46 protein-coding genes and 2 tRNA genes (1 of these 48 running past the window's edge) are annotated in these 57,671 nt (G+C 71.7%); 17 read left to right on the top strand and 31 right to left on the bottom strand.

Annotation, left to right across the window (positions count from 1 at the left end; translation table 11 throughout):
* The 3 genes from hisN to ACZ4Z2_RS11305 all read left to right on the top strand — a co-directional run.
* Positions 1-359 carry the 3' end of a histidinol-phosphatase gene (hisN, locus tag ACZ4Z2_RS11315; protein ID WP_468074661.1) on the top strand. It extends 442 nt beyond the left edge of the window, so 359 of the gene's 801 nt are visible here — the last part of the coding sequence; the start codon falls outside the window, past its left edge; its stop codon occupies positions 357-359.
* Between the two features lie 205 nt (positions 360-564).
* Complete coding sequence (locus ACZ4Z2_RS11310; protein WP_468074659.1) at positions 565-957, top strand: CBS domain-containing protein; 393 nt, start codon at positions 565-567, stop codon at positions 955-957.
* Positions 958-1,213: 256 nt separating this feature from the next.
* Positions 1,214-1,630: a Fur family transcriptional regulator gene (locus tag ACZ4Z2_RS11305; RefSeq protein WP_468074657.1), complete on the top strand. Its 417-nt coding sequence runs from the start codon at positions 1,214-1,216 to the stop codon at positions 1,628-1,630.
* A gap of 60 nt (positions 1,631-1,690) precedes the next feature.
* On the opposite strand, the gene ACZ4Z2_RS11300 is transcribed toward ACZ4Z2_RS11305, so the two are convergent.
* The 5 genes from ACZ4Z2_RS11300 to ACZ4Z2_RS11280 all read right to left on the bottom strand — a co-directional run bounded on the left by ACZ4Z2_RS11300 (position 1,691) and on the right by ACZ4Z2_RS11280 (position 8,374).
* A complete protein-coding gene (locus ACZ4Z2_RS11300) occupies positions 1,691-2,479 on the bottom strand; it encodes an alpha/beta fold hydrolase (protein WP_468074655.1) in 789 nt (262 codons plus the stop codon).
* 272 nt (positions 2,480-2,751) lie between these two features.
* Positions 2,752-2,825 (bottom strand) — tRNA-Met (locus ACZ4Z2_RS11295).
* Between the two features lie 108 nt (positions 2,826-2,933).
* Positions 2,934-5,111: a tetratricopeptide repeat protein gene (locus ACZ4Z2_RS11290; protein WP_468074653.1), complete on the bottom strand. Its 2,178-nt coding sequence runs from the start codon at positions 5,109-5,111 to the stop codon at positions 2,934-2,936.
* A 172-nt stretch (positions 5,112-5,283) separates the two neighbouring features.
* Positions 5,284-5,357, bottom strand: a tRNA-Met gene (locus ACZ4Z2_RS11285).
* A 44-nt stretch (positions 5,358-5,401) separates the two neighbouring features.
* The gene (locus ACZ4Z2_RS11280) at positions 5,402-8,374 is read right to left on the bottom strand and encodes a UPF0182 family membrane protein (protein WP_468074703.1); all 2,973 of its coding nucleotides are present in this window, start codon (positions 8,372-8,374) and stop codon (positions 5,402-5,404) included.
* A 164-nt stretch (positions 8,375-8,538) separates the two neighbouring features.
* Between ACZ4Z2_RS11280 and ACZ4Z2_RS11275 the strand changes: the two genes are divergently transcribed.
* Positions 8,539-9,081: a PPA1309 family protein gene (locus ACZ4Z2_RS11275; RefSeq protein ID WP_468074651.1), complete on the top strand. Its 543-nt coding sequence runs from the start codon at positions 8,539-8,541 to the stop codon at positions 9,079-9,081.
* Between the two features lie 102 nt (positions 9,082-9,183).
* On the opposite strand, the gene ACZ4Z2_RS11270 is transcribed toward ACZ4Z2_RS11275, so the two are convergent.
* The 4 genes from ACZ4Z2_RS11270 to ACZ4Z2_RS11255 form a co-directional block, all read right to left on the bottom strand.
* A complete protein-coding gene (locus ACZ4Z2_RS11270; protein WP_468074649.1) occupies positions 9,184-10,281 on the bottom strand; it encodes a YlbL family protein in 1,098 nt (365 codons plus the stop codon).
* Positions 10,282-10,421: 140 nt separating this feature from the next.
* Positions 10,422-10,553, bottom strand: coding sequence for a hypothetical protein (locus tag ACZ4Z2_RS11265; protein WP_468074647.1), 132 nt, complete (start codon positions 10,551-10,553; stop codon positions 10,422-10,424).
* A 229-nt stretch (positions 10,554-10,782) separates the two neighbouring features.
* The gene (locus tag ACZ4Z2_RS11260; protein ID WP_468074645.1) at positions 10,783-11,244 is read right to left on the bottom strand and encodes a molybdenum cofactor biosynthesis protein MoaE; all 462 of its coding nucleotides are present in this window, start codon (positions 11,242-11,244) and stop codon (positions 10,783-10,785) included.
* Positions 11,245-11,432: 188 nt separating this feature from the next.
* On the bottom strand, positions 11,433-12,545 hold the full coding sequence (locus ACZ4Z2_RS11255; RefSeq protein ID WP_468074643.1) for an SDR family oxidoreductase: 1,113 nt from the start codon (positions 12,543-12,545) through the stop codon (positions 11,433-11,435).
* Positions 12,546-12,734: 189 nt separating this feature from the next.
* Between ACZ4Z2_RS11255 and ACZ4Z2_RS11250 the strand changes: the two genes are divergently transcribed.
* Positions 12,735-14,183: a zinc-dependent metalloprotease gene (locus tag ACZ4Z2_RS11250; RefSeq protein ID WP_468074641.1), complete on the top strand. Its 1,449-nt coding sequence runs from the start codon at positions 12,735-12,737 to the stop codon at positions 14,181-14,183.
* Entirely contained in the window at positions 14,180-14,701 is a 522-nt protein-coding gene (locus tag ACZ4Z2_RS11245; RefSeq protein ID WP_468074639.1) for an NUDIX hydrolase, read from the top strand. The genes ACZ4Z2_RS11250 and ACZ4Z2_RS11245 overlap by 4 nt, the downstream gene beginning before the upstream one ends.
* A gap of 121 nt (positions 14,702-14,822) precedes the next feature.
* Here the strand turns inward: ACZ4Z2_RS11245 and ACZ4Z2_RS11240 are convergent, their stop codons facing one another.
* From ACZ4Z2_RS11240 to ACZ4Z2_RS11225, 4 genes are all read right to left on the bottom strand, one after another.
* Positions 14,823-15,575, bottom strand: coding sequence for an AIM24 family protein (locus tag ACZ4Z2_RS11240; RefSeq protein WP_468074637.1), 753 nt, complete (start codon positions 15,573-15,575; stop codon positions 14,823-14,825).
* Positions 15,576-15,602: 27 nt separating this feature from the next.
* A complete protein-coding gene (locus ACZ4Z2_RS11235) occupies positions 15,603-16,280 on the bottom strand; it encodes an AIM24 family protein (RefSeq protein ID WP_468074635.1) in 678 nt (225 codons plus the stop codon).
* An 8-nt stretch (positions 16,281-16,288) separates the two neighbouring features.
* Complete coding sequence (locus ACZ4Z2_RS11230; protein ID WP_468074633.1) at positions 16,289-17,896, bottom strand: TerD family protein; 1,608 nt, start codon at positions 17,894-17,896, stop codon at positions 16,289-16,291.
* Positions 17,897-18,093: 197 nt separating this feature from the next.
* A complete protein-coding gene (locus tag ACZ4Z2_RS11225; RefSeq protein WP_468074631.1) occupies positions 18,094-18,690 on the bottom strand; it encodes a M48 metallopeptidase family protein in 597 nt (198 codons plus the stop codon).
* Between the two features lie 218 nt (positions 18,691-18,908).
* On the opposite strand from ACZ4Z2_RS11225, the gene ACZ4Z2_RS11220 reads away from it, so the two are divergent.
* Positions 18,909-20,174: a TOMM precursor leader peptide-binding protein gene (locus ACZ4Z2_RS11220; RefSeq protein ID WP_468074629.1), complete on the top strand. Its 1,266-nt coding sequence runs from the start codon at positions 18,909-18,911 to the stop codon at positions 20,172-20,174.
* The gene (locus ACZ4Z2_RS11215; protein ID WP_468074627.1) at positions 20,167-21,522 is read left to right on the top strand and encodes an ABC1 kinase family protein; all 1,356 of its coding nucleotides are present in this window, start codon (positions 20,167-20,169) and stop codon (positions 21,520-21,522) included. The genes ACZ4Z2_RS11220 and ACZ4Z2_RS11215 overlap by 8 nt, the downstream gene beginning before the upstream one ends.
* 82 nt (positions 21,523-21,604) lie before the next feature.
* Here the strand turns inward: ACZ4Z2_RS11215 and ACZ4Z2_RS11210 are convergent, their stop codons facing one another.
* The 5 genes from ACZ4Z2_RS11210 to ACZ4Z2_RS11190 form a co-directional block, all read right to left on the bottom strand.
* Positions 21,605-21,814, bottom strand: coding sequence for a hypothetical protein (locus tag ACZ4Z2_RS11210; RefSeq protein ID WP_468074625.1), 210 nt, complete (start codon positions 21,812-21,814; stop codon positions 21,605-21,607).
* 168 nt (positions 21,815-21,982) lie between these two features.
* Entirely contained in the window at positions 21,983-22,306 is a 324-nt protein-coding gene (locus ACZ4Z2_RS11205; protein WP_468074623.1) for a hypothetical protein, read from the bottom strand.
* Positions 22,303-22,671, bottom strand: a complete 369-nt coding sequence (locus ACZ4Z2_RS11200; RefSeq protein WP_055538974.1) for a WhiB family transcriptional regulator — start codon at positions 22,669-22,671, stop codon at positions 22,303-22,305. The genes ACZ4Z2_RS11205 and ACZ4Z2_RS11200 overlap by 4 nt, the downstream gene beginning before the upstream one ends.
* Before the next feature lie 175 nt (positions 22,672-22,846).
* Complete coding sequence (locus ACZ4Z2_RS11195) at positions 22,847-23,170, bottom strand: hypothetical protein (RefSeq protein WP_468074621.1); 324 nt, start codon at positions 23,168-23,170, stop codon at positions 22,847-22,849.
* A 163-nt stretch (positions 23,171-23,333) separates the two neighbouring features.
* A complete protein-coding gene (locus ACZ4Z2_RS11190) occupies positions 23,334-25,613 on the bottom strand; it encodes an ATP-dependent DNA helicase UvrD2 (protein ID WP_468074619.1) in 2,280 nt (759 codons plus the stop codon).
* 219 nt (positions 25,614-25,832) lie between these two features.
* Here ACZ4Z2_RS11190 and ACZ4Z2_RS11185 point away from each other — a divergent pair, with 219 nt between their 5' ends.
* Positions 25,833-26,075, top strand: a complete 243-nt coding sequence (locus ACZ4Z2_RS11185; protein ID WP_468074617.1) for a mycoredoxin — start codon at positions 25,833-25,835, stop codon at positions 26,073-26,075.
* Between the two features lie 56 nt (positions 26,076-26,131).
* On the opposite strand, the gene nudC is transcribed toward ACZ4Z2_RS11185, so the two are convergent.
* The 5 genes from nudC to ACZ4Z2_RS11160 all read right to left on the bottom strand — a co-directional run bounded on the left by nudC (position 26,132) and on the right by ACZ4Z2_RS11160 (position 36,371).
* Positions 26,132-27,079 (bottom strand): NAD(+) diphosphatase, encoded by a 948-nt coding sequence (gene nudC / locus ACZ4Z2_RS11180; protein ID WP_468074615.1) that lies wholly within the window; start codon positions 27,077-27,079, stop codon positions 26,132-26,134.
* A gap of 120 nt (positions 27,080-27,199) precedes the next feature.
* The gene (locus tag ACZ4Z2_RS11175) at positions 27,200-28,603 is read right to left on the bottom strand and encodes a dipeptidase (RefSeq protein ID WP_468074613.1); all 1,404 of its coding nucleotides are present in this window, start codon (positions 28,601-28,603) and stop codon (positions 27,200-27,202) included.
* A gap of 10 nt (positions 28,604-28,613) precedes the next feature.
* Positions 28,614-32,234, bottom strand: coding sequence for a UvrD-helicase domain-containing protein (locus ACZ4Z2_RS11170; protein WP_468074611.1), 3,621 nt, complete (start codon positions 32,232-32,234; stop codon positions 28,614-28,616).
* Between the two features lie 100 nt (positions 32,235-32,334).
* Positions 32,335-35,754, bottom strand: coding sequence for an ATP-dependent helicase (locus ACZ4Z2_RS11165; RefSeq protein WP_468074609.1), 3,420 nt, complete (start codon positions 35,752-35,754; stop codon positions 32,335-32,337).
* Between the two features lie 251 nt (positions 35,755-36,005).
* The gene (locus ACZ4Z2_RS11160; RefSeq protein WP_468074607.1) at positions 36,006-36,371 is read right to left on the bottom strand and encodes an MGMT family protein; all 366 of its coding nucleotides are present in this window, start codon (positions 36,369-36,371) and stop codon (positions 36,006-36,008) included.
* A gap of 185 nt (positions 36,372-36,556) precedes the next feature.
* On the opposite strand from ACZ4Z2_RS11160, the gene ACZ4Z2_RS11155 reads away from it, so the two are divergent.
* The 3 genes from ACZ4Z2_RS11155 to ACZ4Z2_RS11145 all read left to right on the top strand — a co-directional run bounded on the left by ACZ4Z2_RS11155 (position 36,557) and on the right by ACZ4Z2_RS11145 (position 42,678).
* Positions 36,557-39,379 carry a lysylphosphatidylglycerol synthase transmembrane domain-containing protein gene (locus tag ACZ4Z2_RS11155; RefSeq protein WP_468074605.1) on the top strand — a complete coding sequence of 941 codons (2,823 nt, stop codon included), beginning with the start codon at positions 36,557-36,559 and terminating at the stop codon, positions 39,377-39,379.
* Between the two features lie 105 nt (positions 39,380-39,484).
* Positions 39,485-41,041 carry an alpha/beta fold hydrolase gene (locus ACZ4Z2_RS11150; RefSeq protein ID WP_468074603.1) on the top strand — a complete coding sequence of 519 codons (1,557 nt, stop codon included), beginning with the start codon at positions 39,485-39,487 and terminating at the stop codon, positions 41,039-41,041.
* 116 nt (positions 41,042-41,157) lie between these two features.
* Positions 41,158-42,678: an alpha/beta hydrolase gene (locus ACZ4Z2_RS11145; RefSeq protein WP_468074601.1), complete on the top strand. Its 1,521-nt coding sequence runs from the start codon at positions 41,158-41,160 to the stop codon at positions 42,676-42,678.
* Between the two features lie 98 nt (positions 42,679-42,776).
* On the opposite strand, the gene moeZ is transcribed toward ACZ4Z2_RS11145, so the two are convergent.
* The 7 genes from moeZ to ACZ4Z2_RS11110 form a co-directional block, all read right to left on the bottom strand.
* Complete coding sequence (moeZ, locus tag ACZ4Z2_RS11140; RefSeq protein ID WP_468074599.1) at positions 42,777-43,955, bottom strand: adenylyltransferase/sulfurtransferase MoeZ; 1,179 nt, start codon at positions 43,953-43,955, stop codon at positions 42,777-42,779.
* 63 nt (positions 43,956-44,018) lie between these two features.
* Positions 44,019-44,768, bottom strand: a complete 750-nt coding sequence (locus tag ACZ4Z2_RS11135; protein ID WP_468074597.1) for a spherulation-specific family 4 protein — start codon at positions 44,766-44,768, stop codon at positions 44,019-44,021.
* A complete protein-coding gene (locus ACZ4Z2_RS11130) occupies positions 44,756-45,715 on the bottom strand; it encodes an NAD-dependent epimerase/dehydratase family protein (protein ID WP_468074595.1) in 960 nt (319 codons plus the stop codon). The genes ACZ4Z2_RS11135 and ACZ4Z2_RS11130 overlap by 13 nt, the downstream gene beginning before the upstream one ends.
* A gap of 204 nt (positions 45,716-45,919) precedes the next feature.
* The gene (locus tag ACZ4Z2_RS11125; protein ID WP_468074593.1) at positions 45,920-47,305 is read right to left on the bottom strand and encodes a hypothetical protein; all 1,386 of its coding nucleotides are present in this window, start codon (positions 47,303-47,305) and stop codon (positions 45,920-45,922) included.
* On the bottom strand, positions 47,302-49,098 hold the full coding sequence (locus tag ACZ4Z2_RS11120; protein ID WP_468074591.1) for a DUF3492 domain-containing protein: 1,797 nt from the start codon (positions 49,096-49,098) through the stop codon (positions 47,302-47,304). The genes ACZ4Z2_RS11125 and ACZ4Z2_RS11120 overlap by 4 nt, the downstream gene beginning before the upstream one ends.
* Positions 49,099-49,380: 282 nt before the next feature.
* A complete protein-coding gene (locus tag ACZ4Z2_RS11115) occupies positions 49,381-50,955 on the bottom strand; it encodes a DUF3152 domain-containing protein (protein WP_468074589.1) in 1,575 nt (524 codons plus the stop codon).
* A gap of 8 nt (positions 50,956-50,963) precedes the next feature.
* Positions 50,964-52,190, bottom strand: a complete 1,227-nt coding sequence (locus ACZ4Z2_RS11110) for an alpha/beta fold hydrolase (RefSeq protein WP_468074587.1) — start codon at positions 52,188-52,190, stop codon at positions 50,964-50,966.
* Between the two features lie 215 nt (positions 52,191-52,405).
* Between ACZ4Z2_RS11110 and ACZ4Z2_RS11105 the strand changes: the two genes are divergently transcribed.
* The 4 genes from ACZ4Z2_RS11105 to ACZ4Z2_RS11090 all read left to right on the top strand — a co-directional run bounded on the left by ACZ4Z2_RS11105 (position 52,406) and on the right by ACZ4Z2_RS11090 (position 54,416).
* Positions 52,406-52,630 carry a hypothetical protein gene (locus ACZ4Z2_RS11105; RefSeq protein WP_468074585.1) on the top strand — a complete coding sequence of 75 codons (225 nt, stop codon included), beginning with the start codon at positions 52,406-52,408 and terminating at the stop codon, positions 52,628-52,630.
* A gap of 251 nt (positions 52,631-52,881) precedes the next feature.
* Positions 52,882-53,523: a TetR/AcrR family transcriptional regulator gene (locus ACZ4Z2_RS11100; protein ID WP_055514444.1), complete on the top strand. Its 642-nt coding sequence runs from the start codon at positions 52,882-52,884 to the stop codon at positions 53,521-53,523.
* 177 nt (positions 53,524-53,700) lie between these two features.
* On the top strand, positions 53,701-53,928 hold the full coding sequence (locus ACZ4Z2_RS11095; RefSeq protein ID WP_055514448.1) for a DUF3107 domain-containing protein: 228 nt from the start codon (positions 53,701-53,703) through the stop codon (positions 53,926-53,928).
* A 218-nt stretch (positions 53,929-54,146) separates the two neighbouring features.
* Positions 54,147-54,416: a hypothetical protein gene (locus tag ACZ4Z2_RS11090; protein ID WP_468074582.1), complete on the top strand. Its 270-nt coding sequence runs from the start codon at positions 54,147-54,149 to the stop codon at positions 54,414-54,416.
* A 225-nt stretch (positions 54,417-54,641) separates the two neighbouring features.
* Here ACZ4Z2_RS11090 and ACZ4Z2_RS11085 read toward each other — a convergent pair whose 3' ends face one another.
* On the bottom strand, positions 54,642-55,412 hold the full coding sequence (locus ACZ4Z2_RS11085; RefSeq protein WP_468074580.1) for a ferritin-like fold-containing protein: 771 nt from the start codon (positions 55,410-55,412) through the stop codon (positions 54,642-54,644).
* A 499-nt stretch (positions 55,413-55,911) separates the two neighbouring features.
* Here ACZ4Z2_RS11085 and ACZ4Z2_RS11080 point away from each other — a divergent pair.
* A partial coding sequence (locus ACZ4Z2_RS11080) for a DEAD/DEAH box helicase (protein WP_468074578.1) occupies positions 55,912-57,671 on the top strand: 1,760 nt, incomplete at its 3' end.

Genomic DNA, 57,671 nt, shown 5'->3' with positions numbered 1-57,671 from the left:
GCCTGCACGTCTCCCGTGTCTCGAAGCTGGCGGACGCGTCCTTCGCGTACTCCTCCCTCAGCGGCTGGGAGGACCGCGGCAGCCTGAACGGCTTCCTGGACCTGACCCGCGAGGTGTGGCGCACGCGCGCGTACGGCGACTTCTGGCCGTACATGATGGTGGCCGAGGGCTCGGTCGACCTCTGCGCCGAACCCGAGCTGTCCCTGTGGGACATGGCCGCCAACGCGATCATCGTCACCGAGGCGGGCGGCTCCTTCACCGGCCTCGACGGCCGCCCCGGCCCGCACAGCGGCAACGCGGCGGCCTCGAACGGCCTGCTCCACGACGAACTGCTGGGGTATCTGAACCAGCGGCGCTGAACCGTTGCGCGAGCGGCTGTGGAGTGATCCCGGGGCGCCCCTGAACTGACCACGCGCGCCCCCTTGTTGACCCTCTCTTTGCCTGCGAAGCTGACAGTCCCCCCACTTGTGAACTTGTGCAGTCCTCAACTGCAGCCCTCAACAGGCGCGCGGACGCGCCGCCCTGACGGACTGCCACGGGTTCCCCAGGAGGTGACCGCACTCCATGCTCGTCCGCGACGCAATGAGCACCGTGGTTCTCACCATCGGCCCCGACCACACCCTCCGCCAGGCCGCCGCCCTGATGTCCGCACGCCGGGTGGGCGCGGCCCTGGTCCTCGACCCCGACGCCGGCGGACTCGGCATCCTCACCGAACGCGACGTCCTCAACTCCGTCGGTCTGGGCCAGAGCCCGGACATCGAGCGTGCCCACGCCCACACCACCAACGACGTCGTGTTCGCCGCGCCGTCCTGGACCCCGGAGGAGGCCGCCCGCGCCATGGCCCACGGCGGCTTCCGGCATCTGATCGTGCTCGACGAGGCCGCGCCCGTCGGCATCGTCTCCGTCCGCGACATCATCCGCTGCTGGGCCCCGGCGCGGCAGCACGCGCCGGCGTGACCTCGATCGGGCCGGGACCCGAAGGAGTCCCGGCCCGTCCCGACGGCAAGCGGTCCAACCCTGGACGGCCGCACAGGGCCTGGACAGCGGCCTCCAGGCGCTTGCCGGGGTCCGGTCGGTGCCGTCCGCCGCTCTCCGACCGAGGTCAGCACCTGTTTCCCATACAAGATCCTACATTGGACAAAGTCCAAATCAATGCCTATTCCAAATTCACACCTGTTCGGAATCTGTCCCCTTTGCTGTTACGATGACCTGTATGAGTGACCTTCTGGAGCGGCTGCGCGGACGCGGATGGCGTATGACCGCGCAGCGGCGTGTCGTGGCCGAGGTCCTCGACGGCGAGCACGTCCATCTGACGGCCGACGAGGTACACGCGCGCGCTGTCGCCAAGCTGCCGGAGATCTCCCGGGCCACCGTTTACAACACCCTGGGCGAGCTGGTCTCCCTGGGCGAGGTGCTCGAAGTCGCGACGGACAAGCGCGCCAAGCGGTACGACCCCAACGCCCACCGCCCTCACCACCACCTGGTCTGCGCGCAGTGCGGCACGATCCGCGACGTCCACCCCACCGGCAACCCCCTGGCGGACCTGCCGGCCTCGGAGCGCTTCGGCTTCACCGTCTCCGACGTCGAGGTGACCTACCGAGGCGTCTGCCCCAACTGCGCGACGGCGTAGCCCGCCCGCCGCACCCAGGAACCCCTGGCGTGGACAGGTCAATCAGGGTCTGGACCCGTCTCACTCGGGTCGTCCGGCGAAGAAGTCCGCGAGGGAAGACGCCAGCGCTTCCGGAGCCTCTTCGGCCACGTGATGCCCGGAGTCGATGCCGTGGCCGCGTACGTCCGGTGCCCACTGCCGCCAGATCTGCACCGGGTCCCCGTACAGGTCCTCGAGGTCGTCCCGGAGCGACCAGAGGACCAGCGCCGGGCACTGGATCCGTCGCCCGGCCGCACGGTCCTCCTCCTCGTGCCGCCGGTCGACGGTGAGACCGGCCCGGTAGTCCTCCAGCATCGCCCGCACCACGTCGGGGTTTCTCGTCGCCGCGCGCCACTCGTCGTAGTTCTCGTGCCCCATGCTCTCGGGGTCACCGCGGTACCAGCTGTCCGGATCGGCGTTGATGACCCGCTCGGGGATGTCCGGCTGGGCGAAGAAGAACCAGTGCCACCACTGCGTGGCGAACTCGGTCGTGATGCGGGACAGGTGCTCGGTGAGGGGCAGATAGTCCATCAGTGCCACCCGCGAGACCGCGTCGGGATGGTCGAGCGCAAGACGCAGCGCGACATCGCCTCCGCGGTCGTGCCCGGCGAGCGCGAACCGGGCATGGCCGAGGAAGCGCATCACCTCGACCACGTCACCGGCGACGGCCCGCTTGGAGTGTCCCTCGTGGTCTGCGGTGGGCGCCGGACCGGTGGACCGGCCGTACCCCCGGAGATCGGGACAGACCACGGTGAACCCGCGTCGGACGAGGAGCGGGGCGACGCGATGCCAGGTCGCAGATGTCCGGGGGTGGCCGTGCAGCAGCACCACCGGCGGCCCTTCCCCACCGTGGCGCAGGAAAATCGATGCTCCATCGACCTGAACCCGCCTGGTCTCAAAGCCCTCGAACAATGCCCGAACCTCCCGCCCGCGCAAGCCGACACAGGCTCCCTCATGCCCGCGCGGATCCCGTTGACACAACTGCCTGGTTCGCCGACGGTGTCGATCTCCCGCCGGGGCTTCGCCGTACAGGGGGCATACACACCGGAGGCATACACACCGAAGGCCCGGAACCTGATCGGTTCCGGGCCTTCGGCCTTGAGTAGCGGGGACAGGATTTGAACCTGCGACCTCTGGGTTATGAGCCCAGCGAGCTACCGAGCTGCTCCACCCCGCGTCGGTAAACGCAACCTTACGTGGCCCCGTCGACCAGCGCAAATCGCTTGACCGCCGGGCGGACGCGCGCGGGCACGCCGCACCCACTGCCAGGCACCCGCCCGTCGGCCTACGCCGACAGTTCCTGTCGCAGCGCGTCCCGCAGGCGCGCCGCCCGCTCGGTCACTTCCGCAGGTCCGAGTGCCACGGCCCGATCGGCCCACCGCTTGCCCTCGACCAGCTCACCCCGACGCGCGTAGACGAGGGCGAGCCGCAACGCCGCCCGCCCGTGCCCCGCGTCCGCGGCCCGGGCCCACCACACGGCGGCCTCCGGCTCGCTCCCCTCGCGTGCCAGCAGCAGCCCCAGGTTGAACGCGCCGTTGCGCGATCCGGCCTCGGCGGCGAGCCGGTACCACCGCGCCGCCTCGACGACGTCCCCCCGCCCCGCGGCCAGCATCCCGACGCGCACCTGCGCCCGCCGATGCCCCTGCGACGCGGCCCTCTCGTACCACTCCTCGCACTCGTTCTTCTCCCGCACGGGCTCCCCCAGCTCATGCGCGGGCGCGGGCGGGCGGCGCGCGTCGAGCACGGCGGCGAGCCGGTACGCGGCCTCGGCGCTCCCCCCGCCGGCGGCACACCGCAGATGACGCTCGGCAGCCCGCTCGTCGCCCTCCCGCAGGCGCGCGATGGCGACCTGGAGCGCTGCCTCGGTGTGCCCGGCGGCGGCCGCCCGTTCGTACCAGACGAGCGCGGTCACGTCGTCGCCCCGTCCGGCGTGCAGAATGCCGAGGTTGAACGCGGCGTCCACGCTGCCTGCCTCCGCGGCCTTGGAGAACCACGGTTCGGCCCCGGCCGTGTCACCGACCTGGAGCAGCAGGATGGCCAGCGCGTTCGCCGCCTCCCGGTGCCCGGCGTAGGCGGCCCGCCGGTACCACTGCTCGGCCTGCGCGGTCCGGCCCTGCTCGGCGCAGAGCAGCCCGAGGTTGTACGCGCCGTTGACGTCCCCGGCGTCCATCGCGGCCCGGTACCACCGCTCGGCGGTCTGGGTCTCGCCGCGTTCGGCGTGCAGGGCACCCAGGGCGTTCGCGGCGTTGCCGTCGCCGTCCTGGGCGGCCCGCAGCCACCACACGGCCGCGCTCTCGGTGTCGCCCGCGTCCCGCAGCAGGAACCCGAGCGCGCAGGCGGCCCGGGGCTCGCCGTCCTTGGCGGAGGTCAGGTACCAGCGCCCGGCCTCCTTGAGCTCACCGCGCCGCTCCAGGATCGCGCCGAGGTGCAGGGCGGCCCGCCGGTGGCCACGCGCGGCGGCCTGGCGGTACCACTGCTCGGCCTCCTCGGCGGCGGTGGGTCCGACACCGTTGTCAGCCCCCGGCTCCCCCGCTCGGACGGCGGAGCGTCCGTCTCGTACGCGGTCCCGTCCTTCGCGTCCGGCGCCGCCCCGGCCGTCGCGCCCACCCTCGCGCCCACCCTCGCGCCCGCCGTCGCGGACGTCCCCTGCGGCCTCCCGGGCGCCCCGTGCGTCTCGTACGCCCCGCGGGTCCCGTACGGCCTCGCGGCTCGCGCCGCCGATCTCCAGTGCGGCGCGGGCGATCCTGCGCCCCTCGCGGACGGCCGCGCGCTCCTCGCGCTCGGCACGATGGTCGAGGGCCCGTGCGAGCCGGTACGCGGCCTCGCGGTGCCCGCGCTCGGCGGCGACGCGCATCCACTTCTCGGAGGCGCCATCGCTGCGGTGTTCGAGCAGGTCGGCGAGGGCGTACGCGCCGAGCGCGTGTCCCTGTTCGGCGGACTGGCGCAGCCAGTACTCGGCGGCCGGCTCGTCGCCGCGTTCGCGGTGGTGGCGTCCGAGCGCGTGGGCGGCGGCCGCGGAACCGGCGACGGCGGCGATCCGCCACCATCCGGCGGCCTCGTCGGGGTACCCCCGCTGATGGAGCAGAACGCCCAGGTTGTTGGCGGCCGCACGGTCCCCGGCGGCGGTCGCGGCCCGCAGATACGGCTCGGCACCGTCGAGGTCGCCACGGCGCAGCAGCATGGCGCCGAGGACGCTCATGGCCTCGGCGTCACCGGCTTCGGCGGCGAGCCGCTGACGCGCCTCCTCGACGGCTTCCCCCGCCTCGTCAGGGTCAGCGACCGGCGCGGAGTCGCCCGCCGAGCGCTGGCGGCCGATGGTCATCTCGGGTTCGGTGGTCAGGATCGACTCCCCCGACGGCTCGGACTCCGCGGGCAGCACGAGGTCGGCAGACGGCGCAACATCGACAGACTGCGCAAACCGCCCTGTCTCCAACAGAGTTGCCTTGTCCCCCATAACGTCCATCGTCGCACCACCTGCAACCTGGGTACACCTCGTATACCGCAGCCATTGAGGTCACTACAGCGTTTTGTCGACTTGCCCACAGAGCGACAAGTCAAACACAGATCAGCTCATATCCCCCGGACAACACGTCGAAGGCCCGGATCCTTTGGAGGATCCGGGCCTTCAACTTCAGTAGCGGGGACAGGATTTGAACCTGCGACCTCTGGGTTATGAGCCCAGCGAGCTACCGAGCTGCTCCACCCCGCGCCGTTGCTCTGCAACCGTATCACGGCGCGGGACGGAGCTCGGAATCACCCGCTCCCAGAGCCCTCGTCGGCGTTCTTGTCGCCCTCGGCGCTCTTGTCGCCCTCGGCGTTCTTGTCGCCGTTCTCACTGCCTCCGGCGCCGCCGGCACCGTCGGCCTTGGACTGCGCCTCCTCGGCCCGCTTCAGCGCGTCCTCGAGGTCCTGCTGGGCGCGGCCGTACGCCTCCCAGTCGCCGTCCTTGAGGGCCTGCTGACCCTCGTCGAACGCCTTCTGGGCGTCCTGCAGGGCCTGTTGGACCGTCGGGTCGCCGGACGTCGGCGGCTCGTCGGTGCCCTCGTCGCCGTCGTCCTTCGGCGGCTCGGGCGTCGAACCCTCCATCTCGAACACCTTGTTGAGCGCGGCGTCGAGGGTGTCCTCGAAGGCCGTGTTGCCGCCGTAGGTGACGAGGACCTTGCGCAGCAGCGGGTACTTGAGGCCGCCGCCTCGCACATAGACGGGTTCCACGTAGAGCAGTCCGCCGTCGAGCGGGACCGTCAGGAGGTTGCCGTACTCGACCTGTGAGTCACCTCTCTTGAGGAGGCTGATGGTCTCGGCGATGTCCTGTTCGGAGTTGAACTGGCTCTGGACCTGTTTGGGACCGTCGATCGGTTCGCTCGTCGGCAGTTTCAGGACCGTGATCTTGCCGTAGTCCGGTGTTCCCGCCTCGGCGTTGACCGACACGAAGGCGCTCAGGTTGTCCCGGCCGTTCGGTGTGAGCGTCGTGGTCAGGGAGAACGCCTGCGCCTGCTGACCCGGCAGCTTCATGCTCAGGTAGTACGGCGGCACCGCGTTGCCGGAGGTGTTGGTCGGGTCGTCCGGGACCTGCCACACCTCGCTACCGCTGAGGAACGTCTCCGCGTCCTTCACGTGGTAGCGGGTGAGCAGTTCACGCTGGACCTTGAACAGGTCCTGCGGGTACCGCAGATGGGCCTCCAGCGACTTGGAGATCGCCGTCTTGGGCTCCACCGTGTCCGGGAACGCCTTCATCCAGGTCTTCAGGACCGGGTCCTGGGTGTCCCACTGGTAGAGCTTGACCTCGCCGGTGTACGCGTCGACGGTCGCCTTCACCGAGTTGCGGATGTAGTTGACCTGGTTCTGCTGGGCCACCACCGCGCGCTGGCTGTTGTCGGCGGTCAGCGAGTCGGCCGTCGTGTCGCCGAGGGTGGTGCGGGAGGCGTACGGGTAGCCGTTGGTCGTGGTGTACGCGTCGACGATCCACTGGATCTTCCCGTCGACGACGGCCGGGTAGGCGTCGCCGTCGATGGTCAGCCAGGGGGCGACCGCCTCGACGCGCTCCTTGGGCGTGCGGTTGTACAGGATCCGCGAACCCTCGCCGATGGCACCGGAGTAGAGGATCTGCGGCTCGCTGAACGCCGCCGCGTACGCCGCCCGGTTGATCGGATTGGAGAGGTTGACCCCGCTGTCGCCCTTGTAGCTGGTGGTCTTCTCACCGCTGTCGTCGGAGTAGTCGATCTCCTTCTGGGGACCGCCGACGATGGAGTACTGGGTGGTCTTCTCGCCGTAGTAGATCCGCTGCTGGTACTCGCCCAGAGTGCCCTTGGACGGCAGGTCGGACTCCGTGAACACCGGACGGCCGCCGGAGGTGGCCTCGGTGCCCTTGGCGGCGACGACGCCGTAGCCGTGGGTGTAGCGGAAGTGGTCGTTGATCCAGTTGTTCTTGGGGATACCGGCCAGGTTCAGCTCACGCAGACCGATGACCGTGTCCTGCTCCGCGCCGTTCTCACCGCTGTACCGGTCGACGTCCAGATTCGTGGGGAACGCGTAGTAGTTCCTCATCTGCTGGAGCTGCTGGAACGTCGGCGAGACGATGTTCGGGTCGAGCAGGCGGATGCTCGCGGCGCCGTCGGCGTCCTTGCGCAGCTTGGCCTTGTCGGTGGTGTCGCCCGTGCCCGAGTACTCCTGGACCGTGGTGCCGTCGATCCCGTACGCCTGCCGGGTCGCCTTGAGGTTCTCCTCGACGTACGGCGCTTCCTTGGCCTGCTCGTTCGGCTGGACCTGGAACTTCTGCACGATCGCCGGGTACAGCCCGCCGATGAGGATCGCGGAGAGCACCATCAGGCCGAAGCCGATGACGGGCAGCTGCCAGGTGCGCCGCCAGATGGTGGCGAAGAAGAGCAGGGCGCAGATGACGGCGATGCAGAACAGGATCGTCTTGGCCGGCAGATACGCGTTGGCGTCGACGTACCTGAGACCCGTCCAGTTGCCCGTCGCCTTGAAGTCGCTGGACTTCACCGCGAGGCCGTACCGGTCGAGCCAGTACGCGATCGCCTTCAGGGCGACGAAGATGCCGAGGAGCACCGACAGGTGCCCGGTGGCCGCGGCCGTGGCGCGCGCGCCCGGGGAGGTGACCCGCAGGCCGCCGTACAGGTAGTGCGTGAGCGCGGCGGCGATCACCGACAGCACGGCGGCGGCGAAGCCGAAGCCGAGCAGGAAGCGGTACCAGGGCAGGTCGAACGCGTAGAAGGAGACGTCCAGGTTGAACTGGGGGTCCTTCTGTCCGAAGGACACGCCGTTGACCCACATCAGCCATGTGCGCCACTGCCCGGAGGCGGAGGCTCCGGCGATCAGACCGACCAGGGCGGTGATCCCGAGGAGCAGCCACTTCTTGTAGGGCGCGATGCCCATGCGGTACCGGTCGAGGCTCTGCTGCTCCATCGACATGGCGCTCAGCGGCGGGCGCAGCCGGTGGGCCAGCCAGATGTTGAAGCCGACCGCGGCCGCCATCAGCAGTCCGAAGACGAAGAAGAGCCCGATCTTCGTCCACAGCGTGGTCGTGAAGACGGACGAGTAGTTCACCGACCGGTACCAGAGCCAGTCCGTCCAGAACCCCGCGAACATGACGAACGCCATGCCGAGCGCGGCAAGGACGCCCAGCGTCATGAGCAGGGTCCGGACACGCCGGGACGGTCGGCCGACTCTGATCCGCGGCCCCGTCGGGCCTCCGCCGCGGTCCGGCATCTGGAAAGCCAAGGTGCGCACCTCGAAAATCGCTGTCGATATGTCGGGACCGCGTCTACGGACCCTTCAGCGGGCCCCCTGGTCGTAGGAGCCTCACCTATTGCAACTTACTCACGCTTTACTCGGTTCCCGCTTCGGGTAACGAACGAGGCAGGATTGTGACCATGTCCAACACTCCCATGGCAGCGAACCCGCTCACCCGGGCCGTACTCGAGATCGACGAGTACGCCTCGGGCCTCGGCTGGGACCAGCCCGCTCGCCTCTTCGCCCTCGTCGACACCGCGCGCCTCAAGGCCCAGGAGCCCGCGCTCGCGTCCCAGCTCGGTCTGGAGGACGAGTCCGAGACCAGCGGTCTCACCCCGATCGAGCAGGACGAGATCCCCACCGGCAAGGCACTGGACGAGTTCCTCGGCACGATCGCCTGGCCCGACGCGGTGGTCGGCTGCGCGCTGACCGTGGAGCGGCTGATGCTGCCGCCGTCCGTCGAGGCGTCCGTCCCGGACCACCTCGACGGCGCCCGCCTCACCGAGTGGGTCGCCTCCCACCCGGAGCGCCAGGAGGTCCGCATGACGGTGGCGGTCCTGCGGGACGGCTCCCGTGAGTCCGCGCTGCGCCTGCGCGAGAAGGACTCCCCTACGGAGGTCCTCACCGGCCCCGAGCTGGTGCCGGGACTGGCCGAGGCGCTCACGGCGACGTTCGCGGACTGATCATGCCGTACGGCGGTGGGGGCGCCCCCTGGTGACGGGGCGCCCCCACACGCGCGTGCGCGTCGGCTTCGGCCGGGGCGCCGCCGGCCGGGGGCGAGGGTGTCAGCCCTTGGTCGTGCACTTCGGCAGGGCGGAGGTGTTTCCGGAGCGGATGTCCTTCAGGGCGCCGAGGGCGTCCTCGATGGTGTCGACCTTGACCAGGGTGAGCCCGTCCGGGGTGTCCTTGGCGGCCGCGGCGCAGTTGTCCTCGGGCGTCAGGAAGTACTGGGCGCCCTTGCCGCGCGCGCCGACCGTCTTCATCTCGATGCCGCCGATGGGGCCGACCTTGCCGGTGTCGTCGATCGTGCCGGTGCCGGCCACGAACTTGCCACCGGTGAGATTGCCCGGCGTCAGCTTGTCGTAGATACCGAGGGCGAACATCAGTCCGGCGCTGGGGCCGCCGACGTCGGCGAGCTTGATGTCGATGGTGAACGGGAACGTGTGGTCGGTCCCGGCGGAGATCCCGACGATCGCCCGCTCCTCGCCCGTGTCGTCGGACTTGGCGGTCCTGATCGTGATCTTCCGGGTCTCGGTCGCCGTGGTGTTCTTCTTCTCGGCGGCGGCCTGCGCCTTGGCGGGCACGATGACGAACTCGACGTTCTCGCCCGGTTTGTGCTTGGTGACCTGTTTCGCGACGTCCTCGGGTGCCTTGATCGCCGTGCCGTCGACGGACTTGATCACGTCACCGGCGTGCAGCCTGCCCTCGGCCGGGGAGCCCTTGACGACGGTGGAGACGATCACCCAGGACTTCACCGGGATGTCCAGCTGCTTCAGGGCGGCGACCTTGGCGCTCTCCTGGGACTGGCTGAACTCCTCGGCGTTCTCCTGGCTGGACTGCTCCTCCGTCTTGCCGTCCGGGTACAGCGTGTCGTGGGGGACGACCTTGTTGTCGTGTGTCAGCCAGCCGTAGACGGCCTCGACGAGGTTCATCTTGTAGTCGGCGCTCGTGACCCGGACCGTGGTCATGTTCAGGTGACCGGTCGTCGGATACGTCTTGTGCCCCGAGATCTGCAGTACCGGCTCGCCGCCGTGCTTCCCCAGCGTGTTCACCGTCGGCCCCGGCGACATCTCCGAATAGGGCACGGGAATGAGCACTCCCGCGCACAGGATCGCGATCAGCATCAGGGTGGAGGCGAGCATCGTCGCGGTGCGGCGTGGCATGGAACGACAGTACGGGACATGCCTGTAAGTGCACTGTCCGGGCCGCCGTCCGGGCCGCCGGGCGGGCCGTCGGTCCCGGGACGACGGGAGCGGATCGGGGCGGCGGGAGCGGTGGCGGGGCGGCGGGGCGCGCGGTGGCGTCAACCGCCGGTGTGGGACCTCTCCATGGCCTCACGGAACCGTGTGTAGCCGGCGAGCTCGGTGCCGTCCTCGATGCTCTTGCGGTTCCGGCTGACCCAGCCACCCCACAGTCCGGCACCGATCGCAGCCACAAGTGGAATCAGCAACCAGGCGAGCGCCGCCATGCCGACCTCCCAACCCCATTCACGCGACCGCAACTGACTGATCAGCAGATTATCCGTCCGCACCGTCAACGCTCACGCTGGGGGGCGGGTTACGCAACCGGAACGCGAATGGTTTCATCCCGGTCACGCCACCCGGGTGTCCCGGGGCTCCTGACGGGAGTTCTGACGGGTTCCTCCGAGGCTCCCGCGAGAACGCTCAGCAGGCCCCGACCCACTCCTCGGTCCCGTCGGAGAACTTCTGGTGCTTCCAGATGGGCACCTCGTGCTTCAGATCGTCGATGAGCTTGCGACACGCCTCGAACGCCTCGCCGCGGTGCGGGCACGACACGGCGACGACCACCGCGAGGTCCCCCACCTTCAGGCTGCCCACCCGGTGCACGGCCGCGAGCGCCCGCACCGGATGGTCGGCGACCACCTTCTCCGCGATCCGCCGCATCTCCGCCTCGGCGGTCGGGTGACACGAATAGCCCAGTTCGTCGACGTCGGCTCCCCCGTCGTGGTTCCGCACCGTCCCCACGAACAGCGCGGTCCCCCCGGCGGCGTCGTCCCCGACGGCCCGGAAGACCTCGTCCACGGAGAGCGGGGTCTCCCGGATGCCGATCAGCTTGATGGGCTCCTCGGCCCCCTGCTCACCGGGGTGATCGTTCATCGCTGCCATACCTCCATCGTGCCCCACTGGGCCCGGCCCCGACATGGTCGGATCAGCAGGCACACGCGCGTGCGTGCTTGTCACGTCCTACAGGGTGGGCACCTTCGTGTCCTGCAGGGTGGGCACCTTCGTGTCCTGCAGGGTGGGCACCTTCGTGCCGGATCGCGCTCTCGTCCACCGTCCGGCGGGGCGCGCCGTCACAGTCTGCGTCGAGCCTTCCGGGCCCGCCGCACCAACGCCGCCGTACCCAGCAGCGCGACCGTCGCGCCCGCGGCGCCCGCTGCCGTCGCGTCCTTCCGCCCCAGCCGGCGCCCGGCGACGGTGTGCCGCCCGGACACCTCCTCCAGCAGTTCGGCGAGTACTTCCTCGTTCGTCCACTGTGGCCGCCACCCGGCCTCGTGCAGCCGGCTCCCGCTGACGACCCACGGGTACATCGTGTACGCCAGGTCCCCGGCCGGCGACGGGGTGAGCCCGATGCGGTGCAGTCGGGCCGCGGCCCCGAGGGCCACCGCGGACGGCAGCTCCATGCGGCGGATCCCGCTGAGCTCCTCGACCTCCTCCTGCTCCAGCCAGCCCTCGCATCCCACGGCCAGTTCCCCGTCGACCTTCTCCAGGACGGCGTACTCCAGCGCCCCGCACAGGTCCTCGACGTGGCAGAACTGCCAGGCGGGCCGCGACCCGGCCACCACCAGCAGCCGGGGCGACTCGAAATACCTGGTCAGGGCGGTGTCCGTTCCGCCGACGAGGACGGCGGGCCGTACGACGGTGACATTGAGGCCCGGATGGGCGCGCGGCGCCCGGCGTGCGAGGCGCTCGATCTCCAGCAGGTCGCCCACCCCGGTGGCCTCCGCGGTCGCCCGCAGCTCGGCGTCCTCGGAGAGCGGCAGCTCGTTGTCGGGCAGCGCCCCGTAGACCATGGCGGACGTGCACAGCACGACCCGGTGCACCCCGGCCGCGGCGGCCGCCGTGAGAACGGTCTGCGTGCCCCGCACGTTGTACGCGCTGCGTGCCGCCGGGTCCGCGCCCAGGTCGAGGTCGACCGCGAGGTGCACCACGACGTCCGCGCCGCGCAGCTTGTCGGCGATCGCCGGGTCCCTTACGTCCAGGATGTGCCACTGGGCGGCCGCGCACTCGCCCCGCCGCTCGTCGATGGCGATGACCTGCCGGACCTCGTCGGACGCGGCGAGCCGCTCGGTGAGCAGCGCACCTACCCCGGACGCGGCGCCGGTGACCGCGACGACGGGCCCGCGCACGGCGGAGCTGGTTGAGTGGTTTCGCGCTGCGCGAACCTGCGGATCTGGGGAACTCACCGGGCGTCTCCAGCGGTTGTCTTCAGTACGAACGCGGGTGACGCGTACGTACCAGGTGGCATCCATCCTGCCGCAGGCCTTCGGTCGGCGGAGCACCGAGGCCCGAACGCGCCGCGGTGTCTACGCTGGGTGGTGTTCGGGCAGCCGTGCCGTCGGTGGAGCCGACGGCCCTATCAGCCGAGGAATCCCGTGAGTGACACCCCATTCGGATTCGGCCTTCCGCCGGAGGAGCCGGACGACGGCGACGAGGGCAAGAAGAAGGACCAGCAGAGCGGTGGTGGTCAGGGGCCTGCCAACCCGTTCGGCTTCGGCTTCCCCGGCGCCGGCGGACCCGGTGCCGACAATCCGTTCGCCGCGATGTTCGGTTCCATGAACCCCACCGACCTGGGCGCCGCCTTCCAGCAGCTGGGCCAGATGCTCTCGTACGAGGGCGGCCCGGTGAACTGGGACATGGCCAAGCAGATCGCCCGTCAGACGGTCGCCCAGGGCACCGCCGACGGCACCAAGGACACCAGCGTCGGCCCCGCCGAGCGCACCGCAGTCCAGGAGGCCGTCCGCCTGGCCGACCTGTGGCTGGACGACGCGACGTCCCTGCCGTCCGGCGCCGGGTCCGCCGTGGCGTGGAGCCGCGCGGAGTGGGTGGAGGCCACCCTGCCCGCCTGGAAGGAGCTCGTCGACCCGGTGGCCGAGCGCGTCGGCGGCGCCATGGGCGACATCCTGCCGGAGGAGATGCAGGCCATGGCGGGCCCGCTGATCGGCATGATGAAGTCGATGGGCGGAGCCATGTTCGGCCAGCAGATCGGCCAGGCCGTGGGGGTGCTCGCGGGCGAGGTCGTCGGCTCGACCGACGTCGGCCTGCCCCTCGGCCCGGCCGGCAAGGCCGCCCTGCTGCCGGCCAACGTGGAGGCGTTCGGCAAGGACCTCGGCATCGCCCAGGACGAGGTGCGGCTCTACCTCGCCCTGCGCGAGGCGGCCCACCAGCGGCTCTTCGCCCATGTGCCGTGGCTGCGCTCGCATCTGTTCGGCGCGGTCGAGGGCTACGCGCGCGGGATCAAGGTCGACACGGCCAAGCTGGAGGACGTGGTCGGACAGTTCGACCCGCAGAACCCCGAGGAGCTCCAGCAGGCGCTCCAGCAGGGCATGTTCCAGCCGGAGGACACCCCTGAGCAGAAGGCCGCCCTCGCCCGTCTGGAGACGGCCCTGGCGCTGGTGGAGGGCTGGGTGGACGCGGTGGTGCACGCCGCCGCGAAGCCGCGGCTGTCGTCCGCCGACGCGCTGCGCGAGACCCTGCGCCGGCGCCGTGCCACGGGTGGCCCGGCCGAGCAGACGTTCGCCACGCTGATCGGCCTGGAGCTGCGCCCGCGCCGTCTGCGCGACGCCTCCCGGCTGTGGGCCTCCCTCACCGACGCACGCGGGGTCGACGGCCGGGACGCCCTGTGGGCCCACCCGGACATGCTGCCCAACGCCTCCGACCTGGACGACCCCGACGGCTTCGTCCACCGCGAGCAGATGGACTTCTCCGAACTGGACAAGATGCTCGGCGAGGCCGCGTCCGGTTCCGGCTCCACCGAGCGGCCTGATCTGAAGAAGTCCGATGAGCGGCCGGACCCGGAGAAGAAGGACGACGACACCGAGTGAGCCTGTACGACGACGCGGTCCTCGTGCTGAAGGGCTACGAGGACCAGCCGGAGCTGTGCCAGACGTACCTCGACCATCTGGCCGAGCACCCGGACGGCATCTGGAAGGCATGCGGCGCCGGGCACATCACGGCGAGCGGTTTGGTGATCGACCCCGAGCGAGGACGGGTCCTCCTCACGCTCCACCGCAAGCTGCGGATGTGGCTGCAGATGGGCGGCCACTGCGAGCCTGAGGACACCACCCTCGCGTCCGCCGCCCTGCGCGAGGCGACGGAGGAGTCCGGCGTCACCGGCCTGACCCTGCTGCCGGGCGGGCCGGTGCGCCTGGACCGCCATCCGATCCCGGCGCCCTGCCACTGGCACTACGACGTCCAGTACGCGGTGCTGGCGCCCCACGAGGCCGAGCACCTGGTCAGCGACGAGTCGCTCGACGTGCGCTGGTTCCCCTACGACGAGGTGGCGCGGGTGGCGGACGAGTCGGTCGTACGGCTGCTGGAGGCGACGCTGGCGCGGCTCTGACCGCACGGCCCCGCCAGGGCTGCCACGGCAGGGCTGGACGACATGTGTAAGGGGCGACCACCTTGGTGGTCGCCCCTTACATACGTGCCTCCTGGGCACGCTTCCGCTGCCCGGCGTGGGATCAGTTGCGGCTGCCGCCGAGGTTGTTCCCGCTCAGTCCGCCCGCGCCCATGCCGAACTGCCCGAGCACCCCGGACGTACGGACGTGCTGCGGCGGCAGCAGCTCGCTCGGCTGCACCAGGACGTGCCCGCTGCCGGAGAAGTGCATCTCCCAGCCCTCGCCCGTGGAGCCGCGGCGGCGCCACACCGCTGAGGTCGAGGTCGGCGCCTGGAGCTGGGTGCGCAGCGAGGTGGACCAGGCGATGACGGCGTCCGAGTCGACACAGATGTTCTTCTCGGGGGTCACCTCGAGCGCCAGCGGTTCGCCCGAGGTCATCAGGACGACCTTGCCGCCGCCGGACAGCTCCAGGTTGTACGCACCCGCCGAGGCGACCTCGACGGCGCTGTCCACCGCGACGATGCCGACGTTGAGGGAACCGTCGAACGCCAGGACGGCGGAGGAGTCCACGGTGATGCCGCGGCCGACGTCCATGATGTGCAGGTACTGCGCGAAGTTGGCGAGATACACGATCCCGTTGCCCTTGCAGCGCATGAGTTCCAGGCGCTCACCGGTCATCCGCTCGGCGTTGCGCCAGCTGCGGTTGCGGTACTGGCTGTCGAACTCGACCTGCCCCTCGAAGGCGACCATGGCGCCCTGTCGGGCCAGGACGGGGCTGCTGCCGATGGTGACGTCCGTCTTGAGCAACTGCGGGTTCTGCAGCGTGTAGCGCTCGGTGTGCTCCACCGGGATGTGCGCGAAGAGTGTGCTGTGCATGGTGTGCTGTTCTCCTCTCGGCCCCGGTCAGCCACGGACCTTGAAACGGTCACCGGTGTCCTCGCTGGGCTGGACGACCACGAAGCCCTGCCCCTTGAACCCGATCTGGAAGGCCTCCCCGCTGCCCCGGCCGATGAGCGCTCCGGCCTTGATGGTGCGGCGGGCCTTCATGTCGAGGCCGTCGGTCCAGGCGATCAGCGCGTCCGGGTCGACGTACGTCTCCCGTTCGGCGCAGTCGAGGGAGATCGGCACGCCCCGGCTGACCAGGGCGACCCACCCGGTGCCCCGGATGACCAGGTTGGTCAGTCCGGAGCCGGAGAGCTTGGCGAGGCCCTTGACCGGTTCGATGGTCAGCTGGAGGGAGGCGTCGCAGGCCAGCAGGGTGGGGCCGTTGACGGACAGCGCCTCGTTGTTCAGGTGCACGATGAGCACGTCGCCGCCGTAGTCGGCGAGGTAGAGGTCGCCGTCGCCGCGGCAGAGCATCAGCTTGCCGCCCTCTCCGGTGACCATCTCCTCGGCGCTGCGGCGCAGCGAGGCGGGCGCGGCGTCGAACTGCACGAACCCGTCGTACGCGATCATCGAGCCGGCCTTGGCCAGCAGGTCCTGGCCGGTGACCATGGTGACCTTGAGCGTCTTGGAGCTGTGCACGCTCATCCGGACGCCGGTGGCCGCGGAGCGGTGCGCGTTGAGTGTCTGGAGGTCCATGCTCTGCCTCACACCTCGAAGGGCTGGACGACGACGAAGTTGCCGGGGGCACCGCGGAACTGGAGGTTGATGGCCTCCTGGGTCTGCCGGGCGTACCCGGAGCGGCGCAGCCTCAGCGAGGTCGTGGTGACGGCCTGCGCACCGGCGGACCAGGCGATGACTGCGTTGCCGTCGACGTAGGTGGCCGGGCCGACGGGCAGGACGACGGGGACGCCCCGCGTCTTGACGACGACCGCTCCGGTGCCGGAGAAGAGCATGCTGAACAGGCCGCCGCCGGGCAGGCCGGCGCCCTCGATACGGCGGATCTCGGTGTCGAGGGCCTCGTCGAAGGCGAGGACGCCGCGCGCGCTGGTGTAGAGCTGCTCGTTCTGGAGGCGGATGACGAAGAGCCTGCTGCCCTCGTCGGCGAGGAACACCTCACCGTCGCCGGAACAGCGCATCAGTGCCATGCCCTGTCCGGTGAGCTGGCCCGTCAACTTGCCGAGCAGGCCCGAACCCTTGTGGGCGAAGTCGATGTCGCCCTGGTAGGCGACCATGCTGCCCTGCTTGGCCAGGATGTTGGCGCCCTTGGTGAGGGTGGCCCGCACCATCTGCGGGTTCTGTTCGGTCCAGCGGTCGCCGACGGGTGCCTCGGAGTACTTCGTCAGCACGACGCGGAGCCCGGCGTCCGGGGGCACGGGCGCGAGCTGCGTCCCGCCGCCGAACGGCTGCCCCTGTCCCGGGAAGGCCGCGGGGGCGCCCGGAGGGGTGAACGGGCCGCCCTGCGGTGCCGCGCCGGGCGGCGTGAAAGGCCCGCCCTGCGGCGGTGCGCCCGGAGGGGTGAAGGGCCCGCCCTGGGGCGGGGCGCCGGGCGGTGTGAAGGGTCCGCCCGGCGGTGCGGCCGGCGGCGGGACGGTGCCGCCGGGGGGCGTGTGCAGCGGCGCGGCGATGGTCGGAGCGGCGTGCACGGAGGGGGAGGGCGCCGGGGGCGCATACCCCTGGGAGGGGGCTGGGGCAGGGGCCGGCGCGGCGGGGGCGCCGAACGCGGGCGGGGCGAAGCCAGGGGTCGCGCCCGTCTGCGGCTGCTGGGGCTGGGCGGCCGGCTCCTCCTCGGCGACCTCTCCACCGAAGTTCTTCAGCAGCGCCTCCAGGCCGCCGTCGAAGCCCTGGCCCACGGCCGCGAACCGCCAGACGTCCTTCAAGTAGAAGTCGCCCAGCATCACGGCGCGCTCGGTGGAGAACTCCGAACCGTCGAACGGGTACCGGGCCACCTCCTCGCCGCCCGCGACGATGCGAATGTAGCCGGGGGAGATCTGCGACATCTGGCCATTGCCGTCGATGGTCGCCGTGAACGACAGCTTCTGAATCTGTGGCGGGATCTTGTCGAGCGTGACCCGGAAGGATTCCGTGTCGCCCGACTGGGCGCCCAGGAGCTGAATGGCTTCCTCGGGGCTCTTCGGCTGGTTGAAGAAGACGAAGTAACGGTCGTCCGAGAGACGTTCGTCGGCGTCCAGCCCGAAGCAACTGATGTCGAAGGTCAGTCCGGGGGCGGAGATCTGTACGCCTACGTACAGATCCGTACCCGCGGTCAGGTCACTGATCTTGGCCTTGTGGCCGCGTTGGAATTCCCTGGCCATGCGTAACGACCGTCCCCCATCCCGAAAGTGAGTGCGCCTGCGAGTGCGTCGCGCCAGGCTAACCGCAAAGTCCGAGACCGTACGAGGCTGGTACAGAGCCGGTACAAAAGCGCGTCTTCGAGCCACCCTGCCGGGAAACGTCCACACGCGCGTGCAGTGCCGTTCAGGTCACGCGCCCGAGGGAGGACTGGGCGGCGTCACTCGTCGTCGTCGGCGGAGAGGTGCGGCAGCCGGTCGGCGGCGACCACCCCTTCGAGGTATCCGCGAGCACGCTCCGTGCGGGGGTAGGCGTCCAGCAGCCGCCAGAAGCGCGGCCCGTGTCCGGGTACGAGCAGGTGGGCGAGTTCGTGGAGGAGCACGTAGTCGACCACGTACTCGGGCATGCCCTGCAGCCGGTGCGACAGCCGGATGCTGCCCTCGGCGGGTGTGCACGAGCCCCAGCGGGTGTTCTGGTTGGTGACCCAGCGGACGGAGGCGGGTCGGGCGCGCCCGCCGAAGTACTGGTCCGACAGGCGGGCGGCGCGCTCGGCCAGCTCTGTGTCGCCCAGGCGCCGCTTGCTCTCCTGCGCGGCCAGCTTGTCGAGCATGACGGTCACCCAGCGTTGCTCCTCCGCCTCGGACATCCGGGCGGGGATCAGTACGACGGTGCGATCGCCCTCTCGGTACGCGGAGACCGTTCTGCGCCGTCGCGCGCTCCTGCGGACCTCGATCGCGCTCGCCCCCGAGCCGCTTGGCGGCTGGCTCGTCGTGCTGCGGTGTGGCTTTCCGGCGCGGTGCAGTGGGTCGGCGGGCACGCCCCGACGTTACCCGCTGCACACGGGGGAAGTCCCGTCTCCGGGACGGTTCGATATCGATCCGCACTCCGAGCGCCTGATTTGTACGACGAATGGCGTCGCCTGTGGACAACTCTCGACACGCTTCGTCGCGGACCGTGCATGCTGGCACTCGTCGGCGGACCGGGCACGGGCCACGTCGGCACACGGGGAACTTCTTCTGGCTACGGGGGCCGATCATGCATCCGATGGTGAAGCCCGCGCTCCGGCGCGGTTGGCGGGATCTCAACACCGTGCAGTTCGGTCTCGCACCGGCGCACGCCATGGTCCTGGGGCCGATGGACACGACTACGGGCAGCTTCCTCGACCGCCTCGACGGAACCCGCGGGCTGCCGCGCCTGCGCGAGGAGGGACGTTCGATGGGCCTGCCCGACGGCCATGTGGACGGGCTGGTGGACCGGCTCGCCGCTGCCGGCCTGCTGGACGACGCCACGGGCGGTGGCCCGGCCGCGGACGCCCTGCGGGGCAGGCCCGGGGTGCTGGACCGGCTGCGGCCCGACGCCGCCACGCTCTCCCTGGTCACCCTCGCCCCGGGCGACGCCCTGCGGCACCTGGCGGCCCGTCGCTCACTGAGAGTGCAGGTACGGGGCGCGGGCCGGGTGGGTGCGGTGCTCGCCTCCCTGCTGGCGGGGGCGGGTGTCGGCGAGGTCGACGTGCGGGACGTCGGACGAGTCGAGCCAGGGGATGTGGCGCCGGGGGGTCTGCCGGTCGAGTCGATCGGCGAGCGCAGGGACATCGCGGCGCGCCGGGCCGCCCGCCAGGCGGCCCCCGACCGACCGCCTCGCCGCCGCGGCGGACCCCGGACCACCCCGGACCCGGCCGAGGACACGTCCCAGAACCGCCTCCGGGACGAGCCCGGCTTCTCCCTGGTGATCCTCGCCCCCCGTGACCCCGTCGACGTCCAGGCGCCCAATCCGGCGACCGCCGAGCCGCTCATCGCCTCCGGGACACCCCATCTTCACGTCGGCGTCGTGGAGGCCACGGGGGTCGTGGGGCCTCTGGTCCTGCCCGGGGAGACCGGCTGCGCGGGATGCCTGGAGCAGAGGCGCGCGGACCGGGACGAGAGCTGGCCGCGGCTGGTCGCGCAGTGGCGCTCCGGCCGCCCCCGCCAAGTGGAGGCATGCGATGTGACACTGGCCACGACCGTCGCGGCACTGGCCGCGGCGCATGCCCTGTCCTTCCTCGACGGGCGGACGCCGTCGAGCGCGGGCGCCCGCTGGGAAGCCTCTCTACCAGGGCTCGACTGGCACTCGCGCCCGGTGTGGTCGCATCCCGGTTGCCCCTGCGGGGCGGCGCAGAATGGATCGAGCGAGAAAGGTAACGGGGAACACACCCCGAAGGACGGGGAACGGCGCGAGACAATGGCGGAGCATCAGCGGTCAACGAGGTTGTCCCGCAAGGCGTACGCGGCACGGCCTGCTGGGACTTGGAGGGCGCATGTCTGATCTTCCCCGGAAGGCGGTCACCCGGACCGCCAAGCTCGCCGCGCTCCCGCTCGGCATCGCGGGTCGGGCCACCTGGGGCCTCGGCAAGCGGATCGTCGGCGAGTCGGCGGAGCTCGTGGGCCGTGAGCTCCAACAGCGCACCGCGGAGCAGCTGTTCAAGGTCCTGGGTGAGCTGAAGGGCGGCGCCATGAAGTTCGGGCAGGCCCTGTCCGTCTTCGAGTCGGCGCTCCCCGAGGAAGTCGCGGGCCCTTACCGCGCCGCGCTCACTAAGCTCCAGGACGCGGCTCCGCCGATGCCGACCCGCACCGTGCACTCCGTGCTGAGGGAGCGGATCGGAGAGGACTGGCAGGAGCTGTTCCTCGAGTTCGAGGACAAGCCGGCCGCGGCGGCCTCGATCGGCCAGGTCCACCGCGCGGTGTGGCACGACGGCCGTGCGGTCGCGGTCAAGGTGCAGTATCCGGGCGCGGGCGAGGCCCTCCTGTCCGACCTCGGGCAGCTCAGCCGGTTCGCCCGCCTTCTGGGCCCGCTGATCCCGGGGATGGACATCAAACCCCTCATCGCCGAGCTGCGGGACCGGGTCTCCGAGGAGCTGGACTACGGTCTGGAGGCGCAGGCCCAGCAGGCGCACGCGGAGGAGTTCGCCGACGACCCGGACGTCGTGGTCCCGGCCGTGGTCCACCAGTGCGACCAGGTCCTGGTGACCGAGTGGATGGACGGCACGCCCCTCTCGGAAGTGATCACCGACGGTTCCCAGGAGCAGCGCGACCGGGCGGGCCAGCTGCTCACGCGCTTCCTCTTCTCGGGCCCGGCCCGCACGGGTCTTCTGCACGCCGATCCCCACCCGGGGAACTTCCGTCTCGTGCCGGACGAGAAGGTCGGCTGGCGCCTCGGCGTCCTCGACTTCGGCACGGTGGACCGGCTGCCGGGCGGCCTGCCCACCCCGATCGGTGACGCCCTGCGTCTGACCATCGAGGGCGAGGCCGAGGCCGTCTACGAGATGCTGTGCGCGGAGGGCTTCGTCAAGGAGTCGATCGACCTGGACCCGGACGCGGTCCTGGACTATCTGCTTCCGATCATCGAACCGGCCCGGGCCGACGAGTTCACCTTCGCCCGAGGCTGGATGCGCAGTCAGGCCGCCCGTATAGCCGACCGCCGCTCCCCCGCCCACCAGCTCGGCAAGCAGCTGAACCTGCCCCCGTCCTATCTGCTCATCCACCGGGTGACCCTGAGCACCATCGGTGTGCTGTGCCAGCTGGGCGCGACGGTCCGGATGCGCGACGAGCTGGAGGAGTGGCTGCCCGGTTTCACCGCGGACGAGGAGGAGCCCGAGTCGGCCACGGGAGCGTGAGCCGCCGTCGGCCGATCACCACCGTCCCGGTGGCCCGCCGGGCCACGCCGGTTCACCCGGGCTCACCAGGGATCGCCAGGGCTCACCACCACGCCGAGTCCAGGCGGCCCTCGATCGCGCGGAGGTTCTCCCGGGCGCAGGTCCCGCAGAAGTAGTGCCGCCGGCCGTTCTCCACGGAACAGGTCCACAGGGGTTGGGGAGCCTCGGTGGTGGCCCCGCAGCGGGCGCACACGAGGGTCTGGGTTCCTGCGGCGGAGCCGCTGTCGTCGTTGCCCCCGGAAAGACTCATCACCGGGCGACGATAACTCCGTGCCCGGCGGAACGGCGCTCGCAACGCAGCGCGGGGGCCGGTCCATGAGGACCGGCCCCCGCGAGGAACCACCGTCAGCGGTGGTGATGATGTGCCTGGCGCGGCCGGTTGGGCCGGTTCAGCCGGTTCATGCCGGTGGCCGCATGGTGGCTACTGCATGACCGCCATGGCGAGCGCACGGCGGGCACGCAGCGACGCGCGCTCGGCGCGGCGCTGCATCCGGCGGGCGACCGCGAGGCGCATGGCCCGGCGCTCCTGCTCGGCCTCGTGCAGGCGCTCGTGCATATGCGCACGAGCCATGGCTTCTGGCATGAGATGCATTTCTCGGGTCCTGTTCTGACGCGAGGCGTTCGCGCCGGTGGTGGTGAAGTCTGGGATCGCGGAGCCTGTGGGCTCGCTCGTGGACGGCTTCATCGGGGCCTGCTTCTTCGGGTCGTGCGTGAGGGGGCGGTCGATCGTTCCGGTGATGTTCATGCCGTGACCGGGTTCTTGCGCGGGCGACCACGAGGCCGCTTGCGGGCAACGACGACCCCCTGGACGAAGAGCTCGCCACCCCAGACGCCCCAGGGCTCACGCCGCTCCTTGGCGCCGGCGAGGCATGCCTCCATCAGCGGGCAGGTGCGGCACAGGGACTTGGCGTACTCGACGTCGGCCGGCGACTCGGCGAAGAAGACCTCCGGGTCGTAGGAGCGGCAGGGGACGGGTACACCCAGGTTTTCGATGGCGTCGTCGAGCGCGGTGAGCGCAGTGAGCGGGGTCAAGGTGGAGTCCTCCGTGAGGCGGGGCGGGGGGATCGTTTCGGAAGGCGGTACGGACGGGGCGTGCGCTTCGAGTTGCACGGGTCGTCTTCCTCGTCTGGTCGTTCCGGCCGGGTGGGCCGGGTGGCGGCTGGTACCGGGTTCTTTTCTTGTCCCGAGGCCCCTTCGCTCTGCAGTCCCCGGTCGGGGACAAACAGAAGGGCCGCGGATCCCGGATGGGGTTCCGCGGCCCTGAAGGCGCCGGCCTGATCGTCGATCAGGCTGGATCACTCCAGGGTTCAGGCCCACGGAAGGCCCACATCAGGTGGTGCTGCGTCGTCTGCTTCCGGAATCCGGCACCGGCCGCCGCAAAGGCATAGGCCTGCGCCTGTGCCGCTACTGCTGCTTCCAGTGCCTTGGTCGGTCGCTCATTGCGCTCGCGGACGGGAAGGCCCGCAGGAGACACGGAGGACGCCGGACGGCCGCCACGGAGGGCGGACAGACCGGTGCCCAGGTTCGAGACGCCGAGCATGCACGTGGAGACGGCCGAGCGATCGGTCATTTTGACCGGCCTGGTGAAGCTGGTGTTGATGCTGATCACTGGACTCGCCTCCTCTCGGCGTCTACGGGACCGGCGTGAGCCAATCCGACGGATATGAAGTACACCACGAAACCAGGGCCTTGGAGAAGGCCGCTGTTCCCGTGCCTAAGAACCTATGGGGATTGCTGGGGCATGCGCAAACTATTTTTTCGACGAGTTCGTATCAGTCACTCTCGTCCTCGCCCAGGGGCTCCCGACCTGCGCAGATGTCGAGAACATCGGCGCCGTACCGCTGGAGCTTACGGGCGATGACACCGGGGATGCGACCCAGTTCCACCGGAGTGCTCGGCCCCGCTTCCGCGATCGCCATCAGGGTCCGGTCGGTGAAGACGCAGAAGTCCGGCTGCCCGCTGCGCCGCGCCTGGACGGCCCGCCACTCGCGGAGCCGCTCGTACAGGCCCTCGTCCATGTCGGAGGGGCAGTCCTCGCAGCGCATCAGCTTCATCTCGCCGGCCTCGCGCAGACTGCGGCCGCAGACCCGGCAGCGGGCCGGGGTCCGGCTGGTGCGGCGGGCGCCCCGTACGCCGCCCCCGATCGCCGGGGCGCTCGGTCGATGGTCCGCCGCGCCCTGCTCCACCCCGCCGGAGGCGCTCGCGCCGGAGCGGCCCCCGGGGGCTGTCGAGCCGGGGCGCAGTCCGTCGAGGAACCGGCTGGGGCGCCGGTTCGGGCGGCTGCCGGGCGAGCGGGACAGGGCCCAGGAGACGGAGAGCTGCTGCCGGGCGCGGGTGACGCCGACATAGAGGAGTCGTCTCTCCTCCTCGATCTGCTCGTCCGTTCTGGCGTAGGTGATCGGCATCATGCCCTCGGCGACGCCGACCAGGAAGACGACGTCCCACTCCAGGCCCTTCGCTGAGTGCAGGGAAGCGAGGGTGACGCCCTGGACGGTCGGGGCGTGCTGGGCGTTGGCCCGTTCGTCCAGTTCCGCGACCAGGTCGCCGAGGGTGGCGTCGGGCTTGGCCGCGGCGAAGTCCTGCGCCAGGTTCACCAGGGCCGCCAGTGACTCCCAGCGCTCCCGGACCGCTCCCGAGCCGGCCGGTGGTTCACCGGTCCAGCCCTCGCCGGACAGTACGGCCCGCACCTGGGAGGGGAGGTCGACGGCGTCCTCCAAGAGGCTGTCGTTCCCGCCGAAGCGGGCCGCGGCTCTCAGGGAGGACCCTGCCTTGCGCACCTCCGGGCGGTCGAAGAAGCGCTCGGCGCCGCGCAACTGGTAGGGCACGCCCGCGTCCGCGAGGGCCTGCTCATAGGTCTCGGACTGGGAGTTCGTGCGGAACAGGATGGCGATCTCGCTGGCCGGGACACCGGAGTGGACGAGGTCACGGATGCGGCGGGCGGCGCCCTCCGCCTCGGCGGGCTCGTCCGCGTACTCGGTGTAGCGGGGTTCGGGGCCCGGGGGGCGCTGCGAGATCAGCTCCAGGCGGTGGTCGGCGGCACGGCCGCGGGCCTGGGCGAGGAGGCCGTTGGCGAGGTGGACGACCTGGGGTGTGGAGCGGTAGTCGCGGACGAGCTTGACGACGGTGGCTCCGGGGTGGCGCAGACGGAAGTCGAGCAGGTGGTCGGGGGTTGCGCCGGTGAACGAGTAGATCGTCTGGCTGGCGTCGCCGACGACGCAGAGGTCGTCCCGGTCGCCGAGCCACAGTTCCAGGAGGCGTTGCTGGAGGGGGCTGACGTCCTGGTACTCGTCGACCACGAAGTGCTGGTACTGGGAGCGGACCTGCTCGGCGATGTCGTGCCGGTCCTGGAGGATGCCGACGGTGAGCAGGAGGACGTCCTCGAAGTCGATGACGGCGCGCTCGCGCTTGAGGTCCTCGTAGGTGGAGTAGATCTGGGCGATCTCGGCCGGGTCGCGGGGGGTCTCACGACCGTGCTTGGCGGCTGCGGCGGCGTAGTCGGCGGGGACGGTCTGGGTGACCTTGGACCACTCGATCTCGGCGGCCGCGTCCCGGAGTTCGTTGCGATCGAGACGGATGCGGCAGGCGGCCGCCGCGTCCGCGACGAGGGGGATCTTGCGGTCGATGATCCTGGGCATCCCGCCGCCCACGGCCTTGGGCCAGAAGTACTGGAGCTGGCGCAGGGCCGCGGAGTGGAAGGTGCGGGCCTGGACTCCGGCGGCGCCGAGCTGGCGGAGACGGCCGCGCATCTCACCGGCGGCGCGGGCGGTGAAGGTGACGGCGAGCACGCTGGAGGGCTGGAGTATCCCCGCCCGCACGCCGTACGCGATGCGGTGGGTGATGGCGCGGGTCTTGCCCGTGCCGGCTCCGGCCAGGACGCACACCGGCCCGTGCAGGGCGGTGGCCACCGCGCGCTGCTCGGGGTCGAGCCCTTCGAGCACCGCGTCGGCCGAGTCGGGGACCCGCGGGAAGAGGGTGGAGTGCGTTGCTGCTGTCACAGGGCCATGCTGCCAGGTCGCCGGAGACGGCTGAGCCGGTTGTCCACAGGCAGGCACCCGCGGTCGTACTAATGCGGCAGGCGCGCCTCCGCGATGCCACGCCGCGCCCGGCGTGGGGCGTGGCCGCGGGGGCCTGGCACGCGGACATGGGGGCTTGGGGCGCGGACACGGGCGGTGGTGGTGGACGCCACCCTCCCCCGGGGAATGGCGGGCGCGTGGCGTACGTTCCACTCACTGCTACGAGAACCCCTCCCACCGTGAAGGAGCGCCAGGGACATGGCGGGCACTGTGACGATGTACAGCACCACGTGGTGCGGCTACTGCCGTCGGCTGAAGAGCCAGATGGACCGCGAGGGCATCGCGTACACCGAGATCAACATCGAGCAGGACCCGGAGTCCGCGGCGTTCGTCGAGAAGGCGAACGGCGGGAACCAGACCGTTCCCACCGTCCTCTTCCCGGACGGTTCGACCCTCACCAACCCTTCGCTGGCGCAGGTCAAGCAGAAGATAGGCGCGTAGCGCAGCGAGCCCCGCCCGGTCGTACCCTCGGCCGGTGTCCCCGCCCGCTCGCACCCTCAGCCGGTGTGTCCGCGGGTCGGCAGGGGCTTGCCGTACCAGAGTTCGATCAGCCGGGCCGCGATCGAGATGCCGTAGGGAGCCAGCACCTCCCCGGACTCGAACGCGGCCCGCAGCTCTTCCCGGGAGAACCAGCGCGCCTCGTGGATCTCGTCCCCGTCCACGTCGATGGCGGTGGTGGTGGCGCGGGCCATGAAGCCGAGCATGAGGCTGGACGGGAAGGGCCACGGCTGGCTGGCGATGTACTCGACCTGGCCGACGGTGACGCCGACTTCCTCCTGGACCTCACGGCGCACGGCCTGCTCGATGGACTCGCCGGGCTCCACGAAGCCCGCGAGGGTGGAGAAGCGGCCCTCGGGCCAGTGGACCTGGCGTCCGAGGAGGAGGCGGTCCTCGTCGTCCGTGACGCCCATGATCACCGCGGGGTCGGTCCGCGGGTAGTGCTCGGCGCCGCAGGCCGGGCAGCGCCGGATGTGACCGGCCGCCGCGATGACCGTGCGCTCGCCGCAGCGGGAGCAGAAGCGGTGGGTGCGCTGCCAGTTCTCCAGGCCGACCGCGTGGACCATGAGACCGGTGTCGCGCGGCGACAGCAGCATGCCGGCCTCCCGCAGACCGGCCGGGCGGGCGGACTGGTCCATGCGTCCGGGCAGCGCGTCCTTCTGCAGCGCGAAGTAGCTCACACCGTCGGCGTCGGTGCCCAGGAAGTAGCGGTGCGCCTCGGTGAGCGGCGCCTCGAAGGACGGGGTCATGACGAGTTCGGTGGTGCCGTCCGGCGTCTCGTCGATGAGGACCTGACCGCCGGAGACCACGAAGCAGCGGGTGGTGGGGTGGCTCCAGGCCGCCGCGAGCCAGGCCTCGTCGAGGCGGTGGTGGGCCGCCCGGTCGATGCCGCTCGGGGCGGTGAGCGCGATGGGTCGATCGGCGGTGTGGTCGGTCCAGGTCGTCACGGGTGCTTCCAACTCCCCCGGTGGAACGGTCGGGTTCGGGCGGGCGGTTCGGGCGGGGCGTACGGCGGGCGGGTGCGCCGGGACGCGGGGGCGGTGCGAGGGGCGGCGTGGGGGCTTTCTTCAGTGTGCCTCGCGGGAGCTCGCGGCCAGCTCGCTCCAGAGGTACGCGCTGGTCTCGACGCCCTTGAGCAGCAGGTCCAGTTCGACCTTCTCGTCGGGGGCGTGCCAGCCGTCGGAGGGGACGGAGATGCCCAGGAAGAGCACGGGTGCGTCGAGGACTTCCTGGAGATCGGCGGCGGGTCCGGAGCCGCCCTCGCGGGTGTAGCGGATCGGCTGCTGGAAGGCGCGCCCCATGGCACGCGCCAGGGACCGCAGGGCCGGGTGGTCCAGGGGCGTCAGGCAGGGGCGGGTGGCCCCGCTGAAGGTGATCTCGTGGCGGATGCCGGCGGGGATCCGTTCGGCGGCCCACGCGGTGACGGCCTTGGCGATGTGGTCCGGGTCCTGGCCCGCGACCAGCCGGAAGGACAGCTTCACCATCGCCGAGGAGGGGATGATCGTCTTGCTGCCGGCGCCCTGGTAGCCACCGCCGATGCCGTTGACCTCGGCGGTCGGCCGGGCCCAGATGCGCTCCAGGGTGGTGTGTCCGGCCTCTCCCCGTGTCGCCGTCGACCTGGCCGTGCGCAGCCACCGCTCCTCGTCGAAGGGCAGTTCGGCGAAGAGTTCGCGCTCGCGGTCGGTGAGTTCGACGACGCCGTCGTAGAAGCCGGGGATCGCCACGCGCGCGTGCTCGTCGTGCAGGGCGGCGACCAGGCGGGCGACCTCGGTGGCCGGGTTGGGTACGGCGCCGCCGAAGGAGCCGGAGTGGATGTCCTGGCCGGGGCCGTACAGACGGATCTCGCACTCGGCGAGGCCGCGCATGCCGGTGCACACGGTCGGGGTGTCCTCGGACCACATTCCGGTGTCGGAGACGACCACCGCGTCGGCGGCGAGCCGCTCGGCGTGCTGCTCGACGAGGGCCCGGAAGTGCGGGGAGCCGGACTCCTCCTCACCCTCGATGAGCATCTTCAGGTGGACGGCCGGGGTGCTGCGGCCGGTGGCGGCGAGGTGGGCGCGGACGCCGAGTGTGTGGAAGAACACCTGCCCCTTGTCGTCGGCGGCCCCGCGCGCGTGGAGGCGGTTGCCCCGGATCACGGGCTCGAACGGTTCGCTGTCCCAGCCGTCCTCGCGGGCGGCGGGCTGCACGTCGTGGTGGCCGTAGACGAGGACGGTGGGTGCGTCGGGGTCCTCGGAGGGCCATTCGGCGAAGACGGCGGGGGCGCCCGGTGTGTCCCAGACCTCAGCGACGGGGAAGCCGGTCTCCCGGAACTTGGCGGCCAGCCAGTCGGCGCTGCGGCGTACGTCCGTCGCGTGCTCGGGCTGCGCCGACACCGACGGGATGCGCAGCCATTCCACGAGGTCGTCGAGGAAGGCGGCACGGTGGTTCTCTATGTACGTACGGACGGCGCTGTCCGGGGTCTCGCTCATGTTCACGAGACTATCGGCCCGCACCGGCGTACTCGTCCGGCGGTTCGTCGCCGAACGGCTCCGCGGTCTCCTCCGGCCAGGCGGGCACCTCGGAGCCCGGCTCCTCCAGGAGCAGCCGTTCCAGCGCCTCCCGGTCGGGCAGGTCCTCCGGCCGTACGACCTCGCCCGTCCGTACGTAAAGGAACGCGGCCCCCACGGACTCCAGGGGGACGCCCTGCTGCTCGGCCCAGGCGAGGCGGTACAGCGCGAGCTGGAGGGGGTCGGCGGTGCGGGCGCGGCTGGTCTTCCAGTCGACGATCTCGTACGTCGTCGTCCCCTCGCCGTCGCCGTCGGTCTCGGTGTCGGTGTCGGTGTCGGTGTCCCGGTAGACGGCGTCGATGCGGCCGCGTACGACGCGGCCGGCTATTCCGAGCTGGAAGGGCGCCTCCACGCGGTACGGCGTGCGGTGTGCGTAGGGGGTGCGTTCGAAGGCTTCCTTGAGGGCCTCCAGATCCCGTTCGTCGGCGATCTCGGCCTCGCTGCCGGGCAGGTCCTCGGGCTCCAGCATGGGCAGCCGGAGTTCCTCGAAGCGGGCCTCCACCCAGGCGTGGAAGCGGGTGCCTCGGCGCGCGGCGGGTTGCGGGGGGCGCGGCATGGGGCGCGCGAGTTCCTGCGCGAATCCGTCGGGGTCGGCGGCCAGGCGCACCAGCTGCGACGCGGTCAACGACGTCGGCAGGGGCACGTCGGTGACCTTGGCGCGGGCGCGCAGGAGTTCTCCGGTGAGCGCGTCGAGATCGCGGTCCCAGGAGGCGATGGTGCGGGCCTCCTCGGGGGTGAGGGCATCCTCGGCGGGGTGCCTGCGGGCGTGCGGGACCGACGGTGTGCGTGCGCCGTGGCCGGGGGGTGAGGGCTCGGCCGGGCGCTCGGGAGCCCAGGAGTCCCAGTCGGCGGCGTCCTCATCCGGAAGATCCTCGGGAAGATCCTGAAGAAGGTCCTCGGGAAGATCCTGAAGAAGGTCCTCGGGAAGATCCTCCGGCGGGTCCTCGGGGGAGTCGTCCGGGTGATCGTCCTCCGGCGGGGGCGGCCAGTCCGGGTCGTCGTAGGCGTACGGGTCGGCCGGGCCGCCCGGGTGGGGGTCCTCGGGGGCGGCGGCACGCTCCAGGTGGGCCAGTACGGTCTCGGCGGCCGCGCGGCGGCGGGCCAGGGCCGTGTCGTCCAGCGGGAGCGGCCAGGCGTGGTCGGCGGACGCCTCGCGCAGGGCGGGGTTCTCGCTGCCCTCCTCGGGTGCGGCGGCCCAGACCTCGATCTCGCCGAACCCCGCGGCGCAGTGCTCGTACAGGGCCTTCAGGAAGTCGGACGGGCCGCGTGGGCGCTTCTGGGAGGGGCCCCACCAATGGCCGGAGCCGAGGAGCAGGGAGCGGGGGCGGGTGAACGTCACATAGCCGAGGCGGAGCTCCTCGGTGTGCTGGTAATCCTTCATGGCCTCCTGGAACGCCTTCAGGCCGCGCGAGTCCCATGCCTCCACGTCGGGGAGGGTGTCGGCGTCGCCGCGCAGTTCGTGCGGCAGGACCCTGCCCTGGGCGGTCCACTTCTCGCGGCCCTGGGTGCTGGGGAAGGTCCCGGTGACGAGGCCGGGGACGGCGACGACGTCCCACTCCAGTCCCTTGGACTTGTGGGCGGTGAGCACCTTGACGGTGTTCTCGCCGCCCGGGAGGGCGTTGTCGAGGCCCTTCTCGTACTGGGCGGCCGTGCGCAGGAAGCCGAGGAAGGCCAGCAGGGTGGCCTCGCCCTCGCTGTGGGCGGCGAAGGAGGCGGCGATGTCGAGGAAGTTGGAGAGCGTCTCGCGGCGGCGGGCGGCGAGCGCGTGCGGTGAGGCGGACAGTTCGACCTCGAGGCCGGTGACGGCGAGCACCCGGTGCAGGACGTCCATGAGCGGGTCGGCGAGGGAGCGGCGCAGGTCGCGCAGTTCGGCGGCGAGGCGGGCGAACCGCACGCGCGCCTCCGGCGAGAAGGGCAGCCCGTCGTCCTCGCCCTCGGCTTCGAGGGGCAGCTCCAGGAAGGTGTCGAGCGCGTCGGCCAGCGAGATCACCTCGGCCGGGTCGACGCCCTCGACGGCCGCGGCGAGCCGGCGGTCCGGGTCGTCGTCGGCGCCCACGCGCGCGTGCGACACGAGCAACCTGGCCCTGCGCCCCAGGAGGGCGAGGTCCCGGGGGCCGATGCGCCAGCGCGGGCCGGTGAGCAGGCGGACCAGGGAGGCGTTGGCGCCGGGGTCCTGGAGGACTTCGCAGACGGCGACGAGGTCGGCCACCTCGGGCAGGTGCAGCAGCCCGGAGAGGCCCACGACCTCGACCGGGATGTCGCGGGCGACGAGCGCGCCCTGGATGTCGGCGAAGTCGGTGGCCGTCCGGCACAGGACCGCGATCTCGCCCGGTTCCTTGCCGGTGCGCACGAGGTGGGCGATCGAGTCGGCGATCCAGTCCAGTTCCTCGGCGTGGGTCGGCAGCAGGGCGCAGCGCACCATGCCGTCGCGCTCGGCCCCGGGGGCGGGCCGGAGGGCCTCCACGCCCGCGTGCATCGCACGCAGGGGCTCGGCGAGGCCGTTGGCGAGGTCGAGGAGGCGGCCGCCGCTGCGGCGGTTCTCGCTGAGCGCCTGGCGGGTCGCGGGGCGGCCGTCGGGGTGGGCGAAGTGCTCGGGGAAGTCGTCGAGGTTGGCGACGGAGGCGCCGCGCCAGCCGTAGATGGCCTGGCAGGGGTCGCCGACGGCGGTCACGGGGTGGCCGGTGCCGCCGCCGAACAGGCCCGCGAGCAGGACGCGTTGGGCGACGGAGGTGTCCTGGTACTCGTCGAGCAGGACCACCCGGAACTCCTCGCGCAGGAGGCGGCCGACCTCGGGCAGTTGGGCGAGACCGGCGGACAGGGCGATCTGGTCGCCGAAGTCGAGGAGGTCCCTGTCGCGCTTGGCCGCTCGGTAGCGGCCGACCAGCTCCGCGAGTTCCCGGCGGGCGGCGGCCGCCTCGGGGACCTTGCGGAGGTCCGCGTTGGAGAGCTTGGCGCTCTCCAGGTCGCGCAGCAGTTCGGCGTCGTACGCGCGGAGCTCCTCGGGGCGGACGAGGTGCTCGGCGAGTTCGGAGTCGAGCGCGAGGAGGTCGCTGACGAGGTCGGGGAAGGAGCGGGTGAGCGCCGGGTACGGTCCCGGGGACTCGCGGAGCACCCGCGCGGCGAGCTGGTAGCGGGTGGCGTCGGCGAGGAGCCGGGAGGTGGGTTCCAGGCCGATGCGCAGTCCGTGGTCGGTGAGGAGGCGGCCCGCGAAGGCGTGGTACGTGGAGATGACCGGCTCGCCCGGGGGGTTGTCGGGGTCGATCACGTCCGGGTCGGTGATGCCCGCCTTGACCAGGGCCTTGCGCACGCGCTCGGCGAGTTCGCCGGCCGCCTTGTTGGTGAAGGTCAGGCCGAGCACCTGTTCGGGGGCGACCTGACCGGTGCCGACCAGCCAGACCACGCGCGCGGCCATCACCGTGGTCTTGCCCGAGCCGGCTCCGGCCACGATCACCTGCGGGGCGGGCGGCGCGATGATGCAGGCCGTCTGCTCCGGGGTGAACGGGATCCCCAGGAGCTCCTTGAGCTGCTCGGGATCGCTGATACGGGCTGACACCCAAGAGAGGCTAGCGGCGCCCACTGACACCGGATGCCGGATCACCCTCCGGGTGAGGAGAAGCGCTGGTCAGCGTATGTGGTGCTGTGGATCACGTCCGTCACTCGACCACGTGACGGCCCTCGGGGCGGGCACTGCAGGACGCCCTGAACGCGCAGTGCGCGCAGTGTTGTCCGCTGGTCGGGGAGAACCGCTCGTCGAGGACCTTGCCGGCGGCGTTGGCGAGGAGCCCGCCGACCCAGTCGCCCTCCAGGGGGCCCTGTGCCTGCACCTTGGGAAGGGTCTCGCCGCCGTTCTTCTTGGCGGCGCCCTGCCGCAGCTGGACGAGTTCGGCACCGCCCGGTTCGGGCCGCGCGCCGCCGAACGGCTCGTCGACGGCACCCTCGCGGACCGCGAGCTGGTACACGGCGAGCTGGGGGTGCCGTTCGACCTCGGCGGCGGTCGGCGCCTGCTTGCCGGTCTTGAAGTCGACCACATAGGCGCGGCCTTCGGCGTCGGTCTCGACGCGGTCCATGGAGCCCCGGATGCGCACCTCGTAGTCGCCCGCTTCCAGGGTCACGTCGAAGTCGTGCTCGCTGGCCACCGGGGTGCGTCCGGCGCGCAGCCCGTTCGAGTCGACGTGCCATTTCAGGAAGCGTTCGAGCGCCACGCGCGCGTGCTGCTTCTCCTGTTCCGACTTCCAGGGCGCGTCGAAGGCGAGCGCGTTCCACACGGAGTCGAGGCGTTCCATGAGGACGTCGAGGTCGGCGGGGGTGCGTCCGGAGGCGACCTCGTCGGCGAGGACGTGCACGACGTTGCCGAAGCCCTGGGCGGCGGTCGCGGGGGCGTCGGCCTTCACCTCACGGCCCAGGAACCACTGCAGGGCGCAGGTGTTGGCCAACTGGTCGAGGGCGCTGCCGGACAGCACGACGGGCTGGTCGCGGTTCCTGAGCGGGACCTTGCTCTCGGTGGGCTCGAACATGCCCCACCAGCGGTAAGGATGCGCGGACGGCACGAGGGGACGGCCGTCCTCGTCGGTCAGGGCGGCGAGCCTCGCCAGTCGCCGGGCCGCCGCCTCACGCAGCGCGTCCGACACGCGCGGGTCGACCGTCGTGGCCCGTAGTTCGGCCACGAGGGCGGCCACGGACAGCGGGCGGCGGGGGCGGCCGGTGACGTCCTTGGGTTCCACACCGAGTTCGGCGAGGAAGCGGGAGGGCTGGTCGCCGTCGTCGGCGGGGGCCTTCACTGCGGTGACGACGAGGCGTTCCCGCGCGCGCGTGGCGGCCACGTAGAACAGACGCCGCTCCTCGGCGAGCAGCGCTCCCGGGGTGAGCGGTTCGGCCAGGCCGTCCCGACCGATGCGGTCGGCCTCCAGCAGCGAGCCGCGGCGGCGCAGGTCCGGCCAGAGCCCCTCCTGCACGCCCGCGACGACGACCAGGCGCCACTGGAGGCCCTTGGAGCGGTGCGCGGTCATCAGCCGTACGGCGTCGGGACGCACCGCCCTTCCGGTGAGCGTGTCGGCGGCGATGTCCTCCGCCTCGATCTCCGCCAGGAAGTTGAGCGCGCCGAGACCTCCGGTGCGTTCCTCCGCGCGGGCCGCGGTGGCGAACAGCGCGCACACGGCGTCGAGGTCCCGATCCGCGTTGCGTCCGGCCGCGCCGCCGCGCCGGGCGGCCCGCTCCAGACGCCTGGGCCACGGGGTGCCGTCCCACAGGTCCCACAGCGCCTCCTCGGCCGTACCGCCACCGGCGAGGCGCTCGCGCGCCTTCCGCAGCAGCGCGCCGAGGCGTTGCGCGCCCCGGGCGTACGCCGGGTCGTGCGCGACGAGCCGCTCCGGTTCGGCCAGTGCGCGGGCCAGCAGTTCGTCCGAGGGCGGCGGCACGGGGTTGCCTCCGGCCCGCTCCTCCTCGCGCAGGGCGCGGCCCAGCCGCCGCAGATCGGCGGGGTCCATCCCGGCGAGCGGGGAGGCGAGGAGGGCGAGCGCGGTCTCGGTGTCCAGCCAGCACGGGTGCGGCGCAAAGCCGCCGGACGGCTCGCGTGACTCCGCCGACGCGGCGTCCGCGCCGGGCTCGTCCGCTCCTTCCGAGGCGGCATCGGCGCCGGATCCCTCGTCTCCCTCCGACGCGGCGTCCGTGCCGGGCTCGTCCAGTTCTGCCCGGGCGACCGCCCGCAGGGCCGTCAGGAGGGGCTGTACGGCCGGTTCGTGGCGGAGCGGCAGGTCGTCGCCGTCGATCTCCAGGGGTACGCCCGCCGCCGTGAGGGCGCGTCGCATCGAGGGGAGCGTGCGGGCGCCCGCGCGCACCAGGACGGCCATCTCGCCCCAGGGGACGCCGTCCTCCAGATGCGCCCGGCGCAGGACGTCCGCGATGTTGTCCAGCTCCGTGCCCGGCGTCGGGTACGTGTAGACCTCGACGCGGCCGCCGTCCCCCACCGGCCGGAGTTCGCGGTGGGCCCGTACCTTCTCCGCCGGGAGTCGGGTGAGCGGCATGCGCTGGGTGAGCAGTCGGGTGGCCGCGAGCAGGGCGGCCCCCGAGCGGCGGGAGGTCCGGAGGACGGCGACCGGCGCCTGGCGGCCGTCCGCGCGCGGGAAGGCGGCCGGGAACTCAAGGATGCCGTTCACATCGGCGCCCCGGAACGTGTAGATCGACTGGTCGGGGTCGCCGAAGGCGACCAGGGTGCGGCCACCGCCCGCGAGAGCCCGCAGCAGCCGTACCTGCGCCGGATCGGTGTCCTGGTACTCGTCCACGTAGACCGCGTCGTACTGCCCGGCCAGGTGCTCCGCGACGCCGGGGCGGCCGGCGAGGAGCACCGCGCGGTGGACCAGTTCCGCGTAGTCGAGGACGCCTCGCAGGTCGAGGACGTCGAGGTACTCGGCGAGGAAGGCGGACGCCGCGCGCCAGTCGGGGCGTCCGATGCGGTCGGCGAAGGCCCGCAGGTCGGCGGGGGCCAGGCCCAGCTCTCGGCTGCGGGCGAGGACCGCGCGTACCTCGTCGGCGAACCCACGCGTGGTGAGGCAGGCGCGCAGTTCGTCCGGCCAGCGCACATGGGCGAGGCCGAGGCGCTCCAGGTCGGGCTGGCCCGCGAGCAGCTCGCGGACGGCGACGTCCTGCTCGGGGCCCGACAGCAGTCGCAGCGGTTCTACGAACAGGTCGCTGTCCTGGTGGGCGCGGACCAGGGCGTAGCAGAACGAGTGGAACGTGGTGGCCCGGGGGGCGCGCGCGGCGCCCATGCGCAGCGCCATGCGGTCGCGCAGTTCGACGGCCGCCTTGCGGCTGAAGGTCAGCACGAGGACGCGCTCGGGGTCCGTTCCGCCGGCGACGCGGGCGGCCACGGACTCGACGAGCGTGGTCGTCTTTCCGGTGCCGGGACCTGCCAGAACGAGCAGGGGACCCGTCTCGTGGTCAACCACGGAGCGCTGCTCGGCGTCCAGATGAGGGGGGTTCGAACGGACCGGTGGGGTACGCACCAGTCGGTAAGCGCCACGGCTCCCCTGTCGCACCTGGGTGTGCGGCAGGCGTCTGGTGGAGGAAGAGGAGCTCACGTGGTTCGCCGGTCCTGGTGGGTGTACTGGTTGCCCTGCCCCTGCTCGTGGAGAGCGGTGGCTACGGGGTGAGGGGGACACGCGCAGCCGACGCTACGCCGACGGGTGGTGCGGAAGCACAGCTTCCTCTTGTTCCCTCCCGGCTCACGGACCACGTGCGTCCCTCGCCCCACGAACGTACGGCATGCCACCGACGTACCCCGATTCCCCCGTACGGGGGTGTCTCGGAGACCGCCGGGCGCGGAGGGCGGTCAGGTGTGATCTTCCGCGCGTTCGCCGCCGTCCCAACGGGCCCTTCTCATGTCGATGCGCGGCACATGGCCTTCGGTGGCGCGGCTCGCGTCCCGCAGGGGCGTGCCCTCCGACCGGTAGTGACCCAGCGCTCTCAGCTCATGGCCGGGCAGCAGATGGCCGTCCGCGCGGACCACCCGCCACCACGGCACGCCGCCTCCGTAGAGGGCCATCACACGCCCCACCTGACGCGGGCCGCCCTCCCCCAGCCACTCGGCGACGTCCCCGTACGTCATGACCCGCCCGGGCGGGATCAGCTCGGCGACCTCGAGGACCCGCTCGGCGTACTCCGGCAGGGCGTCCACCGGAAGGCTCTCCTCGCTCATCCGGCCCATCCTGCCCCACCCCACCGACAATGGGACGTGGTGGCCGACGCGTGCGTCCCTCGCTCCGAGGGCGGTCTTCGGGCAGACTGTGCGCCCCCGCATTGCACCCTGATGCCCCTGTGTGCCCACCGGGCATGCCACCATCGTGCGGGCGGTGACTGGTGATACGAGACCAAGAAGAGACGATGAAGCAGCAGAGCGTGCACCCCGATGACGCGGGGGGCACCTCTGACGCCTCGTCGCGCCCGGACACCGCCGACGGGGACGACAGGGCTGCCGAGACGACCGGCTCGCAGGAGCCGGTGAAGACGGTGAAGACGCCGCCTCCGGGCACATCGCCCTCCCCCGAGACGCGCGACGACCGGTCCGAGGACGGGTCGCCGCCGGCCGGACCCGACGCCGATGTCCCGGACGAGGGCCACACCGAAGCGGTGGAGGGCGACGAACCGCTGCTCCCCGCGCGCGTGCACCGTCCCTCGGACCTCATGCGGCTGTCGGTCGGCATCCTCGGGATCATCGTCCTGCTGGGGATCGCCGCGTTCGCGCACGGCACCACGGCCGGCCTCGAACAGGACATCAACAAGGGGACGGGCCAGGCACCCGACCTGATGATCAAGCTCGCGGGCCTTGGGTCGAGCATCGCGATCCTGCTGGTCCCGGTCGCCTTCGCGATCGAGCGGCTGGTCAAGCGGGACGGGCTGCGGATCGCGGACGGCGTGCTCGCCGCGGTGCTGGCGCACGGCGTGACGCTGGCGACGGACCTGTGGGTCGCCCGTACCGCCCCGGACTCGATCCAGGAGGCGCTCACCCAGCCCTCCCCCGGCGACATCCACGCCCTCACGGACCCCGTCCACGGCTATCTCGCACCGGTCATCGCCTACATGACGGCCGTGGGCATGTCCCGCAGACCCCGCTGGCGCGCGGTGCTGTGGATCGTGCTGCTGCTGGACACGTTCTCCATGCTGGTCGCCGGCTACACGACGCCGTTCTCGATCATCCTGACGGTGCTGATCGGCTGGACGGTCGCCTACGGCACGCTCTACGCCGTCGGCTCGCCGAACGTGCGCCCCACCGGCCGGACCCTGATGGCGGGACTCAGGCGGGTCGGCTTCAAGCCGGTGAGCGCCGCCCGCGAGGAGGCGACGGACACCACGGAGGGCGGCGACCGGGGCCGCCGGTACTTCGTGACACTGGAGGACGGCCCGCCCCTCGACGTCACCGTCGTCGACCGGGAGCAGCAGGCACAGGGCTTCTTCTACCGCGTCTGGCGGCGGCTGACGCTGCGCGGCATCACCACGCGCCGCAGCCTGCAGTCCCTTCGCCAGGCTCTGGAGCAGGAGGCACTCCTCGCGTACGCGGCCATCGCGGCCGGCGCCAACGCCCCCAAGCTGATCGCGACCTCCGAACTCGGGCCGGACGCGGTGATGCTCGTCTACGAGCACACCGGCGGACGCACCCTCGACTCGCTGTCGGACGACGAGGTCACCGACGAACTGCTGCACGACACCTGGGCCCAGGTGAAGGCCCTCCAGTCGCGCCGCATCGCGCACCGCAGGCTCGTGGGCGACGCGATTCTGGTGGATCGTTCCGGCACGGTGATCCTGACCGATCTGCGCGTCGGCGAGATCGCGGCCGGCGACCTGGTGCTCCGCATGGACGTCTCGCAGCTCCTGACCACGCTGGGGCTGCGGGTGGGTGCCGAGCGGGCGGTGGCGTCGGCGGTGAGCGTGCTCGGCCCCGACGCGGTGGCCGACTGCCTGCCGATGCTGCAACCCATCGCGCTGTCCCGCTCCACGCGCGCGACCCTGCGCAGGCTGGCCCGCGAACGGGCGGAACGTGAGCGCGAGGCGGTCCTGGAGGCTTCCCATCTGGCCAAGCAGGCCCGAGCGGAGGAGCACCGGGAGGAGGCCGAGGCCGGCAAGGCCGGCAAGAAGGCCGTACGAGCCGAGCAGCGGGCGGAGAAGCGGGCCATCGACGAGGCCCTGGAGGAGGCCCGCGAGGAGGATCTGCTCACCCAGATCCGCCACCAGGTGCTGCTCATCAGGCCGCAGGCACCCGTCGAACCGGCCCGCCTCGAACGGGTCCGGCCGCGCACCCTGATCAGCTTCATCGCCGGCGCCATCGGCGCGTACTTCCTGCTGACCCAGCTGACCCACATCGAGTTCGGGCCGCTCATAAAGAACGCCGAGTGGGGCTGGGTCGCCGCGGCGGTGTTCTTCTCGGCACTGAGCTATGTGGCGGCGGCGATGAGCCTGCTGGGCTTCGTCCCTGAGCGGGTGCCGTTCCTCCGGACGGTGGCGGCGCAGGTCGCCGGGTCGTTCGTGAAGATCGTCGCGCCGGCGGCGGTCGGCGGTGTCGCGCTCAACACGCGCTTCCTGCAGCGTGCGGGCGTGCGCCCCGGGCTCGCCGTGGCCAGCGTGGGTGCCTCCCAGCTGTTCGGGCTGGGCTGTCACATCCTCATGCTGCTCGCCTTCGGCTATCTCACCGGTACCGAGAAGACGCCGTCCCTGTCACCGTCCCGCACGGTCATCGCGGGCCTGCTGACGGTCGCGGTGCTGGTCCTGGTGGTGACGTCGATCCCGTTCCTGCGGAAGTTCGTCGTCACGCGCGTGCGGTCGCTCTTCGCCGGTGTAGTGCCGCGCATGCTCGACGTGTTGCAGCGGCCGCAGAAGCTGGTCACCGGCATCGGCGGCATGCTGCTCCTCACCGGCTGCTTCGTGATGTGCCTGGACGCCTCGATCCGCGCCTTCGGCGACGAGAACGCCTCGATCAGCATCGCCAGCGTCGCGGTCGTCTTCCTCGCGGGCAACGCGCTCGGCTCGGCGGCACCTACCCCGGGTGGCGTGGGCGCGGTCGAGGCCACGCTGACGGTCGGCCTCATCGCCGTCGGCCTCCCCAAGGAGGTCGCGGCCCCCGCCGTCCTGCTGTTCCGGCTCCTGACGCTGTGGCTGCCCGTTCTGCCGGGGTGGCTGGCCTTCAACCAGCTGACCCGCAAGGGCGCCCTCTAGCAGGGCGGTGCACCGCCTCCACGCGCGCGTGGAGGCGGATCGGCCCCCTCACCCGCACGGCCCGCGCCCCGAGCGCACCACTCGGGGCGGCTTCAGGATGGGTGCATGCCCACCTCGCTCCGGCTGCGCGCCATCGCCCTGACCGCCGTCGCCGTCCTGCTGTCCTGGTCGGCGGTGGGCTGCGGTGACGAGGCCACGGGCAAGGACGAGGAGTCGGATCTGACGACGCAGAAGCTGGACTGGAAGGACTGCCTTGAACCCTCTGCCTCCGAGGGCGGCGGCCCCGCTCCCTCTCCCCTGCCGAACGGCGACCCCTGGCAGTGCGCGACCATGAAGGCGCCCCTGGACTGGGAAGACCCCGAGGGCGACACGATCGGCATCGCACTGATCCGCGCCCGGTCCAGCGGCAGCCGGGACCGACGGATCGGCTCGCTCGTCTTCAACTTCGGCGGCCCCGGGGGCTCGGGCGTCAAGTCGCTCCCCGCCTTCGCCGACGAGTTCGCCGATCTGCGCACGCGTTACGACCTGGTCAGCTTCGACCCGCGCGGGGTCGGTCGCAGCGCGGGCGTCGAGTGCGAGGACGACGAGGAACTCGACGAGTACTTCCAACAGGACCAGACGCCGGACGACGCGTCCGAACGGCAGGAGCTCGTGGACAGCACGGAGAGGTTCAACGCCGCCTGCGAGGACAACTCCGGCAAGGCCCTCCCGCACGTCGGCACCCCGGACGCCGCACGCGACATGGACCTGATGCGCCAGGTCCTCGGCGACGACAAGCTGCACTACTTCGGGGTCTCCTACGGCACCGAACTCGGCGGCGTCTACGCCCACCTGTTCCCCAAGAACGTGGGGCGGGCCGTGTTCGACGCGGTCGTCGACCCGACACAGACACCGGAACAGGGCACGCTCGGGCAGGCCAAGGGTTTCCAGCTCGCGCTGGACAACTTCGCGAAGGACTGCGTGGCGAAGGCGGAGGAGTGCCCGGTCGGCGACACCCCGCGGGACGTCAAGGACCGGATCATGGCGCTCCTCAAGGACCTCGACCGCAAGCCGATCCCCGGTGCCTTCCCCCGTGACCTGACGGAGTCCGCCGCGACCACCGGGATCGCGCAGGCCCTGTACTCCCAGGACCTCTGGCCCTATCTGACCGAGGGACTCGAGCAGGCGTACAACGGCGATGGCCGGTTGCTGATGCTGCTGGCCGACTCGATGAACGGGCGCAGCGAGAACGGCGAGTACAGCAACCTGGCCGCGGCGAACATCGCCATCAGCTGCGCCGACGACAAACCGCGGTACACCACCAAGGACGTGGAGGCGAGACAGGGCGAGTTCCGGGCCGCCTCACCCGTCTTCGGTGAGTGGCTGGCCTGGTCCATGCTGAGCTGCACCGACTGGGCCGTCCCCGGCGCGGCCGACCACCCCGACGTGAGCGCGCCCGGCTCGGCGCCGATCCTCGTGATCGGCAACACGGGCGATCCCGCCACGCCGTACGAGGGCGCGCGGAAGATGGTGGAGGCGCTCGGGGCGGGAGTCGGTGTCGAGCTGACGTACAAGGGGCAGGGGCACGGTGCGTACGGCAGCGGGAACGCCTGCGTGAAAGCGGCCGTCGACGGCTACCTCCTTACGGGCAAGCTCCCGAAATCCGGCAAGGTCTGCACCTGAAACCGCAGGTCAGAACGTTATCCACAGGCCCCGACGCAAAAGAGGCAGTCCGCATACCATGGCATGACTGCCATTCACGACATCCGGCGGGTGATGTCGTAAGGGGGGATTTGCTCATGATTCGACTACTACGGGGAGCGGCCCTGACCGCGGCGGTGCTGCTGGTCGCCGGCTGCAGCGGAGGCGCGGACGACGGGAACGGGGAAAGCGCCAGGAACGGCGAAAGCACCGCGCGTCCTTCCGCTCTCCCCTCACAGAAGCTCGACTGGGGGCGTTGCGAGGCGACGTCCGAGGGACCGCCGCCGGGTGACGACTGGCGGTGCGCGACCCTCAAGGTCCCGCTGGACTGGTCGAAGCCGGACGGCGAGACCATCGGTCTGGCGCTGATCCGCAGCGAGGCGACCGGCGACAGGAGCGAACGGCTCGGCTCGCTCCTGTTCAACTTCGGCGGACCGGGAGGCTCGGGCGTGTCCACGATGCCCTCCTACGCCGGCCTCACGAGCGAGCTGCACAAGCGGTACGACCTGGTGAGCTGGGATCCGCGCGGCGTCGGCGAGAGCGAGGGGGTGCGCTGCCGCGGCGACAAGGAGATCCAGGCGGCCGAGTCGGTTGACGCCACCCCGGACGACGCCGCCGAGGAGTCGGCCTTCTTCAAGGACGCGGCCGACTTCGGCGCCGGCTGCGAGCGCGCCGCGGGCGACCTCCTGTCCCATGTCTCCACCGCCGACACCGCCCGCGACATGGATCTCATCCGCCGAGCGGTCGGCGACCGGAAGATGCACTACTTCGGCATCTCGTACGGCACCGAACTCGGCGGCGTCTACGCCCACCTGTTCCCCGAGAGGGTCGGTCGCCTGGTGCTCGACGCGGTCGTCGACCCCACCGCCGACACGGTGGGCCACGCGAAGAACCAGACACTGGGCTTCCAGCGCGCGCTCGACAACTACCTCGCGTCGACGGGACAGGATCCGAAGAAGGGCACCCGGAAGATCGCCGATCTGCTGGAGCGGATCGACGCCGAGCCGCTGCCGACGACGTCCGGGCGGGAACTCACCCAGACTCTGGCGATCACCGGAATCGTCCTGCCGCTCTACAGCGAGCAGGGCTGGCCCGGCCTGACGAGTGCTCTCGACGCGGCGGAGGACGGCGACGGCACGGAACTGCTGGCCCTGGCCGACGGGTACAACGACCGCGACCCCTCGGGCCGCTACGGCACGACGACCCACTCACAGCGCGTCATATCGTGCTTGGACCAGAAGCAGCGGCCGACACCGCAGGAGACGAAGGCGCTGCTGCCCGAGTTCCGGAAGCTCTCGCCCGTGTTCGGCGAGTTCCTGGGCTGGGACACCGCGGGCTGGTGTCACGACTGGCCGGTGCCTGGTCTGACGGACTCACCGGAGGTGAGCGCGCCGGGGGCCGATCCCGTTCTCGTGGTGGGCAACACGGGGGACCCGGCGACGCCGTACGAGGGCGCCGAGAAGATGGCGCGGGAGCTGGGCGAGGGTGTCGGTGTGGTGCTCACCTGGAAGGGCGAGGGCCATGGGGCGTACGGCAGCGGCAGCGGTTGCGTCGACTCGACGGTGAACGCGTACCTGCTGGCCGGGGCGGTACCGAAGGACGGAAAGGTGTGCGCGTAGGCGCGGCCCCCACGCAAAGGGGCCCGGCACGCGTGGTGCCGGGCCCCTCCGTGGAGAGCGGGCGCCCGCCGATGGCGGGAGCGGGGGCGGGGGCGGGACTAGTAGACCGGCTTGTCCGGCTCGATCTGGTTGACCCAGCCGATCACGCCGCCGCCCACATGGACGGCGTCGGAGAAGCCGGCCGACTTGAGGACCGCGAGGACTTCCGCACTGCGGACACCCGTCTTGCAGTGCAGGACGATCTTCTTGTCCTGAGGCAGGTTCTCCAGGGCGGAGCCCATGAGGAACTCGTTCTTCGGGATCAGTCGGGCCCCGGGGATCGAGACGATCTCGTACTCGTTGATCTCGCGGACGTCGATGATGTCGATGTTCTCGCCGTCGTCGATCCACTCCTTGAGCTGCTTGGGAGTGATCGTCGAGCCGGCGGCCGCCTCCTGGGCCTCCTCGGAGACGACGCCGCAGAATGCCTCGTAGTCGATGAGCTCGGTAACGGTGGGGTTATCGCCGCAGACCGCGCAGTTCGGGTCCTTGCGGACCTTGACCTGGCGGTACTGCATCTCGAGGGCGTCGTAGATCATCAGCCGGCCGACGAGGGGCTCACCGGTGCCGGTGAGGACCTTGATGGCCTCGGTGACCTGGATGGAGCCGATGGACGCGCACAGCACACCGAGGACGCCGCCCTCGGCGCAGGACGGAACCATGCCCGGCGGCGGAGGCTCCGGGTAGAGGCAGCGGTAGCAGGGACCGTGCTCGGACCAGAAGACGGATGCCTGGCCGTCGAAGCGGTAGATGGAACCCCAGACGTACGGCTTGTTCAGCAGCACGCAGGCGTCGTTGACCAGGTAACGGGTGGCGAAGTTGTCCGTGCCGTCGACGATCAGGTCGTACTGGCTGAAGATGTCCATCACGTTGTCGGCCTCGAGCCGCTCCTCGTGAAGGATCACGTTCACGTACGGGTTGATGCCGAGGACGGAGTCGCGGGCGGACTCGGCCTTGGAGCGGCCGATGTCGGCCTGGCTGTGGATGATCTGGCGCTGCAGGTTCGACTCGTCGACCTCGTCGAACTCCACGATGCCGAGCGTCCCGACACCCGCAGCGGCGAGGTACATCAGCGCCGGCGAGCCCAGGCCGCCGGCGCCCACACAGAGCACCTTGGCGTTCTTCAGCCGCTTCTGCCCGTCCATCCCGACGTCGGGGATGATCAGGTGGCGGGAGTACCTGCGGACCTCATCTACGGTGAGCTCGGAAGCGGGCTCGACCAGGGGTGGCAGCGACACGGGGACTCCGTTGATCGGTCAATCACTACAGTTGTTCTCCCAGTAACACTGCCACGCCCTTTTTCATTCCGAGACACCTGTTCCAACCAGCGAGACGATTTCGTCCCAGTAGCCGGGCAGGGTCGCCCAGGGGTCTGCTCGGCCGCCCCGGTCCGTGTGGTCGGTGAAGTAGATCGTGGCGGCGCCCTGCCAGCGGGCGATGCGCAGTGCCTCGTCGAGGTGGACGCGGGGCACTCCATGGACGAAGTGGCAGAACCGCTCGGGAGGGTGGTCGGCGGTCCATTCGGCCACCTGGGACCAGCGGTAGTCGCTCCAAGGCCCGGAGAATGTCACCAGTTGGTCGGCGCTCTCGGCATACCCGGCATAGGGATGGGTGCCGTGGCCGAGGACTATGTGGCCGCCGTCGAGGAGCGCCCGGAGGGTGAGGACGGTGCGGCTGATCCCGGGAAGGGCGCTGCGCTCGGTGGGACAGCGGTCCAGGAAGTAGCCGTCGACCCGGTACCAGTCGAGGTGACGGTGGGCGTCGGCGACGATCTCACCGAAGGGGCGCGCGCCGTAGGTCAGGTCGAGGTGGCCGAGGACACGGACGCCCGCGTTGCGCAGCCGGCCCGCTGCCTCCAGGCAGAGCGGGTCGGGGCGGGTGCCGGGGCCGTCGGCGATGTTCAGGACGACCCAGTGCAGAGGGGTCCTGGGGCGGGTGAGTTCGCCCCATTCCAGTGGAGCGACAAGGGGGTGCGCATAGCCGGGGATGCCGAGGCCGGCGCTCAGGCCGGTGCTGGCTGTGCCGGACGCGGCGGAGGTCAGATACGGCATGCCGCCTCCATCCAGATGTCGGCCAGGGACTCCTCCAGGTTGATGCGGGGGCGCCAGCCGAGCCGGTCACGGGCGGTGCGGACGTCGGCCTGCTGCCAGCTGCCGCAGCCGTCCGGGTAGGGGTAGGCGACCGGAGGGGCGTGGTCGGGGTCGGGCCGGGGGTGACCGATGGTCGGCCTGAGGGGGCCGGGCGTGGCGTCGAGTTCGTGCAGGGCACCGCCGTAGCCGGCGACGCGGGCGAGGACGGCGGCGGCGTCGCGGAGGCGCACGGCACGGCCGGACCCGATGTTGATCACGCCTTGGGCGGCGGAGAGCGAGGCGGCGTGGACGGCGCGGGCGACATCCCGTACGTCGACGAAGTCGCGCTGGACGCCGAGGCCGCCGAGTTTGAGTTCGCCGTCGCCGGACTGCATGGCGCGCCGCATGGCCTCGGCGAGGCGGCCGAGCGGCGAGCCGGCGGGGGTGCCGGGTCCGGCGGGTGAGAAGACCCGCAGGACGACGGCGTCCAGGCCGGAGCCGAGGACGAGTTCGGTGGCGGCGAGTTTGCTGACGCCGTAGGGGCCGCCGGGGCGGGGCACGGCGTCCTCGGCGGTGGAGGAGCCGGGCTGGCTGGGGCCGTATTCGGCGCCGCAGCCGATCTGCACCAGGCGGGCCCCGCAGCCGCTGCGACGCAGTGCCTCGCAGACGGTGGCGACGGCGACGGTGTTGTGCCGGGTGAGTTCGCGGGCGCCGCCGCGGGTTGCTCCCGCGCAGTTGATGACGACACCGGGGTGGACCGCGTCCAGGAAGCGGGTGAGCGCTCCGGGGCTGCCCGTGGCGAGGTCGAACCGTACGTCGGCGTCGTCGCCGCGACCGAGCGCGGTGAGCTGGACGGCCGGGTCGGCGAGGAGGCGTTCGGCGACGAAACGGCCTAGGTATCCGTTGGCTCCGATCAGCAGGACCCTCATCGGGCGGCTCCCGGGGCGGACTCTCCGGTTCGGGAGGTGATCATCTGGCGTTCTCCTTATGAGGTGGTGCCGTGGGTGATGAGGTGGTCCCGCGGTGTCGGCCCCGCGGGAGGGGGTGCGCGCGACGGCTGTCCCGCGTACCGGTGGGCTCGGCTTCGGGGCGGCGGTCTGTGGCCGCCGCGCCGTGGACCGGCCGGGGTGGGATCAGGTCGCCCCCGGGGGGCGGGCGTGGGCCGAGGCACGGGTGAGGGTGCGGGTGGCGTGCACGAGGAGGAGGAGTGCGGCGATGCCGCAGACCAGGGTGGGGACGGCGCTTGGTCCCCAGGCGCCGGTGACCGTCCGTACGGGGGCGGCCAGGAAGGAGCAGCCGGGCAGGCGGCTCGCGAAGACCGTGGCCAGCGCGAAGGTCTCGGTCAGCGCCGCGGTGCACAGGGCGACGGCCGGGGCGTGCGGGAAGCCGTGAACGGTGAGGAGGCGGGCCAGCAGAAGCAGAGCGCCCAGGGCGACTGCTCCCGCGTGGACGGCCGGTTCGTCCAGGACCGCGCCGCACAGGGTGAGCAGCGTGACCAGGGCGCACAGGTACAGGGCGACCACTCCGAGGAGCAGGGGCTTCACGGAGTCGGCGAAGTCGGCGAGACCGCGGCTCGCGACGAGTTTGCGGCGGGCGCGCACGGAGAGGAGGTGGGCGCACCAGAGGGCGGGAGCGCAGGCCAGGGCGAGTGCCAGGACGGGGGCGGTGGCCAGGGGCCAGGGCCCGTCGGGGCCTCCGGCGAGTCCGGCGGCGAGCAGACCGTCGCCGAGCAGGGCGTACGCGATCAGCAAGCAGGTCCATGCGCCGCTGCGGCCGGTGGTGCCGGCCGGGGCCTGGAGCGGGCCGCGGCGGAGGGCGACACGCAGACCCAACGCGACGGCGAGGGCGCCGGCAGCGGCCACCACGAGTCGGGGCTGACCATGCGTGAGCCGCACGCCGACCACGGCCGCCGCGCACAGGGCACCCGGGAGCAGGGCGAGCACCGTCCATCCGCGCCCGGGGCCGGGCGCGGCGGGCATCGGCCGGCGCTCCGGGGGTGTCTCCGCGTCTCGGGGTACGCGCGCGTACATCTCCTCGGCGAGCGAGAACACGTCCCGGTGGCGGAAACGGGCGGCTGTACGGTCGGTGACGCCGTGGGCCTCCAGCCCGGCGGCGATCTCCAGCGGGTCCACGGCCCGTTCGCAGAGCTCCCGGTGCCGGTGCATCAGGGCTTTCACGGGGTCCACGCCCCCGCGTCTGGAGGTGGGCGCGGGATCGGGGTCGGGGGAGGTGCGGCCGTCACGCTCGGGGGCGAGGGGGCTGTGATCGAGCGAGCGAGGCCGTGACGAGGGTGCGGGCGCGCCCTCGAAATCGACCGCGCCCCCGGCGCCGGCACCGCCTCCGACCCCGGCCCCAGCACCAGCACCAGCACCAGCACCAGCACCAGCACCAGCACCAGCACCAGATTCATGGTGGGCCGGATCGCAGGGCGCCGGTGGATCCGATGTGATCGCCGACGAAGTGACCGCTTCGTCGGAGCCGTCCCACGTCTCCAAACCGTCCAACCGCAGCTCGCTCATCGCGCCCCCTCCCCCGCGGGCACCGGTTCGCCGGTGGCTGCCGGCGGCGGGGGCGTTCCCGTGGCGCGGGCCGGGGTGTCGACCGCCCAGCGGGGGCGGCCGGAGACGACTCCGCCAAGGCCCGCGACCCCCGCGACGCCCGCCACCCCGGCCACCCCGAGGCCGCCCGTCGCCAGGCGGGTCTCGGTCCAGCGGCCGGGGACGTGCGCCTCGGCGGGAGCGCCGAACGGCAGGGGTTCGCCGGTCTCGTCGAGGACGACCTTCCGGACCGGGGCGTGGGAGACGACCTCCAGGTAGATGCCACGAAAGGCCGCCACGTTCTGCTCCACCGTGAAGAGTTCGAGGGCGCGGGCACGGGCTGCCGCACCGAGGCGCGCACGGCGCTCGGGCTCACGCAGGAGCGCCACGCACGCCTCCGCGAGCGCCCTCGGGTTGCGGGGCGGGACGACGAGTCCCGTCCCTCCGATGACCTCGACGACGGCACCGGCGTCCGTGGACACCGTGGGCCGTCCGCAGAACATGGCCTCGACGAGGCTGATGGGGAACCCCTCGACGACACTCGACAGGACGACGACGGCGCCGGACGCGTACGCCTCCGCCAGGTCGCGGACGGCGAGGTCGCCGATCTCCTCGAAGGAGACGGGGCTGTCACCCACGGCGTGGACGCCGTCGGCCTCGTCGGGGAAGAGCTGGGCGGCCAGGGCCTTGCAGTGGCCGAGGTACGCGACCCCCTCGGCGCCCGCGGCGGCGCCGACGATTCTGAGCCGGGCCTTCGGCTCCGCTCTCCGGATCTCGGCGAAGGCGTGCAGCAGGGAGATCAGATCCTTGGCCGGCTCGATGCGGCCGACCCACACCAGGGTGTGGGGGTCCGCGCTCTCCGGCGACTCTCCCACCTCCGCGAAGCGGGACGCCTCCATGCCGGGGTAGACCGTACGGATCTTCGCGCGGTCGGCTCCGCAGCGCTCCTGCCAGCGGCGGGCGTGGGTGTTCCCGGGGGTGAGGCAGGCGGCGCGCCGGTAGACCTCGGCGGTCAACTGCCGGTGGAAGGACGCGAGCAGGGCGCGCACCGGCGCGTCACCGGAGGTCGCGAGGTAGTGCGCGCGCAGCGGCACGCCGTACTCGGTGACCACGAGCGGCACCCCGTGGAAGTGACCGGCCAGCAGCCCCGGCAGCGCGGCCGAGCCGCCGGCCGCGGCGTGGCACAGGTCGACCGAGCCGAGCCCGTCCTCCTCGTACCAGTCGAGCGAAAGGGGGCGCAGCGCACGTTCGAGGTGTGCGGCGACGGTCAGCAGATCCGGTACGCGGGCCTCGCGCGCCGCCCCGTGAACGCCCGGCGTGCGACAGGCGCGTTCGAGCGTGTGGACGGCGGCTTCCGAGCGCAGGGCGCCCACCAGTCCGCCCTCTTCGCGGGCCAGCTCGGCAAGCCCGTACAGGGCGTTGCCGAAACGGTCCGCCTCAGTGCCGGAGCCGCTTCCGGGGAGGTCCACCGACTCGGGCGCCCCGGCGGAGCAGAGCACCGACGCCAGTTCCCCGTACGCCTCCATGAAGCGTCGCCGCGCCCGACGGCCGAGGGCCACGCCGTCGTCCTCGACCGTCCACAGCGGTGCCGTCCGAACGCGGCTGACCTGTGGCGGCAGCGGGACCCAGCCCTCGTCCTCCTGTCGCTCGCTACGGCTGAGCGCGTAGACGTCGAACTCGTGTCGCTCCAGCCCACGCACGAGTCGGTCGCACCAGAGCCTGGCGTCACCGCTCACATACGGATAGCCACCCTCCGTAAGCAGTCCGATGCGCACGCGTGCACCCCCGATCTCCCGTTTGGGGAGCCGCCGTTCTCCCGGCGGCTCGCAGCGGGACGAACGTATGCGGACAAGACGGTGGCGGGGGGGGGGGGGGGGGGGGGGGGGGGGGGGGAGAGGGGGGGGGGGGGGGGGGTTTTTCCCCCCCCCCCCACCAAAAGGGGTGAACGGTCGTAACTTTCCCTAGCGGGACGCGTTTCGTCGCGCTAGGGGATCAACCGGTTACATGCCGTCAGGCCATCCAGGGACACGAGCACGGGGCCGGGCCCGGGCGTCTGCTCAACTCTCGGGATACGCCCACGGGTTGGGCTTGCAGGTGATCCCGCCATAGGAAAGGAACTTGCTCTGCTGCTGCATGACGGGCGCGAGGTCGCCGTCCTTGTCGCAGGTCACATGGCTGTAGCCGAGACGGTGCCCGATCTCGTGATTGATCAGCATCTGCCGGTACGCGTGGATGCGGTCGCCGTAGGTCTTCGAACCCTGGGCCCAGCGATAGGCGTTGATCATCACGCGCTCGGTGGCGGCCGAATCGCACGACACGTTGTCCACGGTGGTGTCGAGCCCCGACTTGGCGCACCACACGGCTGTGGTGCCCGGGCTGGCCAGCGTGATCACGAAGTCGGGCTTTCCCGAGGAGATGCGTTCGAAGGTACGGCCGCCGTTGTGCGCCCAACTCCGGTCGTCGTTCAGGGTCTTCTGCACAGCTTCGGCGAACAGTTCCGCGTCGAGGCCGAGCCCTTCCTCGACATCGACCCGGTAACGGTACTTCCGCCCTGTCCCCGGCGCCTTGTCGAAGCCCATGACGGCCTCGAACTTGCCGTTGCCCTCCAGGTCGGCGGCGAGATCGTACTTCCTGCCCATCTTCTCGTCGTACGAGAGCGGGGTCACGCTCACGTGCGGCACGCTGGACGGCGTGGGCCGGTCGTCGCTGCGCGAGGCGCCCCGTACGGCGCGGTCGGCGGCGTCGGCGGCCTGCGTCCTGGCGGCGGTGTCGTCCTGGCCGTCGGCGACCTGGCCGCCGACGATGACCGCGAGCACGGTGGTGACCGCGGCGGCCGCGATCCCGGCGAACGCCTTCCCCTTGCCGCCCTTACCGGTGTCCTTGCCCTCCGCGGGCTCACCCTTCAGCGGGTCCTCTCCGACAGCCCGCTCATCCCGCACGCCACTGCCGGAGCCGTTGGCCCTGCCGGGGGCGAAGACGTCGTCGACCTCGTCGAAGGCGTCCACGTATGCCTGCCGAGGGCCACCGGCCGGCGGCAAAACGACCTCCTGCCGCTGCCGGGGGATGGGGATGCGCCGCCCCTTCCCCTGACCCTGGTCGGCCGCGCCGAAGGAGGGACGGCCGCCGGACTCGCCGTGCGGCGTGCCGTGCGAAGGGCCGCCGGGTGCGCCGTACGGGGCCCCCGGAGGAGCCCCGTACGCGCCCTGTCCAGCACCTGCGCGTGGTCGCCCCTCACCGCCCAACCGGCCCCAGCCGCCGCCCGTTTCACGCTGCTCGGGATGCCCGCCACGGCTCTGCGGGAAGCCTCCGCCGCGGGCGCCGTCGGACAGGCGTGGAAAACCGTGCGCGGGCGTGCCGTCGGGGAGCCGGGGAAATCCCTGCGCGGGCGTTCCCTCAGGAGTACGAGGGAACCCGTGCGCGGGCGTGCCCTCAGGAGTACGAGGGAACCCGTGCGCCGGCGTGCCCTCAGAGAGACGTCGGACTCCCGGACCCGCAGCCCCCTCGTACCCTCGGTACCCGCGCGGGACCCGGTCGCCCGCTGCTCCGGGCGAGCCCCCTGGGCCCGCGCCTGCCGCTGATCCTTCGCTCGTGTCGCCTTTCGGCGCCCGCCCCTTGCGGCTGTGCCGTCCCACGCGGCGCCTCAGCTCCCCACAGCAGGGGTGCCAGGGGCGGACCCGCCCCCGGCGGAATCGTCCCGGTCGGACGTGGCCGACCCGACCGCGTCCCCCGGCTTCCCGTTCATCACACGCTCGGCGTTCACACGCTCGCCATTCACAGGCTTCCCGTTCACCCGCTCCGCGTCCGCCCGCTCCGCGTCCGCCCGGTCCCGGGCCGACGTCGCTGAGCCCCGTACGCCCGCATGCGGCGCTCCGGAGGCATGTCCCTCAGAGCCTCCCACACCGTTCGACCCCCTCCTGGCCGTATCGGCCAGGAGGTCGCGGAACGCGGCGGCGACCGTCTCCGGGTACTCCATCATGGCGACGTGCCCGGCGTCCGGCAGGGAGACCAGGCGCGAATCGCGGAAGGCGCGGGCGGCGCGCTGGGCCATGCGGTAGCCGACGAGCTGGTCTCGGCGGCCGTAGACGAGGAGCGTCGGGGCGAGGACCCGCTCGGCCTGGCGCCACAGCGAGTGCTGCCCGCCCAGGGTGTACGCGTCGACGATCCCCCGGGCGGACCGCGTCATCGCGTCCCACATGTACGGGAGCTGGAGGCGTCGCTCCATCTCCTCCACCGCGTTGCGGAAGCCCTCCTCCGAGACGCGACCCGGGTCGCCGTAGCAGAGCGCCATGACGCCCCGGACACGCTGCTCGGCGCTCCACCCCTTGGTGAAGCGGGTGAAGAGCGCCGCCACACCGGGTATCGCGAGCATCCCGGTCGGCACCGCGGTGCGCTGCACCCGCAGTTCGGGCAGCGCGGGCGACACCAGGGTCAGCGTCCGGACGAGGTCGGGGCGCAGGGCCGCGACGCGGGTGGTGACGGCACCGCCGAGGGAGTTGCCGAAGAGGTGCACGGGGCCGCGCCCCGACGCGTCCAGGTAGCGGATCACCGCACGCGCGTGTGCCGTGATCGAGTAGTTGCCGTCGTCCGGTGGCGGTGAGTCGCCGAAACCGGGCAGGTCGATTGCCTCGCTGGCCACCGACTCGTCGAGCAGCGGCATCAGTGCCGACCAGTTCTGCGAGGAGCCGCCCAGGCCGTGTACGTACAGGGCGGGCGGCAGATCGTCGCGAGCCGGAGTTCTCGACCGGACCGCCAGAGTGATCCCGGGCAGTCTCACGGACCTGAGCCGCTCCCCCGGCGCCACGCGCACGGAACTCGCCTTCGGCGACGCGGTGGCGGTCAGCAGGGACGGCAGATCGGTCGAAGACATGCGGCAATGTTACGAGACGATCACGTAGTGGCTCATGTGTTCGCCATCACAGATCGAGCCATGTGCGGAGGGGTACCGGACCGCATAGCGCCACGTTCGGCTGTCTCCTAGGCTCGTAGGCGACAAGGCACAACCCGTGCGACCCGTGCGTGGGCCCCTGCCGCTTCAGGGACGTTTCGGCAGCACCTAGGCAGTAGCAGGAAGGGGAAACCACGATGGCCGTTGACCCCACCGATCCCGAGACATTCGCCGAGACGGAGGCCGAAGCCGTGGAGATCGACGACGTCGAGGCCCCCGAGGCCGATGCCGCCGAGCAGCACACGTACGTCGTCCCGGACCGGGACGACCCGTTGACCGACGTCGATCCGGACGCCGGGAACCCGGCGGACCTCGCCGAACAGGCCCGCGTGGTCGACCTCGACGAGGACGACTACCGGTAGCGAGGACGAGTCGGCGCTCCCCGTCGGCGTCCCGCTTCCCATCAGGACGACCGCTGGGGACGTGAAAGACGACGAACGGTGAACGGAAAGGGCTTCCTTCTGCCCACCCTGCCCCCGTTTGACGTGGTCCGCGGCACTTTCCCAGGCGTCCGGTCCGTGAAATTCTGCGCTCGCACCGCGCGCACCAGGGTTACCGAAAAGTACGATGGCGGCGCGGCGCACACCGCAAATGGACGATTTTGGGAGGCGGCGTGACAGCCATCGAGCAGACAGAGGCGGCACGCCCGCGGGGCACACGCCTTCCGCGCCGAGCCCGACGGAACCAGCTCCTGGGCGCCGCCCAGGAAGTCTTCGTGGCCCAGGGCTACCACGCGGCCGCGATGGACGACATCGCCGAGCGCGCCGGCGTCAGCAAGCCGGTCCTCTACCAGCACTTCCCGGGCAAGCTCGACCTCTACCTGGCTCTGCTGGACCAGCACTGCGAGTCCCTGATCCAGGCCGTGCGCGGCGCGCTCGCGTCGACGACGGACAACAAGCAGCGCGTACGGGCCACGATGGACGCGTACTTCGCGTACGTCGAGGACGAGGGCGGCGCGTTCCGGCTGGTCTTCGAGTCGGACCTGACGAACGAGCCCGCCGTGCGCGAGCGCGTCGACAAGGTCACGAACGAGTGCGCGGAGGCCATCTGCGACGTCATCGCCGAGGACACCGGGCTGTCGCGCGCGGAGTCGATGCTGCTGGCCTCGGGTCTGGGCGGTCTCGCCCAGGTCGTGGCGCGGTCCTGGCTGCACAGCGACCGCAGCGTCCCGCGCGAGCAGGCGGTCCAGCTGCTGGCGTCGCTGGCCTGGCGCGGCATCGCCGGCTTCCCGCTGCACGGCATCGAGCACCACTGACGGTCGCCCCGCGCCCCGGACCGGTGTTCGGCACAGCCTGGTCCGGGGTTTTGTTCCCGCACCCTGTTCGCTCCTGGCGTTGCCGAGCGGAGGGTGGACGTCCCCTCACCGGGCTAATGTGTGCTGGGTACGGCGCGGACGCCCGCGCACTTCACTGACCGTCGGAGGGACATAGCCGTGGAGGTCAAGATCGGCGTGCAGCACGCGCCCCGCGAGATCGTTCTGGAGAGCGGTCAGAGTGCCGAGGAGGTCGAGCGTGCCGTGTCCGAGGCGCTGGCCGGCAAGTCGGCGCTGCTGAGCCTCACGGACGAGCACGGTCGCAAGGTGCTGATCCCTGCCGACCGTCTCGCCTACATCGACATCGGCGAGCCGACCGTCCGCAAGGTCGGCTTCAGCGCGCTGTAGCCGAGAGGCGTACGAGGCATAGCGGAGGGGCCCGGTGGTGTGAAACCACCGGGCCCCTTCGTATGCGCCCGGGTCCGCGCTCCTCGTTCCCCCCATGGCGCGAAGCGCACAGGGGAGCCACAACTCGTCCACAGAGGAGGATTGCGTTCCGTGACTCGCGGGTAGTACCGGCTACGACCGATTTGCCCAGGCCAGGCCGTGCGGGAGGGACCCCGATCATGTTCTTGGAAGCGCTCGGATCCGCACTCGTCGGACTCGCCCTCGCCTGTGCCGCCGTCTACCGTCTGGCGCACCGTCTGCCGCCCCGCACGCTCGTGCTGCCGACCGGCGTGGCCGGGGCCCTCTTCGGCGCGTTCCTGACCCACACCGCCCTGGGATCCACGAACTTCCTGGTGCTTCTGACCGGGGCGGCGATCGTCGCCGCGGCGTCGCTGTCGCTCCTGCTGCGACCGACGGAGCGTTTTCGACGCAGCTCGGCACCCGCGTAACGGCGAGCCCACCGAAGACACACGGGGCCGCGGCGACGTCGGCGGCACCCCTGGCATCCGCGGCACCCCTCAGCGGGCGCGACCGACCACGGATGCCCCGCAGCCGCCCACTGACGCCGCGCCCCACAACGACTAGCGACCAGCGACCCACGGCGATCAGCCGGTCACGGCCATCAGCCGGCCACGGCGATCAGCGGGGGATCAGCGGGCCACAGGATCAGCGGCTCACGCCGCCAGGCCCAGCGCGGCCATGCGCTTCGTGTGGGCCTCGGTGATCCGGGAGAACATCCGCCCCACCTCGGCCAGGTCGAACCCGTCGGCCACGCCGCCCACGAGCATCGTGGACAGGGCGTCCCGGTCGGCCACGACCCGCTGCGACTGCGACAGCGCCTCGCCCATCAGCCGCCTTGCCCACAGCGCGAGCCGCCCGCCGACCCGCGGGTCCTCGTCGATCGCGGCCCGCACCTTCTCGACGGCGAACTCGGCGTGCCCGGTGTCGTCGAGGACGGCGAGCACCAGCCCGCGCGTGTCGGCGTCGAGGTGCGCCGCGACCTCCCGGTAGAAGTCACTGGCGATCGAGTCGCCGACGTACGCCTTGACCAAGCCCTCCAGCCAGTCCGAGGGCGCCGTCTGCTTGTGGAAGCCGTCGAGGGCGTCCACGAACGGCTCCATGGCCCGCGTCGGCTCCTCGCCGATCTCCGTGAGCCGGTCGCGCAGCCGCTCGAAGTGGTGGAACTCGGCGGCGGCCATCTTCGCCAGCTCCGCCTTGTCGACGAGCGTCGGCGCCAGCTTCGCGTCCTCCGCGAGCCGTTCGAACGCCGCGAGCTCCCCGTACGCCAGTGCTCCGAGCAGATCCACGACGGCGGCGCGGTACTGCGGGTCGGCCGAGGCTTGGGCCCAGTCCTGGGCGGCGATGCCGGTGACCTCGGCGGTCTCGGTCGTCTCGGCGGTACCGGGGGCGTTCTCAGGCTTGTCAGACGTGGTCATGAAGCGCACAATAGCCCGCTCTGCGCAGTGCGGAAGGGCCCGGTCGATCGGTGTGACGACGACTACGTGACCAAATCGGCCATCGCATGTGCGCGTTTCCGGGGTATGGTGGTAATGCGCCTGCTGAGTACGTCGACGTACCACCGCGGTATCTCGACCGTCTCTCGACAGGCCGCACGCATGAGGATGCCCGGTCGGTGGCCCGATCGGCTCCGACCCGACAGCCCTCCAGTTCCGTACGGCACTCTGCGTACGGGCATCCGGAGGGACCCCTCAGCGGTATGAGCGCTAGAGCGTCGGCAGTGGTCCCGTGCCACACGGCCAGCCCGTGAGGGCGGCCGATGTCCCCCCGGCACGGTCAGACGACACGACCCCCGCGCTCGCGCCACGCCGCGTACACAGAAGAGGCAGCACCCTGACTACGACTTTTCGAGATCTCGGAATCCTTCCCGAGACGGCCGAGGCCCTGGAAGCCGTCGGCATCATCACTCCCTTCCCGATTCAGGAGATGACGCTCCCGGTCGCCCTCTCCGGCACCGACGTCATCGGCCAGGCCAAGACCGGCACCGGCAAGACGCTCGGCTTCGGCCTTCCGCTCCTTGAGCGCGTCACCGTCCCCGCCGACGTCGAGGCCGGCCGCGCCAAGCCCGAGGACCTCACCGACGCCCCGCAGGCGCTCGTCGTCGTCCCCACCCGCGAGCTGTGCACGCAGGTCACCAACGACCTGCTGACCGCCGGCAAGGTGCGCAACGTCCGCGTCACCGCGATCTACGGCGGTCGCGCCTACGAACCGCAGGTGGAGGCCCTGAAGAAGGGCGTGGACGTCGTCATCGGCACCCCCGGACGGCTCCTCGACCTGGCCGGCCAGAAGAAGCTGAACCTGAAGCACGTCAAGTGCCTGGTCCTCGACGAGGCCGACGAGATGCTCGACCTGGGCTTCCTGCCCGACGTCGAGAAGATCATCAACATGCTTCCGTCCCGGCGCCAGACGATGCTGTTCTCGGCGACCATGCCGGGCGCCGTCATCGGTCTGGCCCGCCGCTACATGTCGCAGCCGACGCACATCCGTGCCACGGCCCCGGACGACGAAGGCGCGACGGTCCGCAACACCTCGCAGCACGTCTACCGCGCGCACAACATGGACAAGCCGGAGATGGTCGCGCGCATACTGCAGGCCGAGGGCCGGGGACTGGCCATGGTCTTCTGCCGCACCAAGCGCACGGCCGCCGACCTCGCCGACCAGCTCAAGCAGCGCGGTTTCGCCTCCGGCGCGGTCCACGGCGACCTCGGCCAGGGCGCCCGTGAGCAGGCGCTGCGTGCCTTCCGCAACGGCAAGGTCGACGTCCTCGTCTGCACCGACGTCGCCGCGCGCGGCATCGACGTCGAGGGCGTCACCCACGTCATCAACTACCAGTCCCCCGAGGACGAGAAGACGTACCTGCACCGCATCGGCCGTACGGGCCGCGCGGGCGCCAAGGGCATCGCGATCACCCTCGTCGACTGGGACGACATCCCGCGCTGGCAGCTCATCAACAAGGCGCTGGACCTCGGGTTCAACGACCCGCCGGAGACGTACTCCACGTCGCCGCACCTCTTCGAGGAGCTGAGCATCCCGGCGGGCACCAAGGGTGTCCTGCCGCGCTCGGAGCGTACGCGGGCCGGCCTCGACGCCGAGGAGCTGGAAGACCTGGGTGAGCCGGGTGGACGCGGTGCCCGCGGGCGCGGCGGTCGTTCCTCCGGCCCGGCGCCGTCCGCCGAGCGCGAGCGCCCGGCGCGTACGCCGCGCCGTCGCCGCCGGACGCGCGGTGGCGCCGCGGTCGACGCGACGGCCCCCGAGGCCACGGCGGTCGCCGAGCCGACGCGGCCCACGGAGACGCCGGGCACGGCCGCCGAGCCGGACGCCGGCCCCCGCACGCCCCGCCGCCGTCGCCGCACCCGCGGCGGCACGACACCGGCAGCGGAGGCGGTCACGCCGACGGCGGAGACCGCGGGTTCCGAGCAGGCCCGGAACGCCGTGGACACGGTGGACGCCGTGGACGCCGTGGACACCGCCACGGGCTCGGCCCAGGACGTGTCGGCCAAGGACATCGCGGTCAAGGACGTCGAGGACTCGGCGGGGGCGCTGCCTGCCGCCGACGAGACGAAGCCGCGCCGTCGCCGCACGCGCAAGACGGCGTCGGCGGAACCGGTCGCTCCGGCCGCCGAGGCGGCGGTCGACACGGTCGAGGGCACGGTCGCCGAGGCCACGGTCGTCGAGGAGGCGGCGCC

The organism is Streptomyces sp. NPDC030183, assembly GCF_055573455.1.
Note: the sequence above shows the minus strand (reverse complement) of the source record. Positions and strands in the feature narration are given on the sequence as shown.

Excerpts from the sequence above, each read along its gene's own strand:
- ACZ4Z2_RS11130 (WP_468074595.1), bottom strand. The coding sequence starts at position 45,715 with ATGAGGGTCCTGCTGATCGGAGCCAACGGATACCTAGGCCGTTTCGTC.
- ACZ4Z2_RS11230 (WP_468074633.1), bottom strand. The coding sequence starts at position 17,896 with ATGGCCAGGGAATTCCAACGCGGCCACAAGGCCAAGATCAGTGACCTG.
- ACZ4Z2_RS11235 (WP_468074635.1), bottom strand. The coding sequence starts at position 16,280 with ATGGACCTCCAGACACTCAACGCGCACCGCTCCGCGGCCACCGGCGTC.
- ACZ4Z2_RS11155 (WP_468074605.1), top strand. The coding sequence starts at position 36,557 with ATGAAGCAGCAGAGCGTGCACCCCGATGACGCGGGGGGCACCTCTGAC.
- ACZ4Z2_RS11105 (WP_468074585.1), top strand. The coding sequence starts at position 52,406 with ATGGCCGTTGACCCCACCGATCCCGAGACATTCGCCGAGACGGAGGCC.
- ACZ4Z2_RS11270 (WP_468074649.1), bottom strand. The coding sequence starts at position 10,281 with ATGCCACGCCGCACCGCGACGATGCTCGCCTCCACCCTGATGCTGATC.
- ACZ4Z2_RS11240 (WP_468074637.1), bottom strand. The coding sequence starts at position 15,575 with ATGCACAGCACACTCTTCGCGCACATCCCGGTGGAGCACACCGAGCGC.
- ACZ4Z2_RS11135 (WP_468074597.1), bottom strand. The coding sequence starts at position 44,768 with ATGCCGTATCTGACCTCCGCCGCGTCCGGCACAGCCAGCACCGGCCTG.
- ACZ4Z2_RS11150 (WP_468074603.1), top strand. The coding sequence starts at position 39,485 with ATGCCCACCTCGCTCCGGCTGCGCGCCATCGCCCTGACCGCCGTCGCC.
- ACZ4Z2_RS11125 (WP_468074593.1), bottom strand. The coding sequence starts at position 47,305 with ATGAGCGAGCTGCGGTTGGACGGTTTGGAGACGTGGGACGGCTCCGAC.
- ACZ4Z2_RS11160 (WP_468074607.1), bottom strand. The coding sequence starts at position 36,371 with ATGAGCGAGGAGAGCCTTCCGGTGGACGCCCTGCCGGAGTACGCCGAG.
- ACZ4Z2_RS11305 (WP_468074657.1), top strand. The coding sequence starts at position 1,214 with ATGAGTGACCTTCTGGAGCGGCTGCGCGGACGCGGATGGCGTATGACC.
- ACZ4Z2_RS11310 (WP_468074659.1), top strand. The coding sequence starts at position 565 with ATGCTCGTCCGCGACGCAATGAGCACCGTGGTTCTCACCATCGGCCCC.
- ACZ4Z2_RS11175 (WP_468074613.1), bottom strand. The coding sequence starts at position 28,603 with ATGAGCGAGACCCCGGACAGCGCCGTCCGTACGTACATAGAGAACCAC.
- ACZ4Z2_RS11220 (WP_468074629.1), top strand. The coding sequence starts at position 18,909 with ATGCATCCGATGGTGAAGCCCGCGCTCCGGCGCGGTTGGCGGGATCTC.
- ACZ4Z2_RS11260 (WP_468074645.1), bottom strand. The coding sequence starts at position 11,244 with ATGGCAGCGATGAACGATCACCCCGGTGAGCAGGGGGCCGAGGAGCCC.
- ACZ4Z2_RS11290 (WP_468074653.1), bottom strand. The coding sequence starts at position 5,111 with ATGGACGTTATGGGGGACAAGGCAACTCTGTTGGAGACAGGGCGGTTT.
- ACZ4Z2_RS11205 (WP_468074623.1), bottom strand. The coding sequence starts at position 22,306 with ATGAACATCACCGGAACGATCGACCGCCCCCTCACGCACGACCCGAAG.
- ACZ4Z2_RS11110 (WP_468074587.1), bottom strand. The coding sequence starts at position 52,190 with ATGTCTTCGACCGATCTGCCGTCCCTGCTGACCGCCACCGCGTCGCCG.
- ACZ4Z2_RS11145 (WP_468074601.1), top strand. The coding sequence starts at position 41,158 with ATGATTCGACTACTACGGGGAGCGGCCCTGACCGCGGCGGTGCTGCTG.
- ACZ4Z2_RS11185 (WP_468074617.1), top strand. The coding sequence starts at position 25,833 with ATGGCGGGCACTGTGACGATGTACAGCACCACGTGGTGCGGCTACTGC.
- ACZ4Z2_RS11215 (WP_468074627.1), top strand. The coding sequence starts at position 20,167 with ATGTCTGATCTTCCCCGGAAGGCGGTCACCCGGACCGCCAAGCTCGCC.
- ACZ4Z2_RS11090 (WP_468074582.1), top strand. The coding sequence starts at position 54,147 with ATGTTCTTGGAAGCGCTCGGATCCGCACTCGTCGGACTCGCCCTCGCC.
- ACZ4Z2_RS11280 (WP_468074703.1), bottom strand. The coding sequence starts at position 8,374 with ATGCCGGACCGCGGCGGAGGCCCGACGGGGCCGCGGATCAGAGTCGGC.
- ACZ4Z2_RS11275 (WP_468074651.1), top strand. The coding sequence starts at position 8,539 with ATGTCCAACACTCCCATGGCAGCGAACCCGCTCACCCGGGCCGTACTC.